Source organism: Blastococcus sp. DSM 46786, from assembly GCF_900109665.1.
Lineage (GTDB): Bacteria > Actinomycetota > Actinomycetes > Mycobacteriales > Geodermatophilaceae > Blastococcus > Blastococcus carthaginiensis.
In genome coordinates this window covers 1-49,292 of sequence record NZ_FOAO01000029.1, presented here as the reverse complement: position 1 = coordinate 49,292, position 49,292 = coordinate 1, and the positions used below count along the sequence as shown (strand labels likewise).

At 73.7% G+C, this 49,292-nt stretch carries 37 protein-coding genes and 1 tRNA gene; 15 read left to right on the top strand and 23 right to left on the bottom strand.

Annotated elements, in window-relative coordinates:
- Positions 1-6 precede the first annotated feature (6 nt).
- Positions 7-1,326, bottom strand: coding sequence for an ISL3 family transposase (locus BMW62_RS20835; protein ID WP_091930298.1), 1,320 nt, complete (start codon positions 1,324-1,326; stop codon positions 7-9).
- A 403-nt stretch (positions 1,327-1,729) separates the two neighbouring features.
- On the opposite strand from BMW62_RS20835, the gene BMW62_RS20830 reads away from it, so the two are divergent.
- From BMW62_RS20830 to BMW62_RS20810, 5 genes are all read left to right on the top strand, one after another.
- Positions 1,730-3,073: a hypothetical protein gene (locus BMW62_RS20830; RefSeq protein WP_139206331.1), complete on the top strand. Its 1,344-nt coding sequence runs from the start codon at positions 1,730-1,732 to the stop codon at positions 3,071-3,073.
- Positions 3,070-4,584 carry a hypothetical protein gene (locus BMW62_RS20825; RefSeq protein WP_091935248.1) on the top strand — a complete coding sequence of 505 codons (1,515 nt, stop codon included), beginning with the start codon at positions 3,070-3,072 and terminating at the stop codon, positions 4,582-4,584. Before BMW62_RS20830 ends, BMW62_RS20825 begins: the two co-directional genes overlap by 4 nt.
- Positions 4,585-4,859: 275 nt before the next feature.
- Positions 4,860-4,933, top strand: a tRNA-Gly gene (locus BMW62_RS20820).
- Positions 4,915-5,367: a GNAT family N-acetyltransferase gene (locus tag BMW62_RS20815; protein WP_091935246.1), complete on the top strand. Its 453-nt coding sequence runs from the start codon at positions 4,915-4,917 to the stop codon at positions 5,365-5,367. Before BMW62_RS20820 ends, BMW62_RS20815 begins: the two co-directional genes overlap by 19 nt.
- On the top strand, positions 5,313-6,206 hold the full coding sequence (locus BMW62_RS20810) for a DUF4349 domain-containing protein (RefSeq protein ID WP_091935243.1): 894 nt from the start codon (positions 5,313-5,315) through the stop codon (positions 6,204-6,206). The genes BMW62_RS20815 and BMW62_RS20810 overlap by 55 nt, the downstream gene beginning before the upstream one ends.
- On the opposite strand, the gene BMW62_RS22855 is transcribed toward BMW62_RS20810, so the two are convergent.
- The 11 genes from BMW62_RS22855 to BMW62_RS20755 form a co-directional block, all read right to left on the bottom strand.
- A complete protein-coding gene (locus tag BMW62_RS22855; protein WP_170852500.1) occupies positions 6,207-6,527 on the bottom strand; it encodes a hypothetical protein in 321 nt (106 codons plus the stop codon).
- A 56-nt stretch (positions 6,528-6,583) separates the two neighbouring features.
- Complete coding sequence (locus tag BMW62_RS20800) at positions 6,584-8,227, bottom strand: copper resistance CopC/CopD family protein (RefSeq protein ID WP_091935267.1); 1,644 nt, start codon at positions 8,225-8,227, stop codon at positions 6,584-6,586.
- A gap of 91 nt (positions 8,228-8,318) precedes the next feature.
- Positions 8,319-9,815 carry an aldehyde dehydrogenase family protein gene (locus tag BMW62_RS20795; RefSeq protein ID WP_244524196.1) on the bottom strand — a complete coding sequence of 499 codons (1,497 nt, stop codon included), beginning with the start codon at positions 9,813-9,815 and terminating at the stop codon, positions 8,319-8,321.
- A gap of 79 nt (positions 9,816-9,894) precedes the next feature.
- On the bottom strand, positions 9,895-10,899 hold the full coding sequence (locus tag BMW62_RS20790; RefSeq protein ID WP_091935238.1) for an ABC transporter permease: 1,005 nt from the start codon (positions 10,897-10,899) through the stop codon (positions 9,895-9,897).
- Entirely contained in the window at positions 10,896-12,389 is a 1,494-nt protein-coding gene (locus tag BMW62_RS20785; protein WP_211435223.1) for a sugar ABC transporter ATP-binding protein, read from the bottom strand. The genes BMW62_RS20790 and BMW62_RS20785 overlap by 4 nt, the downstream gene beginning before the upstream one ends.
- A gap of 47 nt (positions 12,390-12,436) precedes the next feature.
- On the bottom strand, positions 12,437-13,378 hold the full coding sequence (locus tag BMW62_RS20780; RefSeq protein ID WP_211435222.1) for an ABC transporter permease: 942 nt from the start codon (positions 13,376-13,378) through the stop codon (positions 12,437-12,439).
- A 149-nt stretch (positions 13,379-13,527) separates the two neighbouring features.
- Entirely contained in the window at positions 13,528-14,631 is a 1,104-nt protein-coding gene (locus tag BMW62_RS20775; protein ID WP_211435221.1) for a sugar ABC transporter substrate-binding protein, read from the bottom strand.
- A gap of 79 nt (positions 14,632-14,710) precedes the next feature.
- Complete coding sequence (locus BMW62_RS20770) at positions 14,711-15,484, bottom strand: SDR family oxidoreductase (RefSeq protein WP_244524195.1); 774 nt, start codon at positions 15,482-15,484, stop codon at positions 14,711-14,713.
- Positions 15,481-16,323, bottom strand: coding sequence for a 5-dehydro-4-deoxy-D-glucuronate isomerase (kduI, locus tag BMW62_RS20765; protein ID WP_211435220.1), 843 nt, complete (start codon positions 16,321-16,323; stop codon positions 15,481-15,483). The genes BMW62_RS20770 and kduI overlap by 4 nt, the downstream gene beginning before the upstream one ends.
- Positions 16,320-17,003 carry a bifunctional 4-hydroxy-2-oxoglutarate aldolase/2-dehydro-3-deoxy-phosphogluconate aldolase gene (locus tag BMW62_RS20760; protein ID WP_170852499.1) on the bottom strand — a complete coding sequence of 228 codons (684 nt, stop codon included), beginning with the start codon at positions 17,001-17,003 and terminating at the stop codon, positions 16,320-16,322. The genes kduI and BMW62_RS20760 overlap by 4 nt, the downstream gene beginning before the upstream one ends.
- Positions 17,000-17,959 (bottom strand): sugar kinase, encoded by a 960-nt coding sequence (locus BMW62_RS20755; protein WP_091935227.1) that lies wholly within the window; start codon positions 17,957-17,959, stop codon positions 17,000-17,002. Before BMW62_RS20755 ends, BMW62_RS20760 begins: the two co-directional genes overlap by 4 nt.
- Before the next feature lie 140 nt (positions 17,960-18,099).
- Between BMW62_RS20755 and BMW62_RS20750 the strand changes: the two genes are divergently transcribed.
- Both BMW62_RS20750 and BMW62_RS20745 read left to right on the top strand, forming a co-directional pair.
- Positions 18,100-18,915, top strand: coding sequence for an IclR family transcriptional regulator (locus BMW62_RS20750; RefSeq protein ID WP_211435219.1), 816 nt, complete (start codon positions 18,100-18,102; stop codon positions 18,913-18,915).
- Between the two features lie 29 nt (positions 18,916-18,944).
- On the top strand, positions 18,945-19,172 hold the full coding sequence (locus BMW62_RS20745; RefSeq protein WP_091935224.1) for a tautomerase family protein: 228 nt from the start codon (positions 18,945-18,947) through the stop codon (positions 19,170-19,172).
- A gap of 278 nt (positions 19,173-19,450) precedes the next feature.
- On the opposite strand, the gene BMW62_RS20740 is transcribed toward BMW62_RS20745, so the two are convergent.
- Positions 19,451-24,820, bottom strand: coding sequence for a LamG-like jellyroll fold domain-containing protein (locus tag BMW62_RS20740; protein WP_211435218.1), 5,370 nt, complete (start codon positions 24,818-24,820; stop codon positions 19,451-19,453).
- 570 nt (positions 24,821-25,390) lie between these two features.
- Between BMW62_RS20740 and BMW62_RS20735 the strand changes: the two genes are divergently transcribed.
- Entirely contained in the window at positions 25,391-26,338 is a 948-nt protein-coding gene (locus BMW62_RS20735; RefSeq protein WP_170852498.1) for a DUF4349 domain-containing protein, read from the top strand.
- Between the two features lie 93 nt (positions 26,339-26,431).
- Here BMW62_RS20735 and helR read toward each other — a convergent pair whose 3' ends face one another.
- Together helR and BMW62_RS20725 are read right to left on the bottom strand one after the other, a co-directional pair.
- On the bottom strand, positions 26,432-28,576 hold the full coding sequence (helR, locus tag BMW62_RS20730) for an RNA polymerase recycling motor ATPase HelR (protein WP_091935216.1): 2,145 nt from the start codon (positions 28,574-28,576) through the stop codon (positions 26,432-26,434).
- A gap of 139 nt (positions 28,577-28,715) precedes the next feature.
- Positions 28,716-30,755, bottom strand: a complete 2,040-nt coding sequence (locus BMW62_RS20725) for a cation:proton antiporter domain-containing protein (RefSeq protein ID WP_091935214.1) — start codon at positions 30,753-30,755, stop codon at positions 28,716-28,718.
- Positions 30,756-30,889: 134 nt separating this feature from the next.
- Between BMW62_RS20725 and BMW62_RS20720 the strand changes: the two genes are divergently transcribed.
- Positions 30,890-32,437 (top strand): MFS transporter, encoded by a 1,548-nt coding sequence (locus tag BMW62_RS20720; RefSeq protein ID WP_091935211.1) that lies wholly within the window; start codon positions 30,890-30,892, stop codon positions 32,435-32,437.
- A 13-nt stretch (positions 32,438-32,450) separates the two neighbouring features.
- Here BMW62_RS20720 and BMW62_RS20715 read toward each other — a convergent pair whose 3' ends face one another.
- From BMW62_RS20715 to BMW62_RS22850, 4 genes are all read right to left on the bottom strand, one after another.
- On the bottom strand, positions 32,451-32,816 hold the full coding sequence (locus tag BMW62_RS20715) for a hypothetical protein (protein ID WP_091935208.1): 366 nt from the start codon (positions 32,814-32,816) through the stop codon (positions 32,451-32,453).
- Between the two features lie 100 nt (positions 32,817-32,916).
- The gene (locus tag BMW62_RS20710; protein ID WP_091935205.1) at positions 32,917-33,897 is read right to left on the bottom strand and encodes a sigma-70 family RNA polymerase sigma factor; all 981 of its coding nucleotides are present in this window, start codon (positions 33,895-33,897) and stop codon (positions 32,917-32,919) included.
- Positions 33,898-34,031: 134 nt separating this feature from the next.
- Positions 34,032-35,816: a bifunctional metallophosphatase/5'-nucleotidase gene (locus tag BMW62_RS20705; protein ID WP_091935202.1), complete on the bottom strand. Its 1,785-nt coding sequence runs from the start codon at positions 35,814-35,816 to the stop codon at positions 34,032-34,034.
- Positions 35,817-35,913: 97 nt separating this feature from the next.
- Positions 35,914-37,644, bottom strand: a complete 1,731-nt coding sequence (locus tag BMW62_RS22850; protein ID WP_244524194.1) for a hypothetical protein — start codon at positions 37,642-37,644, stop codon at positions 35,914-35,916.
- 232 nt (positions 37,645-37,876) lie between these two features.
- Here BMW62_RS22850 and BMW62_RS20695 point away from each other — a divergent pair, with 232 nt between their 5' ends.
- The 3 genes from BMW62_RS20695 to BMW62_RS20685 all read left to right on the top strand — a co-directional run bounded on the left by BMW62_RS20695 (position 37,877) and on the right by BMW62_RS20685 (position 41,135).
- Positions 37,877-39,193, top strand: coding sequence for a sensor histidine kinase (locus BMW62_RS20695; protein WP_091935197.1), 1,317 nt, complete (start codon positions 37,877-37,879; stop codon positions 39,191-39,193).
- Positions 39,184-39,828 (top strand): response regulator, encoded by a 645-nt coding sequence (locus tag BMW62_RS20690; protein WP_091935195.1) that lies wholly within the window; start codon positions 39,184-39,186, stop codon positions 39,826-39,828. The genes BMW62_RS20695 and BMW62_RS20690 overlap by 10 nt, the downstream gene beginning before the upstream one ends.
- A gap of 65 nt (positions 39,829-39,893) precedes the next feature.
- Complete coding sequence (locus tag BMW62_RS20685; RefSeq protein WP_091935192.1) at positions 39,894-41,135, top strand: GNAT family N-acetyltransferase; 1,242 nt, start codon at positions 39,894-39,896, stop codon at positions 41,133-41,135.
- Between the two features lie 190 nt (positions 41,136-41,325).
- Here the strand turns inward: BMW62_RS20685 and argG are convergent, their stop codons facing one another.
- The gene (gene argG / locus BMW62_RS20680) at positions 41,326-42,777 is read right to left on the bottom strand and encodes an argininosuccinate synthase (protein ID WP_091935189.1); all 1,452 of its coding nucleotides are present in this window, start codon (positions 42,775-42,777) and stop codon (positions 41,326-41,328) included.
- A gap of 91 nt (positions 42,778-42,868) precedes the next feature.
- On the bottom strand, positions 42,869-43,360 hold the full coding sequence (locus BMW62_RS20675) for a ribose-5-phosphate isomerase (RefSeq protein WP_091935186.1): 492 nt from the start codon (positions 43,358-43,360) through the stop codon (positions 42,869-42,871).
- 26 nt (positions 43,361-43,386) lie between these two features.
- Here BMW62_RS20675 and BMW62_RS20670 point away from each other — a divergent pair, with 26 nt between their 5' ends.
- Both BMW62_RS20670 and BMW62_RS20665 read left to right on the top strand, forming a co-directional pair.
- A complete protein-coding gene (locus BMW62_RS20670; protein WP_091935183.1) occupies positions 43,387-44,052 on the top strand; it encodes a DUF429 domain-containing protein in 666 nt (221 codons plus the stop codon).
- A 137-nt stretch (positions 44,053-44,189) separates the two neighbouring features.
- On the top strand, positions 44,190-44,825 hold the full coding sequence (locus tag BMW62_RS20665) for a P-loop nucleotide/nucleoside kinase family protein (RefSeq protein WP_170852497.1): 636 nt from the start codon (positions 44,190-44,192) through the stop codon (positions 44,823-44,825).
- Here BMW62_RS20665 and BMW62_RS20660 read toward each other — a convergent pair.
- Both BMW62_RS20660 and BMW62_RS20655 read right to left on the bottom strand, forming a co-directional pair.
- Positions 44,738-45,499, bottom strand: coding sequence for an SDR family oxidoreductase (locus tag BMW62_RS20660; protein WP_091935179.1), 762 nt, complete (start codon positions 45,497-45,499; stop codon positions 44,738-44,740). The two genes, BMW62_RS20665 and BMW62_RS20660, sit on opposite strands and share 88 nt — an antisense overlap.
- A gap of 31 nt (positions 45,500-45,530) precedes the next feature.
- Positions 45,531-46,196 (bottom strand): mycothiol-dependent nitroreductase Rv2466c family protein, encoded by a 666-nt coding sequence (locus BMW62_RS20655; RefSeq protein WP_091935176.1) that lies wholly within the window; start codon positions 46,194-46,196, stop codon positions 45,531-45,533.
- Between the two features lie 138 nt (positions 46,197-46,334).
- Here BMW62_RS20655 and pepN point away from each other — a divergent pair, with 138 nt between their 5' ends.
- On the top strand, positions 46,335-48,884 hold the full coding sequence (pepN, locus tag BMW62_RS20650) for an aminopeptidase N (RefSeq protein WP_091935174.1): 2,550 nt from the start codon (positions 46,335-46,337) through the stop codon (positions 48,882-48,884).
- Positions 48,885-49,292: the final 408 nt, after the last annotated feature.

Genomic DNA, 49,292 nt, shown 5'->3' with positions numbered 1-49,292 from the left:
GGCTCTTCACGATCGAGGGTGTAGTCGGGGCCTGAACCCGCCGGTCTCGAGCAGGCTTCTGGCGATGTAGTTGGTGAGGTTGCGGAACCCGAGTGCGGATCCTCGGAGGTGCTCGAGTCGTCCGTTGAGGGCCTCGGTCGGTCCGTTGCTGGTGCCGGGTCGGTCGAAGTACGCCAGGACGTCCTCGGCCCGCTTCTTCAGCGTCCGCCCCAGCGTGATCAGCTCGGTCAGCGCGGCCGGGACGCCGCGGCCGAGCGCGTCGATGAGGGTGGTCATCAGGCGCCGGCCCTTGGCCCGGTCGGGTTCGCGGTAGGCGCCGATCATCCGCTGGTAGATGCTCCAGGTGGCCTCGACCTGGACGTGCTCGTCGGCGGCGAACAGCACGGTCAGCCGCTGCTGTTGCCGGTCGGTGAGCAGGTCAGCGCCGGTGTGCAGGACGCGCCGGGCGCGGTAGAGCGGGTCGTCCTTGCGGCCGCGGTGCCCGTGCAGGTCCTGCTGCACCCGACGTCGGCAGCGGTCCAAGGCGTCGCCGGCCAGGCGCACCACGTGGAAGGGGTCCATCACCGCGGTCGCGTCCGGCAGCTCCTCGGTGGTGGCGGTCTTGAAGCCGGTGAACCCGTCCATCGCGACCACCTCCAGGCCCGCGCGCCAGGCCTCGGGCCGGGCGGCGAGCCAGGTCTTGAGCGCCTGCTTGGAGCGGCCCTCGACCATGTCCAGCAGCCGGGCCGGGCCGGTGCGGTCCCGCACCGGGGTCAGGTCGATGATCACGGTGACGTACTTGTCGCCGAGGCGGGTGTGTCGCCACACGTGCTCATCGACCCCGAGCACCTGCACGCCCTCGAACCGATCGGGGTCGTCGATCAGGACCCGCTGGCCTTCGGCCAGGACGGCATCGTTGGCGGTGTTCCAGGCGACCCCGAGGCCCTCGGCGACCCGGGCGACGGTCAGGTGCTGGCAGACGATGCCTTCCAGCGCCCACCGCAGCCCAGATCGGGACAACTTGGCCCGAGGCTCGGCCGCCCGGCTGGTGTCCTGGCGCCACACGTGCCCGCACCCGGTGCACCGGTAGCGGCGGACCGTGACCAGCAGCGTCGTGGGGCGCCAGCCCAGCGGCTCGTGCGCCAGCCGCCGGCAGACGGTGTCGCGCGGCGCGCCCTCGCAGCCGCAGCGGCGGCACCACTGGTCGGGTTCCACCACGCGGCAGGCCAGCACCGCACGATCGGGCTCGAGCCGCTGCCCGAGCACCTCAAGGCCGAGCTCGTCCAGTCGGCAGAACGTGGTCAGATCAGGGCGAACGAAGCCGCCCACAGCGGTAGCGTCAGGCACGTCGAGGTCTTCCGGATGGGCGGCGTAGGAACCTCCATCCTTGGAAGGCCTCGACCCCTATCCGGACACCGACGCGCGGCTCACCCCTACACCCTCATCTGCGAAGAGCCAGCAAAGGCTGGGCAAGATCGTTGACCTTGATCGCGTGCCCAGCAGGCAGGGGTGCGATCTCCGTCGACCCGCTGAATCGCAGCGGCCGACTGAGAGGACCTCGACGTGCCTGACGGCGTCCCGGCCACCCCGGCCGGCATCACGCCGTTGATCCCACCTGACTGGTGCAAGGCGACACTCGTTCCGCACGCACGCCGTCCTGGCACCTGCTTGACAAGCAGCGCGCTGTGGCGACTGCCCAACCCAATCACCCCCGAACGGTCCGCGCCGTCAACAGGACGGCAACACCGGGGTGGACGAGATGGACAAGCAGTCGGACGCGGCGATCGCGCGCCGGGCCAGTGGTCGCGCGGCGGCTGTAGAGGCCGAGCTGCGACGGATGCGCAACCAGGAGCGCAGCCGGGAGTGCGGCTACCACGCTCACGGCGATTGCCCGGCACAGCGGCCAAGCACGGACTGCGGATGCGAGCACGCGCCCCGCAACCGACTCGGGCGCCGCACAGGGCCCGGGCCGCTCGACCCGAGCTGCCAGCGCCCCCACGCCGTCACCTCCGAGCTGGTCACCGGTCCCTGCCCGGCGGAGATCGGCGCGCAAGTCGTGCACGCCGGCTACTACGACTGGGCCTGGGAGCAGTGGCCGCACCTCGAAGAGAACCAGGTGTTCGTCTGGCGGGCGATCGTGGCTGACCCGACGCTCGAGGAGGGTCTGGCGCTCGTCACCAGCCAGTGGCGCCGGCTCAGCGAGCTGCGCGACCTCAGCCAGCTGAGCCTCGCCAAGCTCGGCGGCAACGCCGCCCAGTTCATCGCCTACTCCCGCGCCACCGGCTGCCACACGCTGCGCGAGGCCGACGACGCCGAACTGGCGCGCGACTGGATCTACGCCGACATTCGCACGGCCGACGGATACGGCCCGCCGCAGCTGCCCACGCTGCACAACCGTCGCGCCGCCCTGCGGCAGCTCTACCGCACCGCCCGCAGCCTCGGCCTCGCGGACGGAGAGCCGACTCTGGACCTCGAGCTGCCCAAGCGCGAGTACAACGGTCTGCGAGCACTCCTGGACGAGGAGATCGCCGACTGCCGGTCTGCGTCGATCGAGACCCCCTGGGAGACCGCCCAGCCGGCCGCATGGGCTTTGGCCGAATGCGGCGCCACTACCGCCGAGATCGCCGCCTTCCGCCCGTGCGACATGCGCGACGGGCAGCGAGTGCAGCTGCACGGCGGCGCCCATACCCGCCCGCGCACCCTCACTGCCTCCCAGTGGCAGTGGGAGCAGCTCACCGGCCGCGTCAACGCTCTGCGCCAGCACGCCGACTTCGACCAGACCCGACCGCTGGTCTACCGCGGCGATCGCGACGGGCGCACCGACACCAGCCCGGTCTCGGCCGTCGGCCAACTGCTGCGCGCGGTGCTCGACCGCGCCGGCCTGTACAAGGCCGATGGCTGCACGCAGCGCTCCATCACCGCCTGGGCCGGCCGCCGCGCCTACGAGGAGCACCAGCGCATCGAGGACGCCGCCAACTTCCTCGGTCTGACCAGCATCGACCGCGCTGCCCAGCTCATCGGCCACGACTGGATGACGGACGCCGAGCCGACCCAGGACGACGCCGCGGCGCAGGACACGGAGATCGCGCCGTGACCACGCGACGCGCCGCGGTCGCGAAACGGTCGCGCAAGCCCCGCGGTCCGCTGGAGTACTCCGACCTCGAGGCGATGGACGCTGCCCTGACCGCTCCGCATGCCGTGGCCATGTTCGCCCGGCTGCCCGGCGCCAAGGACACCGGCCGCAGCCGCGACTACCCCGAACCCGTCTACCTGGGCTTCGAGCTGGTCAAGGCTGTCTTTAGAAGCGCGCGGCGCACCGAGCACAACCTGGGCGACGAGCAGATCTGGCACCGGTTCCTCGACGCGCTCATCCAGGCCGTGCCGGACGACCGACGGCTCAAGGCGCTCCGGAACTCCGAGCAGGAACCCATCCGCGCCTTCCACTACCGCTACGCGGCCAGGACCTGGCTCAAGGAGGTGCTGGAGGACCTCAAGGAGGCGTTCCGCGACGCCGCAGCCGAGCTCGCCCAGCAGCTCGGACAGTGCACAGTGGACGGGCCCAGCACGCCCAACCGACCGCAGCTGTGCGGAGCGACGAAGTGGGACGGGCACGTGATGAAGCCCCTACACACCCGCCGCAAGGTCGTCGACGAGGAGACCGGCGAGGTCACCGAGGTCCTGGGGGACGCTGACGCCGACGACTTCAAGACCGGCGCCGGGTGGAAGCACGGCCTCGAGTTCGTCTACGGCCTCACCGGCGGCAACGGCAACGAGTGGAGCCAGGTCGTCGTCGACTTCGACTGGGTCGGCAAGCACGGCCTCGAAGTCGCGACCGCCGAGAAGCGGATGGTGGCCGTGAAGGAGCGGCTACCTGGGATGGACGCCGTCCTCTACGACGCCGCCATGTCGGGTGAGGTCATCGGCCGGCTGTCTGGCGACCTCGGGCTGGCCGTCGTCTCTCCGGTATCGGCAGCCAAGGCGGCAACCGACGACAAGCCCAGGGTCGAGAAGTCGAAGTTCATCCGCACCTACACGCATCAGCACAACGGCCGGGACTGCCAGCACTCCCTGTACTACTACGGCGGACGAATCGTCGAAACTGGCAAGCGAGCCGGCGACGGCAGCCTCCCCGTTCGCGAACTCCGCTACCTCGGAGCCCGTCGCAAGGTCAACCAGGCGGAGCTCGACCGTCGTGAGGCCGAGAAGAACGGCACCACGTCCACACGGCGTGCCCGTCGCGGTGGCCGCGACGTCCCCGTCCATCAGTGGTACGCCGAGTACGAGATGCAGTGCGGCGACCACGTCGACGTCATTCGCGAGCGCACCCTCACGGACCTGACCCTCGACAAGATCAACCGCAGCGAGAACGTCCGCCAGGTTCCGCCCGGCACGTGCTTGTACAAGGAGCTGTACCCGCACCGGTCGAGCATCGAGGGCTTCAACAGCTGGGTCGACGGCCGCTTCTGGCTGCGCCGGGCCCGCTGCAAGGGCGCCGACCGCCAGCAGCTCGAACAGCTCGGCATGCTTTGCCTGTACAACGCGCTCGTCTGGCGAGCCAACCAGCACCAGCTCGCGCCACCGGACGCGCTGCCCGACGCCGCGTAGCGGCCCTCAGCCTCGCCGTCAGCCCCACCAACTCACGCACCGCCCCGCCACCGCGCCCGGCGGCAATCCAGCCTGCCCTGGGGCAGGGCCATCGCCGTCCACCGAGCCGCGGAGCCCCCGACCGGGCGCGATCGCGCGCCCCCGCAGCCGCCGGACCCACCGCGCGCTACCCTCTACACGGACTGGAAGCCCGGTTGATCTTGGCTGGCCTTGATCAACTCGGTTTTCTCACAGTGGCCATACGGGTTTTGTGACACGTATTGGCACACAGTCACGCGGGTGTAGCTCAATGGTAGAGCCCCAGCCTTCCAAGCTGGCCATGCCGGTTCGATCCCGGTCACCCGCTCCACGAACGCCCGCCGCTCCCCGCCGACGGCCACCAATCCAGCCAGGACTCGACGGCGCGTACGACCTCCCGCACCGCCCGCCGGGGGCGCCGAGTACCGGCGGCGGGGGCCGTCGGTGGCGTTCACCCACACCGTGGTCGAGCCGGAGTTCGAGGGCCGGGACGTGGGCTCGGCGCTGACCCAGGGAGCGCTGGACGCCGTGCGATCGGAGGGTGCGTCGGTGCTCCCGTTTTGCATGTTCATCCGCAGCTGGATCCAGCATCACCCCGCCTTCGCGGACCTCGTGCCCGAGGTGCGCCGGGCGCAGTTCGGGCTGCGCGCACCGACTCTTCCTGAGGTCGGCGGCGGAACCAGTTCCCGGCGCGACACCGTCCACCAGGCATGGACGCTGTTCCTGCCCGCGCCGTACATCGCCTGCTCGCCCCGGCCGCACTGATCCTGGCCCTGCTCGTTGGCTGCACGGGCCCGTCCGGCAGCGAGTCGAGCAGCGCCGACGGCGCCGCCAGCGGTGGTGCGGTCGCCCCGGTGCCCGCACTCCCGGGCAGCGACGAGGCGGCGCCCGACCGGCAGGTGGTCACCACCGCCAGCGCCTCCCTCGCCGTCGACGATCCGGCCGAGGGCGCGCAGCAGGTGAGCGACCTGGTGGAGTCCGCCGGCGGGCGCGTCGACGAACGCACCGTGCGGGCCACCTCCGGCGACGGCGGGGTCGAGGGCACGGTCGCCGACCTCGTAGTGCGTGTGCCGGCCACGGCGCTCACCGGTTTCCTGGCCGACCTCGAGGAGCTCGGCGACGTCGGAAGCGTCTCGGTGTCCCGTTCCGACGTCACCGCCACGGCGGTCGACCTGGACGCCCGGATCACGGCACTGCGGTCGTCCGTGGCGCGGCTGCTCGCCCTGATGGACGACGCGGCCACCACCGAGGCGCTGCTGGAGGCCGAGCAGGCGCTGTCCCAACGCCAGCAGGAGCTGGAGTCGCTGCAGTTTCGGCGGGCGGTGCTGGCCGACCAGGTGGAGCTGTCGACCCTCCGGGTGCACCTGAAACCGTTCGGCGTCGCACCGGCCGGCGGGCCGGACGGCTTCCTCGACGGGCTGGTCACCGGGTGGCGGTCGCTGGTCGCGGTCACGGGTGCGACCGTCGTCGCGATCGGCGTCGTCCTGCCCTGGCTGGCCGTCACCGCCCTGGTGGCCGCCGCGGTCCTGGTTCCGGTCCGAAGGGCGCGGCGACAGGCCGCGACCCCACCCCCGGCGGCCCCGTCGCCCGCTCCAGAGACCTGATCAGCTCCTCCTCGCGTCCTGCCCGTCCGGAAACCGGTGGGCCTCGAGCTGGTGGAGTTCGATGAACTCGCGTGGCCCGTGACAGCGGGCGTCGAGCCCCGCCCGGTAGCGCCGGAAGCTCTCCGGCCAGCGCGTCGGTGGCGGCATCCCCCGGCGGAACGCGTGCAGGTAGGGACCGGGGTGGTCGTCGGCGGCCTGGTCCTGCTTTTCGGCCAGGGTGATGCCCCTCCTGGCCGCCGGTGTGGTCACCGTGACCGGGTCGGTGCCACCCGACTGCGCCGGCGCGGCGTCGGCGCTGTCGCAGACGATGCAGGAACTCATCGGCGCTCGGGGCGTCGCCGCCCTGGGCAGCCGGCCGCTCGCGGCCGATCCGGAGCTCAACCGGCCGCGACGGTGAACTCCGCGGTGGCCACGGAGCTCTCGAACTCCCCGAACCGGAGGGAGACCTGCATCCGCCAGGTGCCGGCCGCGGGGAGCACGACCGACGCGGTGTAGCGGCCGGCCGCCGCGAAGGTCAAGGGGACGGCACCCAGGTCCAGGGCGTCCGACGACACCCGCACCGAGAGCGACTGGACGGTGCCGGCCGGCCCGCCGGAGGGGTCCTGCACCTCGATGGTGAGGGTGTTCGCACCGACCGCCTGCGGAGAGAGGGCGGCCCGCACGACGACGTCGTCCAGGCGCACGGTTTCGACGCCGCTCCCTCCCGTGCCGGCGGAGGCGGCGAGGGCCACCGAGCCCTCGGGGCTCCGGTCGACCAGGAACCCGGTGACGAGCACGACGGCGACGAGGACCGCCGCCTCGGCCGCGGCCGACCGGGCGACGAGGCGGGCGCCGGACCGGCGGTCGGGCTCGCGGGCCGCCCGGTGGACGCGGGGCAGCAGCCGGAACCTGTTCCAGGCCGCGATGACGACGGCGATCACCGCCACCCCGATCTTGACCAACAACAGCAGGCCGTACCCGGTGCCGGTCAGCCCGTCCCAGGAGCCCACGATCCGCCAGGCCAGCAACGACCCGCTGACCACCAGGACCGCCAGGACGGCCGCCGCGAAGCCGGAGAACCGGGCGAGCACCTCGGCGGCGGCGCTCCCCCGCCCGGCGAGCTCGGGCACGCTCAGCGCCAGCCCGACGAGGCCGCCGAACCAGACGCTGCCGGCGAGGAGGTGCAGCACGTCGACGCCGACGGCCAGCACCTCCGGCGACGCCGCCCGGGTGTGCCCGGTCCAGGCCGGGGCCCCGGTGGCGACCACCGCCGCGGCCAGCGCGAGCCACCCCCGTCGCCGGCCGGGTCGGCCGCGCCCCAGCAGGGCCACGGCCGCGACCACGCCGCCGACGACCGCCCCGGTGACGCCGTACTCGGCGGCGGACAGCGACGACCAGGCCGCGCTCCCCGGGAACAGCGATGCGCCGGCGCCGAGCCGGTACGACGCGGTGAGCGGCAGCACCGCCAGCCAGGCCAGCGCCGTCGCCACGGCTCCGGCGCGGGCGAGCGCCGCGACCCGGTGCCGGGCCCGGTCCGAGGACGCGGGCAGGAACAGCACCGCGAACCCCACCAGCCCGGTCGCCAGGAACAGGCCCGCGTAGCCCACCCAGCGGACCAGGCTCAGCGCCGGCGGAGCCTGCTCGGGAGACGCTGCGGCGGCCGGGGGCGAGGCGACGTCGGTGCTGGCGGCGCCGACGGAGAAGCTGAGCGACCCGTTGATCGGATGCCCGTCCTCGGAGACGACCCGCCAGACGACGACGAGGGTCCTCTCCCCCACCGACCCGGGCAGGGCGACGACCAGCTCCTCTCCGCTGACCGCCGCCGACGACTCGATCTCCCGCCCCCGGGCGTCGAACACCTGGACGCCGCCCGGCACGTCGACGACCGGCCCGTCGAACGTGAACACGGCCCGGTCGGGCGCCGCGGCCAGCACCGCACCCTGGGCGGGCGCGGTGCCGATCAGCGTGGCGTGGGCGCGCGCCGGCCCCGCAGAGCCGAGCAGGAGCACCGGCACGGCCACGAGCACGGCGAGGACCGCCACCACGGCCCGCGCCGCCCGCCGGCCGCACGTGGGCGCACGGGGAGACGGCCGCGGCGCTCCCGGGCCCGGACGCCCCACGTGCCGACCGCCGTCAGCTGATGTCGGAGATGACGGTCTTGAGCTCGGTGAAGTCGTCGAGCCCGAAGGATCCGAGCTCGCGTCCCCAGCCGGACTCCTTGAACCCACCGCGCGGCAGCACCACGTCGTCGGCGTGCCACGTGTTCAGCCACACGGTGCCGGCCCGTAGGGCCGCGCCCGCCCGGTGCGCCCGGCCCGAGTCGCGCGTCCACACACCGGCAGCCAGCCCGTACCGGGTGTCGTTGGCCAGCCGGAACACCTCTTCCTCGGTGTCGAACGGCGTCGCGGTGACCACCGGCCCGAAGACCTCCAGCCGCTGCATCGGGGTGTTCTCCCCGACGCCGGTGAGCAGCGTGGGCTGCATGAAGAAGCCCTCGTCGCGGCCTCGGGAACCCCCGGCCACGGCGGTGGCGCCGTCGGCCATGCTGCGCTGGACGTGGCCGAGCACCATCGCCTGCTGCTCGGCGGTGATCAGCGGCCCCATGTCGGTCGCGGGGTCGAAGCCGTTGCCGAGCGTGATGCCCCGGGCGACCTCGGCGATCCCGGCCACCACCTCGTCGAACACCTCGCGCTGGACGTAGAGGCGCGAGCCGTTCACGCAGCACTGGCCCTGGTTGAAGAACCCGGCGTGCGCCGATCCGGCGACGGCCGCCGGCAGGTCGGCGTCGGCGAAGATGATGTTGGGCGCCTTGCCGCCGAGCTCCAGCGACACCTTCTTCAGGTTGCCGGCGGCCGCCGCGACGATGCGCTTGCCGGTCGCGGTGGAGCCGGTGAACGCGACCTTGTCGACGTCGGGGTGCGCGACGATGGCCGCCCCGGCGTCCCCGAACCCGGTGACGATGTTGAGCACGCCCGTCGGGAGCCCGGCCTCGAGCAGCAGCTCCCCCAGCCGCAGGGCCGACAGCGGCGTCTGCTCGGCGGGCTTGAGCACCACGGTGTTCCCGGCCGTCAGCGACGGGATCACCTTGAAGCACGCCATCGTCAGCGGGAAGTTCCACGGGACGATCGCGCCGACCACACCGACGGGCTCACGCACCGTGTAGGCGAGGTAGGTGCGGTCCTCGGTCGACATCGGGATGGTGGTGCCCTCGATCTTGGTGGCCCAGCCCGCGAAGTACCGGAACAGCTCGGCCGCGACGCCGACGTCCCCGAGGGCGCTGGCGATCGGCTTGCCGTTGTCGAGGGTCTCCAGCTGGGCGAGCTCCTCGGCGTGGGCGTCGATCAGCTCGGCGGTGCGCCAGAGGAGACGGGCGCGCTGCCGCGGCGTCGTGCGCCGCCACGCCGAGCCGGGTTCGAACGCCGCGCGGGCGGCCCGGACGGCGCGGTCGACGTCGCCCTCGTCGGCCCGGGGAACGCTGGTGAGCACCTCGCCCGTCGCGGGGTCGAGGGTCTCGAAGGTGCGGCCGGACGCGGCCGGCACCCACTCGTCGCCGATCAGCATCCGCCGCTCGGCGGAGAGGAAGGCCGACACGGCGGGCAGCAGGTCGGTGCGGGGCAAGGTGGTGGTCACGAAGGCCTCCGGAGGTCTCGGTGCGGGCTGGTGGCGGTCGGGAACAGGTCTCTGCGGGCGGCAGGGGGCGGCCCGGTGGTCATTTGAGGACGTCGAGCTTGGTTCGGTCGATCGTCACGGCGACCGCGCCGATGATCAGGACGCCGTAGATGATCGATTCGAATCCGGCGTCGACCCCGATCAGCGACAGGCCGACGCGGAGGACGATGACGATGAGCGCGCCGATGACGGTCCGGCCGATGCCGCCGAAGCCACCGGTGATGGCGGTGCCGCCGACGACGACCGCGGCGACCGCGGGCAGGAGCAGCGTGGCGCCGAGGCTCGGCGCGCCGCTGAAGGTCCGGGCGACGAGGAGCACGCCGGCCAGACCGGCACAGGCGCCCGACGTGGTGAACGCCGCCACCTTCACCGCGCCCACCGGGATGCCGGCGAGCCGGGCGGCCTGCTCGGCGTGGCCGACCGCCCGCACCCACCGGCCGGCGGGGGTCAGGCGGAGCACCGCCCCGAGCACCACGACGGCGCCCAGGGCGATCAGCACCGCGCTCGGCAGGCCGGCCACCGTCGTGAAGGCCCACCGGATCGCGTCGACGTCGGTGACCGGCACGGTCCTGGCCCCGGAGATGACCAGGGCGATGCCCGACCACAGGGCCAGGCCACCCAGGGTGACGATGAAGGAGTTCACCTTGGCCTTGACGTGCACGAGGCCCTGCACCGCCCCGGCGAGCGCGGCGACGGCGATGACCGGCACGGCGGCGGCCGCCCCGAAGAGCGGGATCCACAGCGCGAACAGCACCGAGGACAGCGCCGCCAGGGCGGCGATCGACAGGTCGATGCCCCCGCAGAGGATGACCACGGTGACCCCGATGGCCAGCACCATCAGCGGCGCGGCGCTGTCGGCGATGGCCAGCAGGCTGTCCGGCGAGAGCAGGTCGGGGTTGCGCGTCGACAGCGCCAGCAGGAGGAGCACCAGCACGGCACCGGGCATGAACAGCAGCGCCAGGTCGCGCCGGGACCGGCGGCCCGCCCCGGGGGCCGGCCCGTCGTCGTCCCGCGGTCCGGTCGTCTCGACAGCGGTCTCGGTCACACCATCGCCTCCATGATCGCTACGGGGTCGGGCTTGCCCCCACGGGGCGCGTCGAGGCAGGCGGTGATTCGCCCGTCCTTCATCACCAGTACGCGGTGGCTCATGGCCAGCGCCTCCTCCAAGGTGTCCGACAGCAGCAGGACGGCGCAGCCGGAGCCGGCGAGCTCGCGGATGAGCTCGTAGACCTCCGACTTCGCGCCCACGTCCAGCCCGCGGGTCGGGTGGTCCAGGATCAGCAGGCGCAGCTGCTCCGAGACCATCCAGCGGGCGAGGACGACCTTCTGCTGGTTGCCGCCGGACAGGGTGCCGATGGCGGTGTCCCCCGACGGCGTCCGGATGCCTAGACGGCGCACCCAGGTGTCCACCAGCGCGCGCTCGCGGCGCCCGTCGATCACCGGCCCTCGGCAGACCGTGCCGACGTGGGCCATCGACATGTTCTCCGTGACCGACATGGAGCTGACCACGCCCTCGGTGCGCCGCTCCGACGGGACGTAGCCGACGCCGGCGAGCACGGCCGCGCGAGGCGAGTCCAGCCGCAGGGGCTTGCCGTCCAGCAGGACCTCGCCGCGGGCCCCGGGCACGGCCCCGAACAGGGCGCGGCACAGCTCCTCGCGACCGGAGCCCTGGACGCCGGCCACACCGAGGACCTCACCGGCGCGGATCTCGAAGGAGGCCTGGGTGCACCCGGCCGTCTGCAGGTCCCGGACGGACAGCCGCACGTCTGCGGCCGGCTGCTGCTGGGCGTCGTCGTGGTAGTGGCTGCCGGTCGACTCGCGCCCGATGAGCAGGTGGTGGAGATCGGTGGCGTCGACCTCGGCCGGGTCCACCTCCGCGACGACGCGGCCGTTGCGCAGCACGTACACCCGGTCGGAGATCTCCAGCACCTCGTCGAGGCGGTGGGAGACGAACACGACCGACGCCCGCTCGCGCAGCCGGCGCACCTGGGCGAAGAGGGTCTCGACCTCCTCCCGCTCCAGGACGCTGGTGGGCTCGTCGAGCAGCACCACCGGCTCGTGCGCGGTGCGCTCCTCGAGCGCCAGCACCTTGGCCACCTCGACCATCTGCCGCTGGGCGAAGGTCAGGCTGTCGGTGCGGGCGCGCGCGGAGACGGTCGAACCGATCTTGTCCAGCTGCACCTGCGCCAGCTCGGCCATGCGGCGCCACCGGAACAGCCCGCCGCGCACCCCTGAGCCCTCGGCGCCGAGCAGGATGTTCTCGGCGACGGTGATGTTGGGGACCAGCGACTGCTCCTGGAAGACCATGCCGATCCCGACGGAGGCGGCATGGGCGACACCGCGCAGCCGGACCTCCTCGCCGCGGACGACGATCGAGCCGGAATCGGGCTGCGCCAGGCCGACCAGCGACTTCAGCAGGGTCGACTTGCCGGCCCCGTTCTCGCCGATGAGCCCGACGACCTCACGGGGGCGCACCTCGAGGTCCATGCCGTCGAGGGCCAGGACGCCGGGGTAGCGCTTGGTCAGGCCGCGCACGGCCAGGACCGGAGAAGTTGCAGCGGCCGGTCGCACGTGGTTCGACATCACTTGACCACTCCCAGACGGCGGCGCACGGGCCAGGTGGCGACGGCGACCGCGAGGACGACGATGACGCCCTGGACGGCCTGTTGGACGTAGGGGCTGACGCCGGTGAGGATCAGGCCGTTGGCCAGCACCGTGAGGGCCAGCACGCCGATCATCGACTGCAGGACACCGCCGCGACCGCCCGAGAGCAGGGTCCCGCCGATGACCGCCGCGGTGATGGCCGCGAAGTCCGTCCCGGCACCGGCCTCGACCACACCCGAGCCCAGCCGGGCGGTGAGCATCACCGCGCCGAGGCCGTAGAAGGCGCCGGCCACCCCGAAGGCCAGCGTCTTGTACCGGGCGACGGGGACGCCCGACAGGAGGACGATGTCCTCCGCTCCGCCGATGGCCGCGGCGTACCGGCCGATGCGCGTCCAGCGCTGGATGGCCCAGCCCAGCGCGACGGCCGCGACGGCGATGAGGCTCATGACCGTGAACCCGGCGATCCGGTGCGATGCCCACGCCCCGAGGCTCTCGTCGAGCACCACGGGGCGGACGCCGGCGAACAGGATGGTGGCGATGCCCAGGCCGATGGCCGACATCCCCAGCGTCGTCATGAACGTCGGGATCCGCAGCCGGGTGGACAGCACTCCCGACAGCAGCCCGAACGCCGCTCCCAGCAGGATCGTGAGAGCGATCCCCAGCAGCCCGAGATCCTGGGTGTTCCGCGAGTTCGCGACGAGCAGGGAGACCGTCATGGCGCAGGCGCCGATGACGCCGGGCAGGCTCAGGTCGATCGCACCGAGCATCAGCACGAAGGTGATGCCGGTCGCGAGGACGGCGAGCACCGCCGCCGCGTCGATGATCTGCTGGAGGTTGCCGGCGGTGCGGAACTGGGGGCTGATGGCGGCGAACACCACGACCAGGACCGCCAGGGCGATGAGCGACGCCCGGGTCTGCACGACGTCGGCGCTTCGGGTCGCACGTGCCCGGCCGGACGTCGCGGCCGGGGCGTCTCCGTTCCCCCCGCCCGCCCCCGGGGCCGGCGCACCCGCGAGGGGCGCCGGCTCCAGGGTGCGGGTCGGAGCGTGCGGTGCGGTGTCGCCGGCCATCACGACGCGGCGATGGGACCAGTCGCGCGGCTGAACAGCGAGTCGCAGTCGAACTCCGACATGTCGAGCTGGGGGTCGGAGAACTCTCCGACGTTGTCCTCGGTGATGAGGAACTGCTCGGCGAAGAACGCGCGGTCCTCGGCGTCGATGCTGGCGACGTCGAGCTCGCCGGTGGCCGCGCAGTAGCCCATGGCCAGACCCACGGCGCCCTGCCACGGACCGTCGCTGGACACCGTCGCGGTCATGCTGCCGTCGGCGATCGCCTCGAGGGCCTCGGGGACTGCGTCGATGCCCGCGACGGCGACCCCGTCGACACCCGCGGCCTCCAGTGCCTGGACGGCACCCAGGGCCATGTCGTCGTTGGCGGCCCAGATGCCGCCCACCTCCTCACCGTGCTGCGTGAGCAGGGTGCGGGTGACCTCGAGGGCCGTCGCGCGGTCGAAGTCCGCGGTCTGGTCGTCGAGCAGAGTGATGTCGGGGTACTCCTCGAGCGCCTTCTGGAGGCCCAGGAACCGGTCCTGCGCCGCCGCGGTGTCGAGGATGCCCTGCAGGGCGATGACCCCGCCGCTGCCGCCCATCTCCTCGAAGAGGGCCTTGGCGATCTGGTAGCCGGACTCGACGCCGTCGTACGTCAGGTGGGCGACCCACCGGTCGTACGCGGTCGGGTCCAGGTCGGCCGGCTTGTTCCACTGCGTGACCAGCCAGGCGTCGGCACCGTCCGCCGCGTTCACGATCGGGGTCGTGTCGCTGTCACCGTTGGGCAGCGCGTTGATGACCGTGCAGGACGCGTCGCCCGAGGCGAGCACCTGGCGGATCTGCTCCTGTTGCTGCTGGGAGTCCCCGTCGTAGGTCAGCTTCTGCTGCTCGAGGCCGACGGACTCCGCGAAGGCATCGCCGCCCTCGAGCCACGCCGCCTCGTAGGGGTTGGTCTGGTTGCGGACCTGGCCGACCAGCGTGACGTCCTCGGGCGCGCAGGCCCCGGTCGAACCGGAGCCCTCCCCTTCCGCCTCCGCCGACGACTCGCCGCAGGCGGAGAGGGCGAGTGCCACGACGACGCTACCGATCAGTGCTGTGCCGCGAGAGCGGTTCATCCGTGCTGCCATGACGGGTCATCTCCTTTGTGATGCGCAGTGACCGGGGGCTCGTGCCCCCTGGTCGGGTCCTCTCCTCCAGCCGGTCGCACTACCTCGCCATCCATCCCCCGTCGACGACGAGCACGTGCCCGTTGACGTAGTCGGAGGCGCCCGAGGCGAGGAAGACGGCCGCGCCGACCAGGTCCTCGGGGCGCCCCCAGCGCCCCGCCGGGATCCGGCTGTCGATGCTGCGGCGACGTTCTGCGTCCTCGCGGAGAGGGGCGGTGTTGTCGGTCTCGACGTAGCCGGGGGCGATGGCGTTGACCTGCACCCCGGCGGCGGCCCACTCATTGGCCAGCGCCCGGGTCACCCCCGCGACGGCGTGCTTGCTGGCCGCGTAGGAGGTGACGCGCAGCCCGCCCTGGAACGACAGCAGGCTCGCGACGTTGATCACCTTGCCGGCGCCGCGCTCGAGCATCGGGCCGGCCAGGACCCGGGTGAGCTGGAACAGCGAGGTCAGGTTGACGTCCACGACCGCGTTCCACGCGGCCAGGTCGACGTCCACGGCGTCGTCCCGCGCGATCGTCCCGGCGTTGTTGACGAGGACGTCGACGGGCCCGGGCAGCCGGTCGAGCAGGTCGGCGCCGATGTCCGACGGGCGGGAGAGATCCAGGTCGACCGCGGTGGCGACTGCGCCGATGCCGGCCAGCGCCTCCCGCGTGCCCTCGCTGCTCCCCGGCCGTCCGGCCAGGACGACCTCAGCGCCGGCCGCGGCCAGGCCGACGGCCAGCGCGCGCCCGATGCCGCGCCCGGCGCCGGTGACCAGCGCGCGTCGGCCGGCGAGCGAGAACGCCTCCAGGGCGGAGGCCGGAGCGGCGGTCACAGCTCCCCCACCGGGACCGGGCCCAGGTCGGTGTACTCGTTGTTCTCCCCGGCCATGGCCCAGATGAAGGCGTAGGAACCGGTGCCGGCGCCGGCGTGCACCGACCACGGGGGGCTGATGACCGCCTCGCCGTCGTCGAGCCACACGTGGCGGGTGCGACCCGGCTCCCCCATCACGTGGAGGACACGGGTTCCCTCCTGGAGGCCGGTGTAGCAGTAGACCTCGGTGCGACGGTCGTGCAGGTGCGGGGGCATGGTGTTCCACACCGAGCCGTCGGCGACGACGGTCACGCCGATCTGCAGCTGGCAGGACGCATGCCCGCCGGGCCCCCAGACGTAGCGGTACAGGCCGCGGCGGCTGGCGCCGGCCTGGTCCCCGACCGCCACGGGCTCGACCTCGTGGTGGCGGAAGACGGCCGTCTCGCCGTCGGCGTGGGCGGTGGCGGACGCCAGGTAGAAGCGGGCGCCCTCGCCGCGGAACCCGACGTCGCGGCCGCGCGGCACGTACATGCCGTCGAGCCGGCCCAGCCGGTGCGCCTGCCCGTCGACGAGCACCTCGCCGTCGTCGCCGACGTTGACGATGCCGAGCTCGCGGCGGGCGAGGAACGGGCCCTCCCCGAGCACCGGGCTCTCGCCCAGGGGCAGCACGTCCGTGCCGACCGGGACGGCGCCGGCGACGACCATGCGGTCGTGGTGGGTGTAGGTGCCGCGGACCTCGCCGGGGACGAAGAGGCCGGAGACGACGAACCGCGCGCGCAGCTCTTCCGTCGTCGCGGTCTCGACGGAGCCGGGGGCGGCGGCGTGGCGGATCTCGAGCATCGGCCGGTTCTCGGCGGTCACGACGGAACTCCCAGGGTGTGTGGTCGGTGGGTGGGGCGGTGCTGGCCGGCGGTCGCGGCGGCGGTTGCGGCCAGCGCCGCGACCGCGTCCGCGCCGCCGGAGGCGTGCGCCGCGTCGAGCTCGCTGCCGATCGCGACGGCGAGGGCGCCGGCGGCCAGCCACTGCGGCACCTGGGCGACGGAGATCCCGCCCGAGGGCAGCAGCGGCACCTGCGGCATGACCGCGACGACGGACTTCAGGAAGGACAGCCCCAGGCCACCGGCCGGGAAGACCTTCACGACGGGGGCGCCGAGGCGCCGGCCGAGCGCGATCTCGCTGGCCGTCGCGGCGCCGGGGACGAACGGCACCCCGGCGGCGACCGCGGTGGCCACGACGTCGGGGTCGGTGGCCGGTGAGACCAGGAAGCGGGCGCCGGCGTCGACCACCGCGTGGACCTGGTCTTGGTCGAGCACGGTCCCCGCCCCGACCAGCACCCCGTCCGGGGCGCTTGCGGCGAGGTCCGAGACGAGTGCGACGGCGTCGGGGGTCGTCAGGGTGATCTCGATCAGGCCCAGGCCGCCGGCGATGCAGGCGCGGGCAGTCTCCCGCGCCGCGTCGGCGTCGTGGTGGCGGACGACGGCCACCACCCGGTGCCGGCCGAGCGAGGCGACGAACGACCCCGCCGTCGTCGACCCGGTCACCGGGCCACCCCCGGGCGCGGGGAGGTCTCGGGAGACAGCTCGGCGGCCAGCTCGCTGGCCAGCGGCAGCCCCTCGTAGTCGCCGCAGTGGCCGATCGCCCGGCCGGCGACCCACGCCCCGATGGCGAGCCGGGTCCGGATGTCGGCTCCGGTCAGCACGCCGTGCAGGTAGCCGACCGCGAAGCCGTCGCCGGCCCCGACCGGGTCCACGACGACCGCCGGGGACGGCTCCACCTCGGCGACGAGGTTGCCGTCGACGAACGCGACGGCTCCGCCGCGCGCGCCCTTCACCACGACGGTCGGCGCGCCGAGCCGGCACGCGTAGTCGTGCACGGCGGCTTCCTCGGCGGACCCGGCGCAGACGACGGCGTCGGACCAGCTCAGCAGGATGTGGTCGGCCAACGGGGCCAGCTCGTCGAACTGCCCGACCAGCTCCTCGGAGGTGCCCATCTTGTGGCGGAAGTTGGCGTCCAGCGACACCTGCACGCCGGCCGCCCGGGCGGCGGTCGCGGCCGCGAGCGCCGCCTTGCGGGGCCCCTCCCCCAGGGCCAGCGTCACCCCGGTCAGGTGCAGGACCCGGGCCCTGGCGACGAGGTCGAGGTCGACGTCGGACGCCTCCAGCGCCGATCCGGCGCTCATGGTCCGGTAGTAGAAGACCGACACGCGGGAGTCCCAGCGCTCCTTGAGCAGCAGCCCCGTGGGCCGGGAGACGTCGCGCTCCAGGCGGGAGACGTCGACCCCCTCGCCGCGGAGGGTGCGCTCGACCTCGCGGCCGAAGGGGTCGTCACCGACCCGCCCGATGAAGGCGGTGCGGTGGCCCAGCCGGGAGAGGCCGATCACCGTGTTGCTCTCGGCGCCCCCGACGGACTTCGTCAGCGTGCGGGCCGACTCGATGCGACCTCCGCCGCTGTCGAGGCCGATCAGGGCCTCGCCCAGCGTCGCCACATCCAGGTCCACCGCGTCATCCCTCGCTCGTCGACATCATCGTCACCGCTGTTCACGTATGCGAACAGCGTCCGCAACAGTGACCGGAGCCACTCAATCAATGCGTCGAACGGTTGTCAAGCATGTGAACGCCATCTGCTAATCTGGACGGCATGGTGGCTCAGCTCGGCATGGCCGATGGAGCGGATCAGACCACGGATCACCCGACGGACGACGTCGGCGCGACCGGCGACGAGTTCCGGCCGGTGAAGTCCGCGGCCCGGGTGCTCGAGGTCCTGGAGGCCCTCGCCACGGACGGCCCTCTCACGCTGCGAGACCTCGCGGCTCATCTGCAGGTACCCAAGAGCAGCATGCATGCGCTGCTGCGGACGATGCAGTGGCGGGGCTGGCTGGAGACCGACGCCACCGGCACCCTGTACGGCCTCGGGGTCCGCTCACTGCTCGCCGGCTCCGCCTACGTCGACAGCGACGCCGTCGTCCGCCAGACCGCCCCGGTGCTCGACCAGCTGGCCCAGCAGACCGGGGAGACGGTGCACCTCGGTCGCATCGAGGGGGGCGACGTCGTGTATCTCGCCAAGCGGGAGTCGACGCACCCGCTACGGCTCTTCTCCTCCGTCGGACGGCGCCTGCCGGCCCATTCCGTGGCCCTCGGCAAGGCGCTGCTCGCCGAGATGGCGCCCGAGGCGGCGCTCGCCTGCCTGCCGCCCCAGCTCGAGGCGATGACGCCGAAGACGATCACCGACCGTGCGCAGCTGCTCGAGGACCTCGACCGGATCCGGCGCACGGGTTACGCGATCGACGACGAGGAATCCGCCTCGGACCTGCGCTGCTTCGGGGTCGCCCTGCGGCAGCGTGCGGGCACCCGCGATGCGATCAGCATCTCCGTGCCGGTCGTCCGCCTGGACGAGGGGCGCGAGCAGGAGATCGTCGCGCTGCTCCTGCAGGCCCGGGCCGCGTTCAGCCACTGACCACCTGCTCGTCTCAGAAGGGGACCGCCATGCCGAACATCACCGTCGAACTCCTCCGCGGCCGTACCGTGGAACAGCGCCGCGCCTTCGCCCAGGCCGTCGCGGACAGCGCCGTGGAGATCCTCGGCGCCCGCCGCCAGGACGTCCGCATGGTCTTCACCGAGATCACGCCCGACATCGTCGCCAACGGCGGGGTGCTCGCCTCCGAGGACGACAGCCGCGCCGGGGTGGTCGCAGCCCTCGGCGACAGGGCCTGACCGCACTTCTCGAGCAGTCCCCCAGCCGGCCGGGCCCAGTGCCCGGCCGGCTTCGTCTCGTCTCGGCCCGGCGCCGGTAGCGGCACACCGGCGGCCGCGAGGGGCCGGATGACAGCGAGCACGTCGACGCCCCTGCCGAAGCTGCGGCAGGGGCGTCGACGTGTCATCCGGCGTCCCGACGGCCTGGTCCGGCCGATCGCGCCCGGTCCGGGCAGACCGGCCGGAGGGACACCACGGGGCCCGGAGGCTGTCCTCCGGACCCCGTGGGTGCTCTGGGCCTAGCCGACCTTGTAGCTGACCGTCTGCCGCACCGAGGCGGCCAGGTCGCTACCCCGGTAGACCACGGTCATCGTCCCGGAGTTCTTGGTCCGCTTCGGCAGCGTCACGACCACCGAACCGTCCTTCAGAGTTCCGGTGACCGTCGTGCCACCCGTGGCCGTGACGTCGACCTCCCCGGTGACCGGGATGTCGTCGGGGGCCGTGAGGGACACCGTGACGGTCGTGTTCTTCTTGTTCTTCACCGGCGCCCCCACCGTCATGGTCGGGGTGACCTTCTCCACCTCGACCGACAGGTACGTCACCGAGGGGGCGTGGTCCTCGTCGCCCACGTAACGGACGCTCAGCAGGTGCGACCCCGGGGGCAATGACTTCGCCGGCAGCGTGACCGTGGCCTGTCCCGCCGACAGGGTCGCCGTCCCGATGACCGTCGTCCCCTCCCGCACGGCGATCACCCCTTCGGCCGTCCCCGGGTTCACGGTCGCGACGACCGTGCCCGGCTGGCCGTAGGTGAACGTCTCGGCCGTGGCGACGGTCTGGGTGACCGCCGGCGGCGCAGCCCGCTCGACGGAGAGGCTGACCCGCACGGGTGCGGAGCCGGCCTGACCGTCGCTGGCCGCGTACGTGAAGAGGTCCTTGCCGCTGAACCCGGCGTCGGGGGTGTAGGCGAACGACCCGTCCGCCTCCACCGTCACCGTGCCGTTGACCGGCTGCGTGACGTCGATCGCCGTCAGTGCGTCGCCGTCGGCGTCGGTGTCGTTGGCGAGCACACCGGGTGCCGGAACGGTCAGGGCCACACCCTCCTCGGTGGTGTAGGCGTCGGAGACGCCGACCGGGGCGGTGTTCGGGGTGTCCGGCGGCTGGAAGAGCTCCTGGACCTGCTCGGCCGTGAGCTCGTAGCCGTACATCCGGAAGTCGTCGACGACGCCGTCGAGGTGCGGGTCACCCCAGCTGGTGTTGCCGATGAAGTTGGCCGTCGTGCCCCCGGCCCCGATGTCACCGATGTCGATGGTGAAGTCGGTCCGCGTGGCCTGCAGCTCCCCGTCGAAGTAGATCTTCCCGGTCGAGCCGCGCTGGGTGAACACCACGTGCGTCCACTCGTTCAGGGGCAGGTCGTTGCCCGCACCGAGGACGAGCCGCTCCTGGGCCGGCACGCCGGCCTTCTTGAACGTGGCGGCGAAGCCGGTGGCCCCGTTCGCCTGCGTGGAGGACTGCAGCAGGAAGAACTTGTCCGTACTGCTGCCGATCTGCACGTGCGGCACCCAGTTGGGCAGCGCGTCCGGCCGGATCCACAGGGACATGGTGAACTCGGTGTCCATGCCCGCCGAGATGTTGTCCGGCAGGTCGACGAAGTGCGGGGTCGCCGAGTCGCCACCGGGCAGCGACACCGCGGTACCGAACTGGCCATCCGGGGTCCAGGAGGTGTCGCCGGAGAGCACCGCCGGCCCGATCGACGGGTCGGTGCCGGAGTTGCCGGCCTCGGTGCCCGCGCCCTCGTCGAAGGTGTAGTGGACGGGGACGCCCTCGCCCACCGGCGGACGCTCCACGGCGTGGGTCACCGACCCCGTGGAGTCGCGCCAGCCCTCCGCGGCCAGGTACCGGACCTCGATCCCGTGGTCACCCGGGGACAGCGCGACCTCGGGGAACGAGACCGTCCCGGCGCTCAGCGCCACCGCGCCCCCGTTGCGCACCCCGTCGATCCAGAGCTCGGCACGGCCCTCGGCCGGCTGGCCGTCCTGGCCCTGGACCTCGGCCGACACCGTCAGCGGCTCACCGAAGGGTGAGGGCGACGCCGGGGCGACCGAGACCGCCGTGGTCGTCCGCAGCGCCGAACCCTCGGCGTGCAGCGCGGCCACGTCGGTTGCGGAGAGCGCGGACCGGTAGAGCCGGACCTCGTCCATGAGCCCGTCCAGCGCCGCGTCCGGGAACCCGTTGCGGCCGAGCCAGTTGTCGGCCGTCGCGCCGATGTCGGCCATGTCGATCGTCAGGTCGTCGCGGCCGGCGATCTCGACACCGTTGAGGTACAGCGTGCCGGTCGAACCGCTCCGCGTGAAGGCGACGTGGTTCCACTGGCCGAGCACCAGGTCCGTGGCCGGACTGGCGTAGACCCGCTCCTGCAGATCGGCACCGGGCGCCTTGAAGGTGGCCGCCAGCCCGGTCGGGCCGTCGGCCTGGGTGCCGGTCTGGATCTGGAAGAAGCCGTCGGTCCCGTTGCCGATGTGGAACAGCCCGGTCCAGTTCGTGCGCGGCTCGTCGGGACGGACCCAGAACGACGTGGAGAAGTCGGCCGCACCTCGGAGCAGGTCGTCCGGCAGGTCCACCGCGTTGGCGCGATCGCCACCCGGCAGGTCGAGGGCCGTGCCGTAGACGCCCTCCTCGGACCACGCGGTGTCGCCGGTGAGGATCGCCGAGCCGACGGACGCGTCGCCACCGGTGTTGGCCGCCGTGGTGCCGGCACCCTCCTCGAACGAGTACTGCACGGGCACGTCACCGGTGCCGGGCTCGGCACTGATGATCACGAGGTCGTCGACCACCATGCCGGCACCGGAACCCGGTCCGGCGAGGGTGAGCATCTCCGACCGGGCCGTCGCCGTGAAGGTCCCGACGTACGTGCCGAAGGTGACCTCCCGGCCGCTCTGCGACGGGTTGCCCGCCGCGGTCGCGGTGACCGTGGCGTCCAGCGACCCGACGGCGACCCGCGCCGTCGCGTCCCCGTCACCGGCAGCCGACCGGCTGTCGCGGGCGTAGCGCAGCGAGAGCCGATACTCCCGGCCGACGTCGAGACCGGAGATCCGGCGCTCGATGGTGCCGTCCGGGCCCAGGGCCAGGTGGTAGCCGACGTGGCCGAGACCACCGTTGCTCGGCGCCGTGGCCCGCACCAGCTGCACCGGGGCGACGATCTCCCACGGGGACAGCCGGCCGGCGCCCGGCGCGACGTCCACCACGGTCGGCGGGGTGGCGCTCCGCCACTCGGCGGGCACCCGCGGGTACTCGAACTGGTCGACGACCTGCGGCGTCCGCGTGTCCATCGGGACGGTGGGGTCGATCGTCACGATCGAGGCGACCGAGGGCGTCCCGTCGGCGTCGAAGACGAACAGCATGTAGGCACCGGGAGGCGCGTACGTGCCGTCCTGCGGGGCCGTGATGGTGACCGCGCCGGAACCGCCCTGCGTGAACTCCAGGTCCTGGAAGTTCTGGTCGTTGTTGAACCCGTGGGTCACCGACCCGTTGCGCACCAGGGTGACGCGGGAGACGTCACCGGACGTGGTGATGTCGAACGTCCCGTCGTAGCCGATGCTCTCCGGCGCCTCGAGGATCTCCGGGCGGACAGCCGGGGCGTCGCCGTCGAAGAGGTAGGCCGGCGAGTAGTACTCGACGTCGGTGTAGTTCCGCGGACCGGGGGTGCCGCCGCCACCGAGCATCACGCGCCCGTCGGGCAGCAGGAGCGCGGTGGAGTGGTAGAGCCGGGCGTGCTCGTGCGGCACGTCGACGGTCGTCCACTTCCCGGTCTCCGGGTCCCAGATCTCCGGGTTGGTCACGACGTCGTCGCGGCCGTTGTTCTCCCGGCCGCCGCCGGTGACCAGCACGTCCCCGTCGGGCAGGACGGTCGAGGTCGCCCAGTGGCGCTGGTAGCGCATCGGCTCGGTCGGGGCGATGACCGGGGCGGCCGTGCCGCCGGCTCCGGCGATGTCGACGGTGAAGCCGGCGCGCGCGCCGTCGGGGCCGCCGCCGTTGGCCCACCAGCCGCCACCGACCTGGAGGATCTTGCCGGGCCGGTACATGGTGGCGGTGGAGGTCGCGCCGACCGGGTTGCCGAGGTCGCCCTGGCTGGCGACGGACGCCGGCAGCGTGCCGCGCAGCGTCAGGGTGCCGTCACTGCTCGGGTCGAGCTCGAACATCTGGGTGCCGCTGATGTTGAACAGGTTGCCGTTGCCCGGCGCCACGAAGGCCCGCGGGTACCACCAGCGGTTCTCGTCCTGGCCCGCGTGGTCGGCGCCGCCGTCGCCGTAGGCGACCGAGCTGGTCGCGCCGGTGAGCGGGCGCCAGCCGGAACCCTCGTCGGCGGTGCGGATCTCGGGGGTGTGCACGCCGGGGCCGGCGACGCCGCGCACGCTGCCGCCCTGCACGACGATGTCGCCGTTCGGCATCGTCGTGCCCGTCGGGTACCAGCGCGGGTAGTTCATCGGGGCCTCGGTCTGCAGCCCGTTGTTCGTGGAGTAGCTGGTGACGCCGACGGCGCCGTTCACCGGGTCGTTGAAGTCGCCGAGGGTGTCGTCACCGCCGACGGTCATGGTCGAGTGGCGGTGCGGGTCCTGCACCTGCATGGCGCAGAACAGGTCGGTGTAGGTGGTGTTGGGGATCACCCCGTCGCGGAGGTTCGCCAGCGTGCGCGGGGTCGCGGGGTCCCAGACGTCGATCTCGAACTGGCCGCCCTGCGCGACGCAGCTGTTGCCGGTCCAGTCGTAGGGGTTCCCGTCGGTGCAGCCGGTCGACACGCTGCCGAAGGACTGCACGCGCCCGTCGGACGTCAGGGCCACGTTGATCGGCACCAGCGGCCAGGGCGTGACGCCGCTCCAGGCGCCGACCTCCTCCTTGACCGGCGGGGAGCAGTCCGCGGCGACGACACCGGCTGCGTACGCCAGGCCGTGGCGCATCTGCTGGAGCATGACCGGCTCGGCGTAGGCCGTGCCCTCGTGACCCATGGCCGTGTACCAGGACCGTCCCGCGTCGATCTCCTGGCACCACGTGATCGGGTGGGACGTGCCCTGACGACCGCCACTGGCGTCGGTGGCGTAGGACGCCTCGTCGGCCTCGAGCAGGGTGCGGACGTTCGGCGCCGGGTTGACCACCCAGTCGTACCACTCGTCGCTGCGGGTGAACTCCGAAGGGAGGCTCTGCGTGAGCGGGTGCGTCGGGTCCTTCACGACGACCCGACCCGGTCGGACCGCCGGGTTCTCGGGGTGACCCTCGGAGACGGCCCCGACGAGGCGGGCGTAGAAGGGATTGACGTCGTGCTCGGTCTGGCCGACCGACCACCCGGCGTAGTGCAGCCCCATGTAGCCGCCACCGCCGCGGATGAAGGTCTCGAGGGCCGCGCGCTGCGCGTCGTCGAAGAGGATGCCCCCGGTCTGCGCGAAGACCACCGCGTCCTTGTCCGCGAGGTTCGCGTCGGTGAAGGCACCGGCGTCGTCGGTCTCCTGGATCTCCACCGTCTGACCGGACGAGGCGCCGACCTCGGCGGCCAGCTGACGGACGGCTTCGCGCGCCTGCACGTGGGAGGCGTGGAAGTTCGGCTTGTAGAAGAGAACGATCTTGAGCACGCCGTCCACCGGCGCCGCGACGGCCTTGGCCGCCGATGCGATGCCGAGCATCCCGAACGCGAGCGCCAGTGACAGGAGAAGCGCGAACGATCGGCGGAGTGGCGCATCAGCGCGTCGGTGGACGGATGCATGAGTCGATGTCATTTAGGTCCCCTGGGCTCGATAGGAAGCCGGCAGTCAGGACCGACCCCTCTATGGGCGGGCACGCTAGGGGCGTGTCGCGTACAGCGTCAAGAACTCTGTCCCTACATATGAACTCGTTCCGAAACCTGTCCATGTATATGAACGACATCTGCCGGCGCGACGCTGCATGGCAGGCCCGCCGACCCGGGCACACCAAGCACCCCCACGCGGTCGGAGAGGGCCAGCAACGAGCCGATGCTGTCGGCAGCTGGTCCGCCGGCGAGCGGGAGACCGGCCTGCGCATGGGCGCCCTCGGCGTGCGCTCAGTCCTGCCGGCGACCGCCTGCATCGAGGCCAGAACAAGCGGCTCACCGACACAGACGGCGGGCATCAGCCCGTCTTCCGAGCTGGCCATGCCGGTTCGATCCCGGTCACCCGCCCCAGTGATCGCCTGACACGGTGCGGAACCGGGACGCTCGTCAATGCCGTCATCCAGTCGTGGACACCGTTCCCGCCCGGCCCGACCGGCTGCCGTCCCGATCGCGCACCGGCGCCGGACGACCAGGCGATGGACCCACCCGCGCCGCGAAGCACTGCTTCGTCCCGGCCGCGCTGATCCTCGCCCTGCTCGTCGGCTGCACGGGCTCCTCCGGCGGCGAGTCGAGCAGCGCCGACGGTGCCACCGGCGGTGGTGCGGTAGCCCCCGAAGCGGCAGTCCCGGGGAGCGATGAGGCCGCCGACGACCGGCAGGTGGTCACCACCGCCACGTCCTCGGTGGCCGTCGACGACCCGGCCGAGGGCGCCCAGCAGGTCAGCGAGCTCGTGGAGTCCGTCGGCGGGCGCGTCGACGAGCGCACCGTGCAGGCCACCTCCGGCGTGGACGGGGCCGAGGGCGTGGTCGCCGACCTCGTCGTCCGCGTACCGGCCGACGAGCTGACCGGCGTCCTCGCCGACCTGGAGGAGCTCGGCGACGTCAGCAGTGTCTCGGTGTCCCGCTCCGACGTGACCGCCACCGTCGTCGACCTCGACGCGCGCATCACGGCGCTGCAGGCCTCGGTGGCGCGGCTGCTCGCCCTCATGGACGACGCCGCCACCACCGAGGCGCTGCTGGAGGCGGAGCAGGCGCTCTCCCAGCGGCAGCAGGAGCTCGAATCGCTGCAGTCCCGACGGGCCACCCTCGCCGACCAGGTGGAGCTGTCGACGCTCCGGGTGCACCTGGAGCCCTTCGGCGTGGCCCCGGCCGGCGGGCCGGACGGCTTCCTCGACGGGCTCGCCACCGGGTGGCGGTCCCTGGTCGCGGTCGCGGGCGGGGCCGTCGTGGTGCTCGGCGTCGTCCTGCCGTGGCTCGTGCTCGCCGCGCTGGTCGCCGTCGCGGTCGTGGTGCCGCTTCGCCGGGCACGGCGGCGGGCCGCGGCCCCGCCTCCGGCGGCGGCGCCCGAGGGTTGAGCCGCTCCGCCGGACGTCTGGTCGCGCCCTGACGCGGCTGGACGTCCGGTGGCGCGGCTGGACCTGCCTTTGCTGCGCACCAAGGTTGAGACCTCACCGGCTCGTGAGGACGACGAGCTGCTGGGTCGCCCGCGTCATCGCCACGTAGCGGTCCACCGCTCCCCCGACGCCCGCCCCGAACGACTCGGGATCCACGAGGACGACGAGGTCGAACTCCAGCCCCTTGGCCAGCGACGGAGTCAGCGACCGCACGCGGGGCCGCTCCGCGAACGACGGCGCCCCGATCACGCAGCCAATGCCCTCCGCGTGCCCGGCCAGCCAGCCGTCGACGACCGCGCCCAGCTCCGCGACGGAGCCGTGCGCCACCGGCACCCCCGTGCTGCGGACCGACGTCGGCACGTTGGCGTCCGGCAGCACCGCGCGGATCACCGGCTCGGCCGCGGCCACCACCTCCGCCGGCGTCCGGTAGTTCACCGTCAGCGACATCTGCCGCACCTCGGTCAGCCCCACCCGGTGCAGCCGCTCGGCCCACGGCTCGGGGAAGCCGCGCCGTGCCTGCGCCCGGTCGCCCACCACGGTGAAGCTCCGCGACGGGCAGCGGCGCAGCAGCACCTGCCACTCCGCGTCGGTGAGCTCCTGCGCCTCGTCGACGACGACGTGCGCGAACGTCCCGGCCAGCGGGTCGGCGTCGACCGCGGGCAGCGCGTCCTGGTCCACGAGGGCGTCGCGCAGGTCGCCGTGCCGCAGGCTGGTCATCAGCAGCAGCTCGGAGTCGTCGGCCGCGATCAGCTCGTCGATCACCGCGGACATGCGCTCGCGTTCCCGCGCCACGACGGCGGCCTCCCGCTGCCTGCGCCGCACCGCCCCCGCGTCGCCCAGCCGCATCCGCGCCGCGTCCAGCAGCGGCAGGTCGGCCACCGTCCACGCCCGGGGGTCGCTGCGCTGCAGCCGCCGCACCTCGTCGGGCGCGAGCCCCGGCGCGCACCGCCGCAGGTAGGCGGGCACCGACCACAGGTCGCCGACGAGGTCGTCCGGGTCGAGCAGCGGCCAGGCGCGGTCGAACGCCGTCCGCAGCTCCCGGTCCTGCCCCGCCGCGGCGCGGATCAGGTCGGGCTCCACGTCGGCGTCGTGCGCATCGACCACGATCTCCAGCAGCGTCTCCCACACCTGCTCGCGCGCCTCGTTGTGCGGGGTACCGGGCTCGGCGGCGTCGAACGCCTCGGCCCAGTCCTCGGCGGTCAGCCGGACGTCGTCCCACGGCGTCGTCACCGTCGTCCCCCGGGCCGGCGGCTCCTCGTAGAACCGGACGGCCGCCTCGATCGCCGCCACCATCCCCACCGACGCCTTCAGCCGGGCCACGTCCGGGTCGGCCTCGGGGAGCGCACCGGCGCCCTCGGGCACCAGGTCGCGCAGCGTGCAGGTGCGCACGCCCTCCTCCCCCAGGCCGGGCAGGACGTCGGCGACGTAGGCCAGGTAGGGCTCGTGCGGGCCGACGAACAGGACGCCGCCCCCGCAGTGCCCCAGGCGCGGGTCGGAGTAGAGCAGGTAGGCGGCGCGGTGCAGGGCGACGACGGTCTTGCCGGTGCCCGGCCCGCCGTCGACGACGAGGGCCCCGCGCGAGCCGGCGCGGATGATTGCGTCCTGGTCGGCCTGGATGGTGCCGAGCACGTCGCGCATCCGGGCCGACCGGTTGCCGCCGAGGCTGGCGAGGAAGGCCGACTGGTCGTCGAGGGCGGCGTGCCCCTCGAGCCCGTCCGGCGTGAAGACCTCGTCCCAGTAGTCGGTGATCCGGCCGCGGGTCCAGCGGTAGCGGCGGCGGCTGACCAGGCCCATCGGGTCGGCGTGGGTCGCGGCGAAGAACGGCTCCGCCGCCGGCGACCGCCAGTCGACGAGCAGCCGGCGGCCGGCGCCGTCGGTGAGACCCAGGCGCCCGACGCGCACCGGCTCCCCTCCGTCGGCAGGCACGATGCGGCCCAGGCACAGGTCCAGGCCGAACCGGCGCAGGGTGCGCAGCCGGGTGGCGAGCCGGTGCACCTCCAGGTCGCGGTCCAGCGCCGCCTGGCCGGTGCCGCCGGGTCCGGCGCGCTCGGCGGCCAGCCGCTCGGTGAGCTCGGCGATCGACCGCGCGAGGCTGTCGGCGATCAGGGTGAAGTGCTGCTCATCGGCCGCGATCAGCGCGGGTTCGGCCTTGGCGGCGAGCTGCGGGGGGAGGTCGAAGGCACGGGTGGACACGGGCACGGCAGCGGCTCCGATCCGGGGCCGCCGCCGCGCCCGTCCGCGCGCGGTCAGCCGGCCCCGGCGGGCGAGTGTGCGGCCCGACGGGGGCCTTGCCGCAAGCCCCGGGGTGCGCTATACGTTCGAGTGGGACGAGGACACGTCACTGCTGCGCAGCCGAGGTCTCCGCCTCCGGCGCGGCCCCACCCGGGGCCGGCACCGTCACGTCGTCGACGAAGCAGTAGGCCCAGCTCTCCCCCGGCTCGGCCGAGGCGACGAGCGGGTGGTCGTCCGCGGCGGCGTGCAGCCGCGCGTGCCGGCGCGGCGAGGAGTCGCAGCAGCCGACGTACCCGCAGCTCAAGCAGGTACGCAGGTGCACCCACTCGGTGCCCTCCCGCAGGCAGCCCACGCAGCCGTGCGCCCACGGAACCACCGGCCGGGAGCTGTCCCCGTGCCCGCAGCCGCTGCCGTCCGGCCACGCGTAGCGGACCACCCGGGTCGTGTCGACGACGGTCCGCCCCCGGTCCGGGTGGGCCACGCGGTGCCCCAGCTCGGCGAGGACCGCACGCTCCAGCGCGTGCCCGGAGATCCGGTCGCGGTCCAGCACGTGGTCGGCGCCCGCGTCCGCAAGCTCGACGACGTCGACGGCACCCAGCGGGCGCGCCACGATGGGCGCCGTCGTCACGGCCCGCGCGGCGGCGACGACCCGCACCGCCTGCTCCGGGTCGTCCTCGGCGACGACGGCGACGCGGGCGGCGGGGACCCCGGCCACCCGCAGGACCTCCCCCTTGGTCGGGTCGCCCCGCACCACGGTGTGCCCGTCGGCCTCCGCCTGCGCCGCCCCGTCGGGGTTCAGCGTCGTCATCACCACGCCCACCCCCCGGTCGCGCAGCGTGCCCGCGAGCTCGAGCGCGGTGGGCCCCCACCCGATGATCGCGACGTGGTCGCGGTGCGCGCCGTCCTCGTCCGCGGACACGGGACCGGCGGCGGCGCCACGCGAGCGGTCGAGCCGCGCCGCCGCCGCGGCCAGCTGTGGGGTGGCCAGCATGAGCAGCACCGTGGCGGCGACGACGACCTGGGCGCCGTCGTCGGCCAGCCCGAGCGGCGCGAGCCCGGCCGCGGTGCCCACGGTGAGCAGCACGAAGGAGAACTCGCCGACCTGCGCCAGCAGCAACCCGGTCGCGGCCGCGGTGCGCAGCCGGATGCCGACGGCGGTCGCGGCGACGGCGGTGGTCAGCGTCTTGAGCACCAGCGCACCGGCGGCCGCACCCAGCACGAGCGGCAGGTTGGCGAGCATGAAGCCGACGTCGAGCAGCATGCCGACCGAGACGAAGAAGACCGCGCTGAACACGATCTGCAGCGGCAGCACCTCGGCGAGGGCCTGGGTGCTGGCCCGGCTCTCGCTCACCACCAGCCCGGCGAGGAAGGCCCCGAGCGACACGCTCACCCCGGCGAGCGCCGTCAGGTAGGCGGTGCCGAAGCAGACGGCCACGATCGCGAGCAGGAACACCTCGGGCGAGCAGGTGCGGGCGACCACGTCCAGCACCGTGGGCATCACCCGGCGGGCGAGCACGAGCACGGCGACGATGACCCCCACCGCGGTCAGCACGGCCCACAGCAGCGCGCCGCCGCCCGAGCCCCCGCCCTCGGCGGTCGGGCCGAGCAGCGGCACGACCAGCACCATCGCCACCACCGCGAGGTCCTGGGCGATCAGCACGGCCAGCGCCAGGCGGCCCCGGACGGCGGAGTTCTCCCGCCGCTCCCCCAGCAGCTTCAGCACGATCGCCGTGGACGACAGGGCCAGCAGGAAGCCGGTGAACAACCCGTCCCGCCACCCGCCGCCCAGCGCCAGCGTCACGCCGAGCCCGGCGCCGGTGGCGAGGACCAGCTGCAGCCCACCGGCGACGGCGATCCACGTCCACACCCGCGCCAGCCGCTCCAGCGAGAACTCGATCCCGATGGTGAACAGGAGGAGTATCACGCCGATGTCCGCGGCCGCCTCCACCGCCTCGCTGCTGTCGACGACGCCGAACTGCGCCGGGCCGATCAGGACCCCCGCCACCAGGAACCCGACGATCGGCACCACCCGGGCGCGGGCCGTCAGGTAGCCGATGACCGCCGCGGCCACCACGAGGGCCGCGGTGGGCCCGAGGTAGCCCGGCACCTCGCCGGCCGCGGTGACGAGGTCTGCCTGGGGCGACATGCCGACATCATGCGCGCCGCCGGCGACGGTTCCCACGGCAGCGGACGGCCGGAGGAATCCCTGGCCACCGCGGGCGTTGGACAGCGGCGGGCGACGAACCGATGCTGTCGGCAGCCGGCGGAGGAGGACCACGCATGACCGCACCACCTCCGGTCGGCACGGGCCTGCGGATGGGCACCGCCCAGGGACGCTGGGTGCTGCTCGCGACCGTGCTCGGCTCGGGCGTCGCGATGCTGGACGCGACGGTCGTCAACGTCGCCCTGGAGCGGATCGGGTCCGACCTCGGGGCGGACTTCGCCGGGCTGCAGTGGACGGTCAACGCCTACACGCTCACGCTGGCCGCGCTCATCCTGCTGGGCGGCTCGCTCAGCGATCGCTACGGGCGCCGGCGGCTCTTCGTGGTCGGCGTCTGCTGGTTCGCCCTCGCCTCGCTGCTGTGCGGGCTGGCGCCGAACATCGAGACGCTCGTGGCGGCCCGCGCTCTGCAGGGCATCGGCGGGGCGCTGCTGACGCCCGGCAGCCTGGCGATCATCTCCGCCTCGTTCTCCGGCCCCGACCGGGCCGCCGCGGTGGGCGCCTGGTCCGGGCTCTCCGGGGTCGCCGCCGCCGTCGGGCCGTTCGTCGGTGGCTGGCTGGTCGAGTGGAGCTGGCGGGCGGTCTTCCTGATCAACCTGCCCCTGGCGGCGCTGGTCGTCCTCGTCGCCGTGCGGCACGTGCCCGAGTCGCGTGATCCGTCGGCCGCGCCGCAGCTGGACTGGGCCGGGACGGCGCTGGTCGCCGTGGGGCTCGGTGCGCTGACCTACGCGCTGACCGCCGCCGGGGAGGGCGGCGCGGGCGCCACCACCTGGCTGTGGGGCGCGGCGGGGGCCGTCGCCCTGGGCGCCTTCGTGCAGGTCGAGCGCCGGTCGCGGCACCCCCTCGTCCCGCCGTCGCTGTTCGCGGAGCGGCAGTTCAGCGCGGCCAACGGCGTCACGCTCTTCGTCTACGCCGCCCTCGGGGCGCTGTTCGTGCTGCTCGTGCTGCACCTGCAGGTGGTCTCCGGCTTCAGCCCGCTGCTGGCCGGGACCGCGCTGCTGCCGGTCACCGCGCTCATGCTGCTGTTCTCCGCCCGGGTGGGGGCGCTGGCCCAGCGGATCGGGCCGCGCTCCCTGCTCACCGGCGGACCGCTGGTCGCGGCGGCCGGGGTGCTGCTCATGCTCCGGATCGGCCCGGACGCCTCCTACCTGCTCGACGTGCTCCCCGCGGCGCTGCTCTTCGGCGCGGGGCTGACGCTGCTGGTCGCCCCGCTCACGGCGACGGTGCTGGACTCCGCCGCCGACCGCTACGCCGGCCTCGCCTCGGGGGTCAACAACGCCGTGGCGCGGGCGGCCGGGCTGCTCGCGGTGGCGGTCGTCCCGGTGGCCGCCGGGATCGGCGGGGACGACTACACCGACCCGGAGGCGTTCGCCGACGGCTTCCGCACGGCGATGCTCATCCTGGCCGGCCTGCTCGCCGCCGGTGCCCTGCTGGCCGTCCTGTACGTGCGCCGGCCACTCGCTGACGACGCTCCCGAGGCCCCGGTGCAGCCGTCCGGCTCCGGGCGCGTCCGGATCGAGGAGTGCCCGCACTGCCCGGTTACCGGCCCGGCCGTGCACCCCCGGGACGACGCCCCGGCCCCCGGCGGCCGTCCCGCCTCGTCCTGACCGCCACGGCCAATCAGCGGGGCCGGCGTGCGGCCTTCCGCACCGCCCAGCCGCCGGCGGCGTCGGCGGCACGGCGCCACAGCGGCTCGCGCCGCTGCTCCAGGCGCGCCAGCCGGGTCTCCAGCTCCGCCACCCGCCCCGCGTCCGGGGCGAGCACCCGCGGGCGGGCGGCGAGCGCGCTGAGCCCGTCGGTCAGCCCGGTGACCAGCTGCGCGACGTCCTCGGGCGCCAGCCGCGCCGTGCCGACGCACGTCTCCCCGCGCCAGAGGCTGAGGTTGAGCAGCCCCGCCTCGACGTGCGTCGAGACCCGGACCGCCCGGCCCTCCCCGCGCGCATCCCACGTCCATCGCCCGTGCACGGGCATCACCAGTGCCGTCATCTCCACAGGCTGGCGTGGCGCGCCGACCCGGTCAAGCGGGGTGCGCACCGCCTCCGCCCCGGGGCCCGCGGGAGCTGCCGGGCCGTGCCGCCTGCCCGGCCTACAGCTCCGTCGGCAGCCCCAGGGCGGCGAACAGCTCGCAGTCGAGGTTCAGGAAGCTGGAGATGTGGGCGATCCGGCCGTCCTCGATCTCCAGCACGTGCAGGCCCCACGGCACGTGACCACCACCCTCGGCCGGCCGGTACTGCGCCACGGCGGGGGTGCCGTTGGCCGAGGTCTGGATGAGCCGCGAGCCGCGGCACCCCGCGCCGGGGCCGGTCATCCAGGTGCCGATGTCCTCCCGGCCGCGCAGCCACATCTCGAACGGCGGCATGTGCTGGGTCGCGTCCTCGTGCAGCAGCTGCACGAAGGCGTCGATGTCGTAGCGCTCGAAGGCGTCCAGGTAGCGGGCCAGCAGCGCGCGGGCCTCGTCGTCCAGGGTGCGCGGCGCGGGGCGACCGCCGACGTCGGCCAGCGTCGCCCGGGCCCGCTGCAGCGCGCTGTTGACCGAGGCGACCGTGGTGCCGAGCAGTTCGGCGACCTCGTCGGCCTTCCACCGCAGCACCTCGCGCAGGATCAGCACCGCCCGCTGCTTGGGCGGCAGGTGCTGCAGGGCGGCGACGAACGCCAGCCGCACCGACTCCCGGGCTACCGCCCGGTCGGCCGGGTCACCGTCCTCGGGGAGGACCTGGCGGTCGAGCACCGGCTCGACCCACGCCGTCGTCGGCCGCCGCCCGGCCAGCGACGCGGGGACAGGCGGGTACGGGGAGCCGGCCAGGTCCATCGGCAGGGCCCGGCGCTGCCGGCCGGCGAGCTGGTCGAGGCAGACGTTCGTGGCGATGCGGTAGAGCCACGAGCGCAGCGCCGACCTGCCCTCGAAGTCCGACAGCCCGCGCCAGGCGCGGACGAGCGTCTCCTGCACCGCGTCCTCGGCGTCGAACACCGAGCCGAGCATGCGGTAGCAGTAGCCGGTGAGCTCGCGGCGGTGCTCGAGCAGCCGCGGGTCGAGCTGTTCCGCGGGACCGATGACGGCACTGGTCACAGGAGTCCACCCCTCGGGATCGATGTGCCGGTCAGCACACCACAGGCCACCGACAGAACGGGAGCCCCCCGAGCGCCGTGGCTCCGGGGGCTCCCCACCGTTCCCACCCGGTCGGGCGGGTCGGTGTCAGTGCGTCACGGGAGCAGCGGCTCGCCGTTGCGCACCAGCTGCCAGTTCCCGACGAGGAACTCCGCCGGGTCGATCACGCCGACCGCCTGGGCCCGCTCGATGAGCAGCTGCCGGATCTCCAGCTGCTCGTCGTAGACCACCGGCGCGGTGTCGATGTGCGGGAAGCCGCCACCGCCGCTGCGCCGGTAGTTGTTCACCGCCACGACGAACCGGTCGTCGTCGGCCACCGGCTGCCCCTCGTACGAGAGGTCGACGATCCGCGAGCCCACCGGCTGCGCCACGTCGATGGCGTACTCGACGCCGGACAGGATGTCGAAGTTGTAGTCCGGCGTCCCGTTCGGGGCCTCGGCCGTCGGGGCGTTGGTGAGGGTCTCGACGTCGACCGCCCCGGTCCCCGTCACCTGCTGGAAGTACCGGGCGGAGAACTCCAGGTACTCCCTCAGCTGGGCCCCGGTCAGTTCCACGGCCTCGAGGGTGTTGTCGTAGATGTAGAGCCCGGCGATGTCGCGGATGGTGACGTCACCGGCGGGGAACACCGCCTCCCGGCTGAACGGCGCCGCGATCGAGAGCACCGGCAGGTCGGCCCGGTCCGTGCCCTCCAGGGCGGCGGCCACGGTGTCGGTCTGCACGTCCTGGATGAAGTCCAGGATCGCGGTGTCCTCGTACCGGCTGGTGACCGCCGAGAGCTCCTCCGCCGACTGCGCCACCACCTGGTTGACGTACGCGACGGTGGTCGCGTGCGCCTCGCCCGTGGCGTCCAGCACCTCCTCCGACTCCTCGACGCCCGCGGTGCTCAGCGCCGTGGCGGAGGTGCCGACGACGTCCCACTTCCCGCGGACCTGCTGCAGGTCGATGTCGACCTGCGAGACGGTGGCGCCCCAGCGGTAGGGCTGGGTGAGCAGCACGTCCTCACCGGTGACCTCGTTGGTGACGACCTGCGACGGGGCGTTCCGGTGCGTGTGGCCCACCACCATCGCGTCGATGCCGGGCACCGTGCGGGCGATGACGTCCGACGGGTTCTCGGTCGGCACCTCGGGGCCGTACGACGACGTCCCGCCGACGCCGGCGTGCGACAGGACGACGACGACGTCGGCCTTGCGGTCGACGACCGGCACCCACTTCTCCGCCGCGTCGACCATGTCCTGGAAGGTCACGCGGCCCTCGACGTTGCCCTTGTCCCAGATCGCCGAGCCGGGGGTGGTCAGGCCGATGATCCCGACCTTGACCGGCTTGTGGTCGGGCACGCGCATCGTCTCGATCGTGTACGGCCGCAGGTACGGCCGCTCGGAGCCCCCGCGCAGCACGTTGGCGCCGAGCACCGGGTGGTCGACGTCCTTCTCGTAGGCCCGCAGCAGGTCCAGCCCGTAGTTGAACTCGTGGTTGCCGACGACCTGCGCGTCGTAGCCGATGGCGTCGTACGCCGCCGCCATCGGGTGCTCGACGCGGGTCTCGGTGACCGGCTCCTGCTTGGCGTAGTAGTAGCTCAGCGGCGTGCCCTGCAGGAAGTCGCCGTTGTCCACCACGAGGACGCTCTCCTCGCCCCGCTCCGCGCGGACCGAGTCGACGACGGTGGCCACCTTCGCCAGGCCGGTCTCGAAGCCGGACCGCTCCGAGTAGGTCCGGTCGGCGAAGTAGTCCCAGTTCTGCACGCGGCCGTGCAGGTCGGTGGTGGCCAGCATGGTCAGCGTCAGGTCGTCCGCCGCGTGCGGTGCAGCAGCAGCCGGGCTCAGGGGCGCCATGGTCAGCGCCGCCGCCGCGGCCGCCACGGACAGCGTGGTCCGCCGTCTCATCCGGTCGTTCCTCTCGATCGATCGGTCCCCGTGACGGTGCGCAGGGGGATCCGGATCGACCGTAACGACCGGTGCGCGGGCGCGGGTGACGAGCGCCTTACTGGTAGGTGACCAGCTCCGGCAGGGGGTCGACCTGCTCGATCGTCTGCCCCGGGGTCAGCATCGGGATGTCCTCGTCGTAGAAGTTCTTCCAGCCCCAGAACAGCCCCTCCGGGGCGTTCCGGTGCAGCACCTGCCAGGTGGACTGCTTGGCGCCCTGACCGCCCTGGCCGTCGGCGTGGACCATGATCGCCAGCTCGTCCCGGGAGGTGTCCAGCCGCTCCAGGCCCGGGAGCATGTCGACCCGGAACTGGTGCAGCACCAGCAGCTTCTGCGGCAGCTCGTTCTCCCGCGTGAGGTCGGCCAGCCAGGTGACCACCCGGTTGACCTCCTCGATCTCCACCGAGCCGATCTGGACGAGGTGCACCTCGTTCGGGCCCAGCCGCCACTCGGGGTCCAGCGCCAGCCCGACGTAGGGCAGTTCCAGCAGCGGCCGGTACAGCTCCGCCTGGGTGACGAAGTCGGTGCGGCCCGGCTGCAGGTCGAGGATGACGTAGAGCCCGGCGGCCCCGGCCGCCTCGACCCACGGCCGCAGCATCTCCACGTCGCCCTCGGCGGAGTAGTTGCCGTCGGACCCCGCGGACGCGGACGCGACGGTCGCGATGATCTCGAAGGTCGGGACGACGGCCGTGTCGACCAGCGGCTCGTAGGCGGCGGCGTGCTCGCGGGCCCGCTGGATGGCCGCCTCGACCGGCTGCTCACCCAGCACGCCGAGCGCGCCGGTCTCCGGGTGGCCGTAGAGCGCCACCATCATCCGGCCCGGGAAGAGGAGCTGACCGCCGCCGGGCAGCTGGGTTCCGGTGGCCGCCGTCGCGAGCTTCCAGTCCAGCCCCTCTTCCGCGCCGAAGCCGGCACCCAGCGCGACCACGTGCTCGGCGTCGTCCTCGGCGAGGGTGGTGATCAGCTCCTCCGAGGCCCGCGGGTCGGTGGTGCCGCCGGTGACCAGCACCCGGGCGCCGGCCGCGCGCGCGGTGGCCGCGGCGGCCAGCGCGTCCGGGGTCCCGGTGGTCATCACCAGCGTGCCCTCGAGCGGCTCGGCGGCCTCGATCTCGGGCAGCGAGCCCTCGGCGTCCGCTTCTCCGGCCTCCGTCGAGGATTCCGCAGCGCCGCCACCCTCCGGACGGAGCGCAGCCGGCTCCGCCGGGTCCAGCGCGGCCACGGCGGCGACCTCGCCGCCCTCGGCGACCGGGTCCGCCTCGGCGAGCTCCTGGTCCAGCACGGCCGCCACGGCGGCCGGGTCGGCGGGCACCCCGATGACCTCGGCATCGGTCCCCGCCGGGGAGGACGATGCCGCGGACGACGACGCCGCGGACGACGACGACGCGCCGGCGGGCGCGGGGGCCGCGTCGCCGACGGCCAGCACTGTCGTGGTGCCCAGCCGCTCCAGCTCGGCCAGGACCGGCTCGTCCACCCCGGAGCCGTCGGCCCCCACCAGCAGCGGGACGCCGAGCGCGACGGCGGCGGAAGCGCCGAGGAGCGTGCCCGCCGGGTCGTCCTCCGCCACGAGCACGACCACGCCCGCCTCGTCGAAGAAGGTGCGGCTGGCGCTCGCGGCCATGGCGACCGGGTCCTCGTCCGCGACGAGGGTCAGCCGCTCGCCCGGGGCGGCGGTGACGATCTGCGCCGCCTGCTCCTCGGGGTCCGAGCCCTCGTCCGGGGAGCTGGTGCAGGCCCCGGTGAGCAGCGCGGCGGTCAGGGCGATCGGCAGCGCACGAGCACGCACGGGCATCCTCCGTCCACCGGGGCACGCCCGTCCTGCGGGGGCACGACGAGGTCGGCGTGGCCAGCGGCTACCGACCCTAGCCGGGGAAGGCAACCGGCCGGGGTACTGGACACCGGCGGCCGCCGGACGGAACGATCCGGCGCGAGATGATCGACGACGCACGGTCGGGCCGGCCCGAACCCCGGTCCGCCAGCCAGCGGGATGGGTCCCGAGCCCCGTCCCGGCCAGGCTCGACGGCATGATCACCGACACCGCCGTGCTACCCACGACCACCGGGCCGGCACCGCTTCCCGTCGACCACCGCCAGGGCCGGTTCCGCCAGCTCGCCGTCGACACCGGCTACGCGCTGGCCGGGTTCCCCGCCGGGGTGGCGGCGTTCGTCGTCGTCGTCACCGGACTGGCGGTGGGCACCGGGCTCCTGGTCGTCTGGGTGGGGGTGGCGGTGCTGGCCGCCACCCTGCTGGCCGCCCGCGGCTTCGCCACCGCCGAGCGGGCGTGGCTGCCCGCGGTCCTCGGCGAGGCCGTCCCGCGGCCGGTGTACCGCCGGGCCGAGGGGCGGCCGGTGCGCCGCCTGATCACGCCGCTGCGCGACCCGCAGAGCTGGCTCGACGCGCTGCACGCCGTGCTCCGGCTGCCGTTCGTGATCCTGTCGTTCACGGTCACCGTCACGTCCTGGGCGGTCGCCCTCGGCGGCCTCACCTACGGGCTGTGGGACTGGGCGCTGCCCGACGCCTCCCGCGATCCGGGCAACACCGACCTGCTCGAGCTGCTCGGCTTCGAGAGCACCGCCTTCCGGCGGATCGCGCTGTACGCGCTGATCGGTCTGGTCTTCGCCCTGCTGCTCCCCGTCGTCGTCCGGGCGGTCGCGCTGCTGCAGGCGGGCTTCGGCCGGGTGCTGCTCACCTCCCGGGCGGCGACGCAGGCCGAGATCGGCCGGCTGGCGGGTGGCCGGGACGCGGCGGTCGCCGCCGAGGCGGTGGCGCTGCGCCGGCTGGAGCGCGACATCCACGACGGGCCGCAGCAGCGGCTGGTCCGCCTGGGCATGGACCTCGCCCGCGCCCAGCGGCAGCTCGACCGCGATCCGGACGCCGCCCGGGAGACCCTCGGCGAGGCCGCCGGCCTCGCCCGGGAGACGCTGGAGGAGCTGCGCGCGCTGTCCCGCGGCATCGCCCCGCCGGTGCTCGCCGACCGCGGTCTCGCCGCCGCGCTGGCCGCGCTCGCCGCCCGCTCCCCCGTGCCGGTGGACCTCGCCGTCGACCTGCCGACCGAGCGGCTCGCGCCGGTCACCGAGAACACCGCCTACTTCGTCGTCAGCGAGGCGCTGGCCAACGTGGCCAAGCACAGCGGCGCGACGGCGTGCCGGGTCGAGGTCACCTGCACCGGCACCCGGCTGCGCGTGGACGTCGAGGACGACGGCTCCGGCGGCGCGGTGGCAGCGCCCGGGCACGGCCTGGCCGGGCTGGCCGACCGCTTGCAGGCCGTCGACGGCGTGCTCGTCGTCGACAGCCCCCGCGGCGGGCCGACCCGGCTGACCGGGGACCTGCCGTGCGCGTAGTGCTCGCCGAGGACTCGGTGCTCCTGCGCGAGGGGCTGGTGCGGCTGCTCGAGGAGGCCGACGCCGAGGTGGTGGCCGCGGTCGCCGACGGGCCCTCCCTGGTGCGGGCGGTCACCGAGCACCGGCCCGACGTCGCCGTCGTCGACGTCCGCATGCCCCCGACGCACACCGACGAGGGCCTGCGGGCCGCGGTCGAGGCCCGGGCCGCGGCGCCCGGCACCGCCGTCCTCGTGCTCTCCCAGTACGTGGAGGTCGCCTACGCCGACGAGTTGCTGGCTGACGGCGCCGGCGGCGTGGGCTACCTGCTCAAGGACCGGGTGGCCGACGTCGACACGTTCCTCACCGCACTGGAGGACGTCCGGGGCGGTGGGACGGTGCTCGACCCGCAGGTGGTGGCCCAGCTGTTCGCGCGCCGCCGGGCCGACGACCCCGTGCGCCGGCTCACCCCGCGGGAGCGCGAGGTGCTCGGGCTGATCGCCGAGGGCCGCTCGAACACCGCGATCGCCCGGGCGCTGGTGGTGACACCGGGAGCGGTGGAGAAGCACACCCAGCACATCTTCGCCAAGCTCGGGCTCGGCCAGGACGAGGACCAGCACCGCCGGGTGCTGGCGACGCTGGCCTACCTGCGCAGCTGACGACGGACCCGTGAGCCGCCGAACTCGTTGGCGGAGCGTCGGACCCGACCGGTAGACACGTCGACGTGATCGATGTCGACGCCCGACTGCGCCCGGTGACCCTCGACGAGTGGCCGGCCTTCGCCCACGCCATGCACGACGTCTTCGCGGAGGAGGCGCCGGCGTCCTTCGCCGAGCGGCCGTCGTCGGTGGCGGAGCTGGACCGGTCGCTGTCGATGTGGGAGGGCGACCGCGTCGTCGCCACCGCCGGCATCTACAGCCGCACTCTCGCCGTCCCCGGGGCGCTGGTGCCGTGCGCCGGCATCACCTGGGTCACCGTGGCACCCACGCACCGCCGGCGCGGCGTGCTGACGGCGATCATGCGCCGCCAGCTGACCGAGCTGCACGAGCAGCAGCGCGAGCCGGTGGCCGGGCTGTGGGCGGCCGAGTACCCGATCTACGGCCGCTTCGGCTACGCGCCGGCGACCCGGGAGGCCCGGTTCTCCGGCCGCACGGAACGGTTGCGGCTGCGGCCCGACGTCGACCTGGGCACCGGCCGGGTCGAGCAGGTGACCGCCGAGGAGTACCGCCCGGCCGCAGTGGCCGTGCACGCGGCGGTGCACCGCTGGGTGCCCGGCAACATGGTGCGCGACGACCGCTGGTGGGACCGCCACATGCGCGACGACCCCTCCGGCCGGGAAGGCGCGTCGGCGCGGCGGTACCTGCTGCACCGGGAGGCCGACGGCACGGTCACCGGGTACGCCGCCTACCGGGTGAAGGGCGCGTGGAGCGACACCGGCGAGCCCGACGGCACGCTGACCGTCGAGGAGGTGCGGGCGAGCGGCACCCCGGCCTACGCCGCGCTGTGGCAGGTGCTGCTGTCGGTCGACCTGGTGCGAACCCTGAGGTACGCGGCTGCCTCACCGGAGGACCCGCTGCGCTGGCTGGTCACCGACGCGCGGGCGCTGCACAGCACGCCGGTCGACGGGCTGTGGGTGCGGCTGGTCGACGTCGACCGCGCCCTCGCCGCCCGCCGCTACCCGGCCCCGATCGACCTCGTGCTGGAGGTGCGCGATCCGTTCTGCCCGTGGAACGACGGGCGCTGGCGGCTCTCCGGGCACCCGGCCGGCGGCTACTGCGGGCGCACCGACCGCGACCCCGACATCGTGCTGGGCATCGAGGAGCTCTCGGCGGCCTACCTGGGCGGCGTCCCGCTGGCCGCGCTGCAGGCCGCCGGGCGGGTGACCGAGGTGAGCCCCGGGGCGGTCACGCTGGCGTCGACGGCGTTCAGCTGGCCGGTCACCCCCTGGTGCCCCGACAGCTTCTGAGGGCGGCGCGACGGCGGGGAGGGCGGCGCGGGACAGGGCGGGCGGCGAGCCGGCGAGCGGTGGGGATGGCGGGCCGCCGGACGGGCGTCGGAGCGGTGGCCCCCGGAAGGACATCTCGAGGGAGGAGATGTCCGACCGGGGGCCACCGCCCGGGGCTCAGTCGGTGCCGGCCTCCATCGCCGCCCGGGGCTCAGTCGGTGCCGGCCTCCATCGCCGCCCGGTCCAGCAGCTCCTCGTCGGCCGGGACCTGACCGCGGGAGGCGATCGTCTCGGCGCCCCCCTCCTCGGTGACGTCGATCAGGCCGGTCGCCGCCGCCTGGGCCGCGCCGATGGCCGCGTGCGTCGGCGCGCCCCCGACCATGCCCAGCCGCGCGTACTGCTCGAGCTTGGCCCGCGAGTCGGCGATGTCGAGGTTGCGCATGGTCAGCTGGCCGATGCGGTCGACCGGGCCGAACGCCGAGTCCTGGGTGCGCTCCATCGAGAGCTTGTCCGGGTGGTAGCTGAACGCCGGGCCCGCGGTGTCGAGGACCGAGTAGTCCTCGCCGCGACGCAGCCGCAGGGTGACCTCACCGGTGACGGCCATCCCGACCCAGCGCTGCAGCGACTCCCGCAGCATGAGCGCCTGGGGGTCCAGCCAGCGCCCCTCGTACATGAGCCGGCCCAGCCGCCGGCCCTCGGAGTGGTAGGTCGCCAGGGTGTCCTCGTTGTGGATGGCGTTGACCAGCCGCTCGTAGGCGATGTGCAGCAGCGCCATGCCCGGCGCCTCGTAGATGCCGCGGCTCTTGGCCTCGATGATCCGGTTCTCGATCTGGTCGGACATGCCCAGGCCGTGCCGCCCGCCGATCGCATTGGCCGCCAGCACCAGGTCGACGGCGGAGCCGAACTCCTCGCCGTCGATCATCACCGGCCGCCCCTCGGCGAAGCCGATGGTGACGTCCTCGGTGGCGATCTCGACCGCCGGGTCCCAGAACCGCACACCCATGATCGGCTCGACGGTCTCGATGCCGGTGTCCAGGTGCTCGAGGGTCTTGGCCTCGTGCGTGGCCCCCCAGATGTTGGCGTCGGTGGAGTAGGCCTTCTCGGCGCTGTCCCGGTACGGCAGGCCGTGGGCGACCAGCCACTCCGACATCTCCGTGCGGCCGCCGAGCTCGGTGACGAAGTCGGCGTCCAGCCACGGCTTGTAGATCCGCAGCGCGGGGTTGGCCAGCAGGCCGTACCGGTAGAACCGCTCGATGTCGTTGCCCTTGAAGGTCGAGCCGTCGCCCCAGATCTGGACGTCGTCCTCGAGCATCGCCCGCACCAGCAGGGTGCCGGTGACCGCGCGCCCCAGCGGGGTGGTGTTGAAGTAGCTGCGGCCGCCGGAGCGGATGTGGAAGGCGCCGCAGGTCAGCGCGGCGAGGCCCTCCTCGACCAGGGCGGCCTTGCCGTCGACCAGCCGGGCGATCTCCGCGCCGTAGGCGGTGGCCCGGCCCGGGACCGAGGCGATGTCCGGCTCGTCGTACTGGCCGATGTCGGCCGTGTAGGTGCAGGGCACCGCGCCCTTGTCGCGCATCCACGCGACCGCTACGGAGGTGTCGAGACCACCGGAGAAGGCGATGCCGACGCGTTCGCCGACGGGCAGGGAGGTGAGCACCTTGGACACGGGAAGGATTATGCACGCCCATGCATGATCATGCGTAGGCGGGTCTGCACACGCCTCTGCGGGCGGCGGGTCCAGCACCGCCTCCGGTGGGTCAGGGGTGCTGGGACCGGGTGGGCAGCCCGCCCGCGGGACGGTGCCGGTCGCGCTCGTAGTCGCTGATCAGCCCGATCCGGCGGACGTGGCGCTCGTCGCCGCTGAACGAGGTGCCGAGGAACTCCAGCACGAGGGCCGTGGCTTCCTCGTCGCTGTGCTGCCGCGCGCCGATGGCGACCACGTTGGCGTCGTTGTGCTCGCGGGCCAGCTGCGCGGTCGCGGTGTTCCACACCAGCGCGGCGCGGACCCCGGGCACCTTGTTCGCGGCCATCTGCTCGCCGTTGCCCGAGCCGCCGATGACGACGCCGAGGGTGCCCGGCTCGGCGACCGTCCGCTCCCCCACCTCGAAGCAGAACGGCGGGTAGTCGTCCTGGGCGTCGTACTCGAACGCGCCGCAGTCGACCGGCTCGTGACCGGCCTCGGCCAGCGCCCGCTCGAGGTGCTCCTTGAACTCCAGGCCTGCGTGGTCGGTGCCGATGAAGACGCGCATGCCCGGGAGTCTGACAGGCTCGCGCCGTGGCGGTGCTGGGGGTCGACGGCTGGCGCGGGCGGTGGGTCGGGGCGCTGCTGGAGGGCCGGTCGGTGACCCTGCTGGCGCTGGACGACGTCGATGCCGTGCTCGCCGTCCCCGACGTCGACGTGGTGGCCGTCGACATGCCGATCGGGCTCTCGGACGACGGAGTCCGCGCCTGCGACGTCCAAGCCCGAGGGCGCCTTCGCCGCGCCGGAAGCTCGGTGTTCCCGGCTCCCCTGCGTCCGGTGCTCGGCGCCGTCGACTACCCCGACGCATGCCGGATCTCGATCGCGGCGTCCGGGAAGGCGCTCTCGAAGCAGGCGTGGAACCTGCTGCCCTCGATCCGGCAACTCGACGACGCGCTCGGCGAACCGCCTGATGCACGGGTCGTCGAGGTGCACCCGGAACTGTCCTTCCGACGCCTGGATCTGCGAGTGGCCGATCCCAAGATCACCGCCCGCGGCACGATGCAGCGGCTCGAAGCGCTGTGCGGCGTCATGGATGTCGAACGGGCGCTACTCGACGCGCCGGCCCGCGTGCCGATGGTCGACGCGCTGGACGCCTGCGCCGCGGCCTGGTCCGCACAACGCCTCGCCGCAGGCACCGCGTCCTCCGTGGGCGACGACCGGCGCGACGCCCGTGGCCGCCCCATGCGGATCAGCTGGTGACACGTCAGCACCCCGGTGGGCACGGCGAACCGGGGGCCGGAACAGGCCCATCTCCGGAAGCGGACGCACCGACGACGACGCGCCCGGAGCGCCGTGCCGGCTGGTGCACGCCGCCCGGCGCCTGTCACGGTGAGCGGGTGCTCGTCGTCGTCTCCGGGCTGCCCGGCACCGGGAAGTCCGCGGTCGCCGCCGCACTCGCCGCCCGATCGGGGGCCGTCCACGTGTCGATCGACCCTATCGAGGACGCGCTCCTGGGCGCAGGCCTTCCGCGTTCCTGGGAGACGGGGGTCGCGGCGTACGGAGCAGCGAGGGCCGTGGCCGAGCAGAACCTCGTGCTCGGACGACCTGTCGTGGTGGACGCGGTGAACGACACCGAGCCGGCTCGCGACACGTGGCGGGCTGCGTCAGCCGCCGCGGGAGCCGACCTCGCCTTCGTCCTGCTGACGCTGGACGACAAGGCCGAGCACCGTCGGCGGCTCCACGGCCGGCAGCGGACGTTGGCGCACGTGCCGGAGCCCTCGTGGGACGAGGTGACCGCACGAGCGGCGGCGTACGCGCCGTGGGTCGACGGGACGTGCCTCCGGGTGGACGCGGGGCGACCGGTCGACGAGGTGGTGATCGAGGTCGTGGACCGGCTCCCCGGCCGGTGGCTCCCCGGCCGCCCGATGCGGTCAGCCGGTGACGCTCACGACCCGGTGACCCGGCGGACGACCGACAGTGGCAGCACGCGCAGCAGCGCGGCGACCGGGCGCCACGGGAACTCCGGCACGTAGCCGCGCACCGGCTCGCGCTCGATGACGTCGACCAGCGCACCGACGCCCTTGTCCAGGTCCACCGTGAGCGGGCCCCGCCGGCCGACGTTGATGTCGGTCGCGATGTAGCCGGGCAGGATCGTGGAGACGACGATCCGCGAGCCGTACACGTCCGAGCGGATGCCCTCGGCCAGCGAGTTCAGCGCCGCCTTGCTGGCCCCGTAGGCGGTGCGGCTGCCCGGCATGCCCCGCACCGAGGCGACCGAGGAGATCAGCACCAGATGGCCCATGCCCTGGCGGCGGAACAGCTCCATCGCCGCCTCGCACTGGGCATGCGAGCCGAGCACGTTGGTGTGCAGGACGGCGCGGTTGCCGGCCGCCCCGCCGGCGCCCACGGACCTCCCCGCGCCGATGCCGGCGTTGACGACGACGCGGTCGAACCCGCCCAGCCGCTCCGCGAGGTCGGCGAAGGCGGCGGCCACCGACTCCGGGTCGTCGACGTCCATCGCGGCGACCTCGACGCGGATGCCGGGGTGTGCGGCCCGCAGCTCGGCCTGCAGCGCCTCGAGCCGGTCGACCCGGCGGGCGCACAGGGCGAGGTCGCGGCCCATCGCGGCGAACCGGCGGGCCATGCCCTCGCCGAGGCCGGAGCTCGCGCCGGAGATGAAGATGCGCTGGCGGGTGGGGTGCGGCACCCCGACAGGATGCCGCACCCCGCGCCGGCGATCAGCGGGTACGGGCGAGCTCCAGGGCGTCGGCCGGGACGGAGCTCATGTCCGGGTCCGAGGTCCGGGTGCGCTTGAGCTCCCAGAAGTCGGGCAGGTTGGCCAGCAGCACGGCGCCGTCGAAGGCCTTGCCGGCGTCCTCGCCGGTGGGCACCTTGCTGATGACCGGACCGAAGAACGCCACGCCGTCGATGTGCATGACGGGCGTGCCGACGTCCTCGCCGACCGCGTCCATGCCCTCGTGGTGACTCTTCTCCAGCACGACGTCGTACTCGGTGGAGCCGGCGGCCTCGGCCAGCGACGCCGGCAGCCCGACCCGCTCCAGCGCCGGGACGACGAGGCCCTCGAGCTCGACGCCCTCGTGGTGCCGCAGCGTGCCCATCGCGGTGTACAGGTCGCCGAGCACCTCGTCGCCGTGCTGCTGCGCCGCGGCGATCGCCACCCGCACCGGGCCCCACGCCTTCGCCATCATCTCGGCGTAGTCCTCGGGCAGGTCGCGGCCACGGTTGAGCACCGCGAGCGACATGACGTGCCAGTGCAGGTCGATGTCGCGCACCTTCGCCGCCTCGAGCACCCAGCGGCTGGTGAGCCAGGCCCACGGGCACAGCGGGTCGAACCAGAAGTCGACGCGGGCCTTCGTCGGCGCGCTCTGCACTGCCTCGGTCATCCTTGCTCCTCGCTCCGGTGGCCCGGGTCGCCGAGTGCCCGTGCCGTCTGCGGTCAGGCAAGTCCCGCAGGCAGGTCGTTGTTCCCCGGCCGGTGGACGACGGGCGACGCGTCGTCCCCGCATGACAAGCTCTCGGGCGTGGCCGTACCCAACCTGACCCGCACCGACGCCGCCGCCCGCGCCGAGCTCCTGGCCGTCCGGAGCTACGACATCTCCCTCGACGTCACCGACGGCGCCGGGCACCCAGGCGAGCGCACCTTCCGGTCGACGACGACCGTCGAGTTCACCTGCCGCCGCCCGGGCGCGGACACCTTCATCGACCTGGTCGCCGAGACGGTGCGCTCGGCGACGCTGAACGGCACCGAGCTCGACGTCAGCTCCTACACCGAGGACGGCGGGCTGCCGCTGCCCGGCCTCGCCGAGCAGAACACGCTGGTGGTGACGGCGGACTGCCGCTACTCGAACACCGGCGAGGGCCTGCACCGCTTCGTCGACCCCGAGGACGAGCAGGTCTACCTCTACACCCAGTTCGAGCCGGCCGACGCGAAGCGGATGTTCACCTGCTTCGACCAACCCGACCTCAAGGCCGCGTTCACGGTGCACGTGACGGCGCCCTTCGACTGGCAGGTCGTCTCCAACACCGGCGACCGCACCATCGAGGCCGGCGAGGGCGGATCGCAGCTGGTCCACTTCGCGCCCACCAAGCGCATCTCGACCTACCTGGTGGCGCTGATCGCCGGGCCGTACGCCAAGGTCACCGACCTGCACGAGGGCATCCCGCTCGGGCTGTACTGCCGGGCCTCGCTGGCCAAGCACCTGGACCCGGACGAGCTGTTCCGCGTCACCAAGCAGGGCTTCGACTTCTACCACCGGGTGTTCGACTACCCGTACCCGTTCGACAAGTACGACCAGCTCTTCGTCCCGGAGTTCAACGCCGGCGCCATGGAGAACGCCGGCGCGGTGACCTTCCTGGAGGACTACGTCTTCCGCTCGAAGGTCAGCCGCGCCCGCTACGAGCGCCGCGCGGAGACGATCCTGCACGAGCTCGGGCACATGTGGTTCGGCGACCTCGTGACCATGCGCTGGTGGGACGACCTGTGGCTCAACGAGTCCTTCGCCACCTACATCAGCACCCTGTGCCAGGCCGAGGCGACCGAGTACACGACGGCGTGGACGACCTTCGCCAACACCGAGAAGGCCTGGGCCTACGCGCAGGACCAGCTCCCCTCGACCCACCCGATCGCCGCGGACATCGCCGACGTCGCCGCGGTCGAGGTCAACTTCGACGGCATCACCTACGCCAAGGGCGCCTCGGTGCTCAAGCAGCTGGTGGCCTACGTGGGGCGCGAGGAGTTCCTCGCCGGCGTCCAGCGCTACTTCCGCCGGCACGAGTACGGCAACACCACCCTGGCCGACCTGCTGGGCCCGCTGTCGGAGAGCTCCGGCCGCGACCTCTCGGAGTGGGCCGACCAGTGGCTGCGCACCAGCCAGGTCAACACCCTGCGGCCGGTCTTCGAGCTCAGCGACGACGGCCGCTACACGAGCTTCGCCATCGAGCAGACCGCCGTGGCCGAGCACCCGGTGCTGCGCAACCACCGGCTGGCCGTCGGCCTCTACAGCGAGGGCCCCGACGGGCTGACGCGCAGCCACCGGGTGGAGCTCGACGTGGCCGGCGCCCGCACCGAGGTACCCGAGCTGGTCGGCCACCCGGCCGCGGACCTGGTGCTGGTCAACGACGACGACCTCACCTACGCCAAGATCCGGCTCGACGAGAAGTCGCTGGCCACGCTGCGCTCGCGGATCGGTGCGCTGCCGGACTCGCTGCCGCGCGCGCTGTGCTGGTCGGCGGCCTGGGACATGACCCGCGATGCCGAGCTGCCGGCCCGCGAGTGGGTGCAGCTGGTGCTGGCCGGGATCGGCGCCGAGACGGAGAGCAGCGTCGTCCAGTCGCTGCTGGCCCGGGTCCAGAGCGCGCTCTCCTCCTTCGCCGACCCGGCGTGGGCGCCGACCGGGTGGGCGCAGCTGGCCGACCACGCGCTCGCCGCGCTCCAGGCCGCCCCCGCCGGGAGCGACGAGCAGCTGCTGTGGTCCCGCACGCTGGCCAGCGCTGCGCGCACCGAGGAGCACGCGGCGGCGCTGCGCGGGCTGCTCGACGGCTCGCGCACCCCCGAGGGCCTGGTCGTCGACGCCGACGCGCGGTGGGCGTTCCTGCACGGGCTGGTCGCCATCGGCGCGGCCGGCGACGCCGAGATCGACGCGGAGGCCGAGCGCGATGCCACCGCGACGGGTATCCGGCGGGCGGCCACGGCACGGGCCCTGCGGCCGACGGCGGAGTCGAAGGAGGAGACCTGGCAGCGGGCCTTCACCGACGAGTCCCTCCCGAACGCCGTGCACGAGGCGGTGCTGCAGGGTTTCTGGCACCCGGCCCAGCGGGAGCTGACCGCCGGCTACGTCGACCGCTACTTCGCCGACGTCCGCCCGCTCTGGGACCGCCGGCCGGGCGAGATCGCCAAGAACGCCGTGCAGTACCTCTTCCCGCCGGTGGTGGAGCCGCGCACGATCGCGGCCGCCGATGCCTGGCTCTCCGACGCCGAGCAGCCGCCCGCACTGCGCCGGCTGGTCTTCGAAGGACGGGACGGCATCGCCCGTGCACTGCGTGCGCGGGAGCGGGACGCCGCCGCCGAGTAGCCGGACCACCGCAGAGCAGGCGACCAGGGCGCCGCACTCCCGAGGGGGTGCGGCGCCCTCGTCGTCTGCCGCCTCCGCTGTTGATCAGGTGACAGTGAGGATGTAGGCGGGCCCCGCAGCAACCGTTCCTGACCCTTCAGGTGACTGACCTCGGGTCTTTATCCGGATCTGTCGGTTCGGTCGCTGCGGGGCCCGCTGCACTCACCAAGCCTGGCGGTGTGACCTCATAGGAGCCTGTGCCAGCAGGCACCCATCACTGTCTTGTCCGCTCGCCCGGCGGTGCGTGCCGCCCTGTCGGTTGCGAGCGAGGAGGACGGCGATGACCACCATCGCACCAGAGACTGCCCCGGACCAGGTCCAGGTGACCGGTGGCGTGGACACCCATTGCGACACCCACACCGCGGCCGC

What these genes read in the sequence shown, in the direction of transcription:
- BMW62_RS20810 (WP_091935243.1), top strand. Translation starts at nt 5,313, where the DNA reads ATGGACGCTGTTCCTGCCCGCGCCGTACATCGCCTGCTCGCCCCGGCC.
- BMW62_RS22855 (WP_170852500.1), bottom strand. Translation starts at nt 6,527, where the DNA reads ATGAGTTCCTGCATCGTCTGCGACAGCGCCGACGCCGCGCCGGCGCAG.
- BMW62_RS20775 (WP_211435221.1), bottom strand. Translation starts at nt 14,631, where the DNA reads ATGGCAGCACGGATGAACCGCTCTCGCGGCACAGCACTGATCGGTAGC.
- BMW62_RS20750 (WP_211435219.1), top strand. Translation starts at nt 18,100, where the DNA reads ATGGTGGCTCAGCTCGGCATGGCCGATGGAGCGGATCAGACCACGGAT.
- BMW62_RS20745 (WP_091935224.1), top strand. Translation starts at nt 18,945, where the DNA reads ATGCCGAACATCACCGTCGAACTCCTCCGCGGCCGTACCGTGGAACAG.
- BMW62_RS20740 (WP_211435218.1), bottom strand. Translation starts at nt 24,820, where the DNA reads ATGCTCGGCATCGCATCGGCGGCCAAGGCCGTCGCGGCGCCGGTGGAC.
- BMW62_RS20725 (WP_091935214.1), bottom strand. Translation starts at nt 30,755, where the DNA reads ATGTCGCCCCAGGCAGACCTCGTCACCGCGGCCGGCGAGGTGCCGGGC.
- BMW62_RS20720 (WP_091935211.1), top strand. Translation starts at nt 30,890, where the DNA reads ATGACCGCACCACCTCCGGTCGGCACGGGCCTGCGGATGGGCACCGCC.
- BMW62_RS20715 (WP_091935208.1), bottom strand. Translation starts at nt 32,816, where the DNA reads ATGACGGCACTGGTGATGCCCGTGCACGGGCGATGGACGTGGGATGCG.
- BMW62_RS20705 (WP_091935202.1), bottom strand. Translation starts at nt 35,816, where the DNA reads ATGAGACGGCGGACCACGCTGTCCGTGGCGGCCGCGGCGGCGGCGCTG.
- BMW62_RS22850 (WP_244524194.1), bottom strand. Translation starts at nt 37,644, where the DNA reads ATGCCCGTGCGTGCTCGTGCGCTGCCGATCGCCCTGACCGCCGCGCTG.
- BMW62_RS20695 (WP_091935197.1), top strand. Translation starts at nt 37,877, where the DNA reads ATGATCACCGACACCGCCGTGCTACCCACGACCACCGGGCCGGCACCG.
- BMW62_RS20675 (WP_091935186.1), bottom strand. Translation starts at nt 43,360, where the DNA reads ATGCGCGTCTTCATCGGCACCGACCACGCAGGCCTGGAGTTCAAGGAG.
- BMW62_RS20655 (WP_091935176.1), bottom strand. Translation starts at nt 46,196, where the DNA reads ATGACCGAGGCAGTGCAGAGCGCGCCGACGAAGGCCCGCGTCGACTTC.